General features: G+C 58.6%; 57 protein-coding genes, 2 tRNA genes and 2 pseudogenes (1 of these 61 running past the window's edge). 42 read left to right on the forward strand and 19 right to left on the reverse strand.

All coding sequences use genetic code 11. The features are described 5' to 3' along the window. The 3 genes from BMZ32_RS18120 to BMZ32_RS18130 form a co-directional block, all read right to left on the reverse strand. A protein-coding gene (locus BMZ32_RS18120; protein ID WP_090244617.1) for an NADH:flavin oxidoreductase crosses the window boundary here: on the reverse strand, positions 1-369 show its beginning. It extends 741 nt beyond the left edge of the window; 369 of the gene's 1,110 nt are visible here — the first part of the coding sequence; it begins with the start codon at positions 367-369; its stop codon lies off the left edge, out of view. Between the two features lie 52 nt (positions 370-421). Continuing rightward, positions 422-1,015, reverse strand: a complete 594-nt coding sequence (locus tag BMZ32_RS18125; RefSeq protein ID WP_090244619.1) for a TetR/AcrR family transcriptional regulator — start codon at positions 1,013-1,015, stop codon at positions 422-424. A 166-nt stretch (positions 1,016-1,181) separates the two neighbouring features. After that, positions 1,182-1,469: a PA4642 family protein gene (locus BMZ32_RS18130; RefSeq protein ID WP_090244621.1), complete on the reverse strand. Its 288-nt coding sequence runs from the start codon at positions 1,467-1,469 to the stop codon at positions 1,182-1,184. 198 nt (positions 1,470-1,667) lie between these two features. Here BMZ32_RS18130 and BMZ32_RS18135 point away from each other — a divergent pair, with 198 nt between their 5' ends. The 14 genes from BMZ32_RS18135 (at position 1,668) to BMZ32_RS18200 (ending at position 16,058) form a co-directional block, all read left to right on the forward strand. Beyond that, the gene (locus BMZ32_RS18135) at positions 1,668-2,342 is read left to right on the forward strand and encodes a GntR family transcriptional regulator (protein ID WP_090244744.1); all 675 of its coding nucleotides are present in this window, start codon (positions 1,668-1,670) and stop codon (positions 2,340-2,342) included. A 151-nt stretch (positions 2,343-2,493) separates the two neighbouring features. Beyond that, positions 2,494-3,429, forward strand: coding sequence for a 4-hydroxyproline epimerase (locus BMZ32_RS18140; RefSeq protein WP_090244623.1), 936 nt, complete (start codon positions 2,494-2,496; stop codon positions 3,427-3,429). Further along, entirely contained in the window at positions 3,426-4,547 is a 1,122-nt protein-coding gene (locus BMZ32_RS18145; protein ID WP_090244626.1) for an NAD(P)/FAD-dependent oxidoreductase, read from the forward strand. Before BMZ32_RS18140 ends, BMZ32_RS18145 begins: the two co-directional genes overlap by 4 nt. After that, positions 4,544-4,780, forward strand: a complete 237-nt coding sequence (locus tag BMZ32_RS18150; protein WP_090244628.1) for a (2Fe-2S)-binding protein — start codon at positions 4,544-4,546, stop codon at positions 4,778-4,780. Before BMZ32_RS18145 ends, BMZ32_RS18150 begins: the two co-directional genes overlap by 4 nt. Continuing rightward, positions 4,777-6,036 (forward strand): NAD(P)/FAD-dependent oxidoreductase, encoded by a 1,260-nt coding sequence (locus BMZ32_RS18155; RefSeq protein WP_090244630.1) that lies wholly within the window; start codon positions 4,777-4,779, stop codon positions 6,034-6,036. The genes BMZ32_RS18150 and BMZ32_RS18155 overlap by 4 nt, the downstream gene beginning before the upstream one ends. A 267-nt stretch (positions 6,037-6,303) precedes the next feature. After that, positions 6,304-7,065 (forward strand): AraC family transcriptional regulator, encoded by a 762-nt coding sequence (locus BMZ32_RS18160; RefSeq protein ID WP_090244632.1) that lies wholly within the window; start codon positions 6,304-6,306, stop codon positions 7,063-7,065. Positions 7,066-7,401: 336 nt separating this feature from the next. After that, a complete protein-coding gene (locus BMZ32_RS18165) occupies positions 7,402-8,220 on the forward strand; it encodes an ABC transporter substrate-binding protein (RefSeq protein WP_090244634.1) in 819 nt (272 codons plus the stop codon). Between the two features lie 62 nt (positions 8,221-8,282). After that, entirely contained in the window at positions 8,283-10,049 is a 1,767-nt protein-coding gene (lhpI, locus tag BMZ32_RS18170) for a cis-3-hydroxy-L-proline dehydratase (RefSeq protein ID WP_090244636.1), read from the forward strand. Positions 10,050-10,052: 3 nt separating this feature from the next. Further along, positions 10,053-10,718, forward strand: coding sequence for an amino acid ABC transporter permease (locus tag BMZ32_RS18175; RefSeq protein WP_090244638.1), 666 nt, complete (start codon positions 10,053-10,055; stop codon positions 10,716-10,718). 13 nt (positions 10,719-10,731) lie between these two features. Continuing rightward, on the forward strand, positions 10,732-11,382 hold the full coding sequence (locus BMZ32_RS18180) for an amino acid ABC transporter permease (protein ID WP_090244747.1): 651 nt from the start codon (positions 10,732-10,734) through the stop codon (positions 11,380-11,382). Then, entirely contained in the window at positions 11,375-12,097 is a 723-nt protein-coding gene (locus BMZ32_RS18185) for an amino acid ABC transporter ATP-binding protein (protein WP_090244640.1), read from the forward strand. The genes BMZ32_RS18180 and BMZ32_RS18185 overlap by 8 nt, the downstream gene beginning before the upstream one ends. A 9-nt stretch (positions 12,098-12,106) precedes the next feature. After that, on the forward strand, positions 12,107-13,144 hold the full coding sequence (locus tag BMZ32_RS18190; protein ID WP_090244642.1) for a trans-3-hydroxy-L-proline dehydratase: 1,038 nt from the start codon (positions 12,107-12,109) through the stop codon (positions 13,142-13,144). Positions 13,145-13,283: 139 nt separating this feature from the next. Further along, positions 13,284-14,231, forward strand: a complete 948-nt coding sequence (locus BMZ32_RS18195) for a dihydrodipicolinate synthase family protein (RefSeq protein WP_090244644.1) — start codon at positions 13,284-13,286, stop codon at positions 14,229-14,231. A gap of 240 nt (positions 14,232-14,471) precedes the next feature. Then, positions 14,472-16,058 carry an aldehyde dehydrogenase (NADP(+)) gene (locus BMZ32_RS18200; protein WP_090244646.1) on the forward strand — a complete coding sequence of 529 codons (1,587 nt, stop codon included), beginning with the start codon at positions 14,472-14,474 and terminating at the stop codon, positions 16,056-16,058. Between the two features lie 108 nt (positions 16,059-16,166). Here the strand turns inward: BMZ32_RS18200 and BMZ32_RS18205 are convergent, their stop codons facing one another. From BMZ32_RS18205 to BMZ32_RS18215, 3 genes are all read right to left on the reverse strand, one after another. Further along, positions 16,167-17,174, reverse strand: a complete 1,008-nt coding sequence (locus BMZ32_RS18205; RefSeq protein WP_090244648.1) for an Ldh family oxidoreductase — start codon at positions 17,172-17,174, stop codon at positions 16,167-16,169. A gap of 101 nt (positions 17,175-17,275) precedes the next feature. Next, complete coding sequence (locus tag BMZ32_RS18210) at positions 17,276-17,749, reverse strand: WbuC family cupin fold metalloprotein (RefSeq protein WP_090244650.1); 474 nt, start codon at positions 17,747-17,749, stop codon at positions 17,276-17,278. Between the two features lie 5 nt (positions 17,750-17,754). Continuing rightward, a complete protein-coding gene (locus tag BMZ32_RS18215; protein ID WP_090244652.1) occupies positions 17,755-18,312 on the reverse strand; it encodes a hypoxanthine-guanine phosphoribosyltransferase in 558 nt (185 codons plus the stop codon). A 251-nt stretch (positions 18,313-18,563) separates the two neighbouring features. Between BMZ32_RS18215 and upp the strand changes: the two genes are divergently transcribed. Together upp and BMZ32_RS18225 are read left to right on the forward strand one after the other, a co-directional pair. Then, the gene (gene upp / locus BMZ32_RS18220) at positions 18,564-19,202 is read left to right on the forward strand and encodes a uracil phosphoribosyltransferase (protein WP_090244654.1); all 639 of its coding nucleotides are present in this window, start codon (positions 18,564-18,566) and stop codon (positions 19,200-19,202) included. Between the two features lie 3 nt (positions 19,203-19,205). Next, a complete protein-coding gene (locus BMZ32_RS18225; protein WP_090244655.1) occupies positions 19,206-20,474 on the forward strand; it encodes a uracil-xanthine permease family protein in 1,269 nt (422 codons plus the stop codon). A gap of 55 nt (positions 20,475-20,529) precedes the next feature. On the opposite strand, the gene BMZ32_RS18230 is transcribed toward BMZ32_RS18225, so the two are convergent. The 3 genes from BMZ32_RS18230 to BMZ32_RS18240 all read right to left on the reverse strand — a co-directional run bounded on the left by BMZ32_RS18230 (position 20,530) and on the right by BMZ32_RS18240 (position 23,953). Continuing rightward, positions 20,530-21,861 (reverse strand): spinster family MFS transporter, encoded by a 1,332-nt coding sequence (locus BMZ32_RS18230; RefSeq protein WP_090244656.1) that lies wholly within the window; start codon positions 21,859-21,861, stop codon positions 20,530-20,532. A gap of 155 nt (positions 21,862-22,016) precedes the next feature. Continuing rightward, positions 22,017-23,039: a ferrochelatase gene (gene hemH, locus BMZ32_RS18235; RefSeq protein WP_090244658.1), complete on the reverse strand. Its 1,023-nt coding sequence runs from the start codon at positions 23,037-23,039 to the stop codon at positions 22,017-22,019. Between the two features lie 8 nt (positions 23,040-23,047). Further along, on the reverse strand, positions 23,048-23,953 hold the full coding sequence (locus tag BMZ32_RS18240) for a TIGR01777 family oxidoreductase (protein ID WP_090244749.1): 906 nt from the start codon (positions 23,951-23,953) through the stop codon (positions 23,048-23,050). 195 nt (positions 23,954-24,148) lie between these two features. Between BMZ32_RS18240 and BMZ32_RS18245 the strand changes: the two genes are divergently transcribed. The 12 genes from BMZ32_RS18245 to BMZ32_RS18300 all read left to right on the forward strand — a co-directional run bounded on the left by BMZ32_RS18245 (position 24,149) and on the right by BMZ32_RS18300 (position 34,272). Further along, positions 24,149-25,141: an NAD(P)/FAD-dependent oxidoreductase gene (locus BMZ32_RS18245; protein WP_090244660.1), complete on the forward strand. Its 993-nt coding sequence runs from the start codon at positions 24,149-24,151 to the stop codon at positions 25,139-25,141. Further along, a complete protein-coding gene (locus BMZ32_RS18250; RefSeq protein ID WP_090244662.1) occupies positions 25,138-25,383 on the forward strand; it encodes a TIGR02450 family Trp-rich protein in 246 nt (81 codons plus the stop codon). The genes BMZ32_RS18245 and BMZ32_RS18250 overlap by 4 nt, the downstream gene beginning before the upstream one ends. A 122-nt stretch (positions 25,384-25,505) precedes the next feature. Further along, entirely contained in the window at positions 25,506-26,471 is a 966-nt protein-coding gene (locus tag BMZ32_RS18255) for a YbgA family protein (protein ID WP_090244664.1), read from the forward strand. Then, positions 26,468-27,409 carry a MerR family transcriptional regulator gene (locus tag BMZ32_RS18260; RefSeq protein ID WP_090244666.1) on the forward strand — a complete coding sequence of 314 codons (942 nt, stop codon included), beginning with the start codon at positions 26,468-26,470 and terminating at the stop codon, positions 27,407-27,409. Before BMZ32_RS18255 ends, BMZ32_RS18260 begins: the two co-directional genes overlap by 4 nt. 14 nt (positions 27,410-27,423) lie before the next feature. Continuing rightward, complete coding sequence (gene phrB / locus BMZ32_RS18265) at positions 27,424-28,863, forward strand: deoxyribodipyrimidine photo-lyase (RefSeq protein ID WP_208598742.1); 1,440 nt, start codon at positions 27,424-27,426, stop codon at positions 28,861-28,863. After that, the gene (locus BMZ32_RS18270; RefSeq protein WP_090244672.1) at positions 28,860-29,282 is read left to right on the forward strand and encodes a nuclear transport factor 2 family protein; all 423 of its coding nucleotides are present in this window, start codon (positions 28,860-28,862) and stop codon (positions 29,280-29,282) included. The genes phrB and BMZ32_RS18270 overlap by 4 nt, the downstream gene beginning before the upstream one ends. Continuing rightward, positions 29,279-30,058, forward strand: a complete 780-nt coding sequence (locus BMZ32_RS18275) for an SDR family NAD(P)-dependent oxidoreductase (protein WP_090244674.1) — start codon at positions 29,279-29,281, stop codon at positions 30,056-30,058. The genes BMZ32_RS18270 and BMZ32_RS18275 overlap by 4 nt, the downstream gene beginning before the upstream one ends. Further along, the gene (locus tag BMZ32_RS18280; RefSeq protein WP_090244677.1) at positions 30,055-31,302 is read left to right on the forward strand and encodes an NAD(P)/FAD-dependent oxidoreductase; all 1,248 of its coding nucleotides are present in this window, start codon (positions 30,055-30,057) and stop codon (positions 31,300-31,302) included. Before BMZ32_RS18275 ends, BMZ32_RS18280 begins: the two co-directional genes overlap by 4 nt. Positions 31,303-31,304: 2 nt before the next feature. Beyond that, positions 31,305-32,105, forward strand: coding sequence for a DUF1365 domain-containing protein (locus tag BMZ32_RS18285; protein WP_090244680.1), 801 nt, complete (start codon positions 31,305-31,307; stop codon positions 32,103-32,105). After that, the gene (locus BMZ32_RS18290) at positions 32,092-33,366 is read left to right on the forward strand and encodes an SAM-dependent methyltransferase (RefSeq protein WP_090244681.1); all 1,275 of its coding nucleotides are present in this window, start codon (positions 32,092-32,094) and stop codon (positions 33,364-33,366) included. Before BMZ32_RS18285 ends, BMZ32_RS18290 begins: the two co-directional genes overlap by 14 nt. Beyond that, a complete protein-coding gene (locus BMZ32_RS18295; protein WP_090244683.1) occupies positions 33,359-33,886 on the forward strand; it encodes a DUF2878 domain-containing protein in 528 nt (175 codons plus the stop codon). Before BMZ32_RS18290 ends, BMZ32_RS18295 begins: the two co-directional genes overlap by 8 nt. A gap of 74 nt (positions 33,887-33,960) precedes the next feature. Beyond that, positions 33,961-34,272, forward strand: a complete 312-nt coding sequence (locus tag BMZ32_RS18300) for a YkgJ family cysteine cluster protein (RefSeq protein ID WP_090244686.1) — start codon at positions 33,961-33,963, stop codon at positions 34,270-34,272. Between the two features lie 104 nt (positions 34,273-34,376). Here the strand turns inward: BMZ32_RS18300 and BMZ32_RS18305 are convergent, their stop codons facing one another. The 6 genes from BMZ32_RS18305 to hemA all read right to left on the reverse strand — a co-directional run bounded on the left by BMZ32_RS18305 (position 34,377) and on the right by hemA (position 39,818). After that, positions 34,377-34,892 (reverse strand): acyloxyacyl hydrolase, encoded by a 516-nt coding sequence (locus BMZ32_RS18305; protein ID WP_090244689.1) that lies wholly within the window; start codon positions 34,890-34,892, stop codon positions 34,377-34,379. A gap of 100 nt (positions 34,893-34,992) precedes the next feature. Further along, positions 34,993-35,796: a glutamate racemase gene (gene murI / locus BMZ32_RS18310; protein WP_090244691.1), complete on the reverse strand. Its 804-nt coding sequence runs from the start codon at positions 35,794-35,796 to the stop codon at positions 34,993-34,995. Next, a complete protein-coding gene (locus tag BMZ32_RS18315; RefSeq protein WP_090244752.1) occupies positions 35,786-36,541 on the reverse strand; it encodes a molybdopterin-synthase adenylyltransferase MoeB in 756 nt (251 codons plus the stop codon). The genes murI and BMZ32_RS18315 overlap by 11 nt, the downstream gene beginning before the upstream one ends. 19 nt (positions 36,542-36,560) lie before the next feature. Beyond that, positions 36,561-37,394: a peptide chain release factor N(5)-glutamine methyltransferase gene (gene prmC, locus BMZ32_RS18320; RefSeq protein WP_090244694.1), complete on the reverse strand. Its 834-nt coding sequence runs from the start codon at positions 37,392-37,394 to the stop codon at positions 36,561-36,563. Between the two features lie 51 nt (positions 37,395-37,445). Beyond that, positions 37,446-38,528: a peptide chain release factor 1 gene (gene prfA, locus BMZ32_RS18325; protein ID WP_090244696.1), complete on the reverse strand. Its 1,083-nt coding sequence runs from the start codon at positions 38,526-38,528 to the stop codon at positions 37,446-37,448. 9 nt (positions 38,529-38,537) lie between these two features. Then, positions 38,538-39,818, reverse strand: coding sequence for a glutamyl-tRNA reductase (gene hemA, locus BMZ32_RS18330; protein WP_090244699.1), 1,281 nt, complete (start codon positions 39,816-39,818; stop codon positions 38,538-38,540). A 186-nt stretch (positions 39,819-40,004) separates the two neighbouring features. Between hemA and BMZ32_RS18335 the strand changes: the two genes are divergently transcribed. From BMZ32_RS18335 to BMZ32_RS19895, 11 genes and pseudogenes are all read left to right on the forward strand, one after another. Further along, positions 40,005-41,735: a tetratricopeptide repeat protein gene (locus tag BMZ32_RS18335; protein WP_090244754.1), complete on the forward strand. Its 1,731-nt coding sequence runs from the start codon at positions 40,005-40,007 to the stop codon at positions 41,733-41,735. Continuing rightward, positions 41,735-42,352, forward strand: coding sequence for a lipoprotein insertase outer membrane protein LolB (lolB, locus tag BMZ32_RS18340; protein WP_090244702.1), 618 nt, complete (start codon positions 41,735-41,737; stop codon positions 42,350-42,352). The genes BMZ32_RS18335 and lolB overlap by 1 nt, the downstream gene beginning before the upstream one ends. Then, a complete protein-coding gene (gene ispE / locus BMZ32_RS18345) occupies positions 42,349-43,224 on the forward strand; it encodes a 4-(cytidine 5'-diphospho)-2-C-methyl-D-erythritol kinase (protein WP_090244705.1) in 876 nt (291 codons plus the stop codon). Before lolB ends, ispE begins: the two co-directional genes overlap by 4 nt. A 31-nt stretch (positions 43,225-43,255) precedes the next feature. Then, positions 43,256-43,330: transfer RNA gene (locus BMZ32_RS18350), tRNA-Gln, on the forward strand. A gap of 52 nt (positions 43,331-43,382) precedes the next feature. Next, a tRNA-Gln gene (locus tag BMZ32_RS18355) sits at positions 43,383-43,457 on the forward strand. Positions 43,458-43,503: 46 nt separating this feature from the next. Next, on the forward strand, positions 43,504-44,445 hold the full coding sequence (locus BMZ32_RS18360; protein WP_090244757.1) for a ribose-phosphate pyrophosphokinase: 942 nt from the start codon (positions 43,504-43,506) through the stop codon (positions 44,443-44,445). Between the two features lie 115 nt (positions 44,446-44,560). Next, positions 44,561-45,181 (forward strand): 50S ribosomal protein L25/general stress protein Ctc, encoded by a 621-nt coding sequence (locus BMZ32_RS18365; protein WP_090244707.1) that lies wholly within the window; start codon positions 44,561-44,563, stop codon positions 45,179-45,181. Between the two features lie 63 nt (positions 45,182-45,244). After that, positions 45,245-45,835 (forward strand): aminoacyl-tRNA hydrolase, encoded by a 591-nt coding sequence (gene pth / locus BMZ32_RS18370; RefSeq protein ID WP_090244710.1) that lies wholly within the window; start codon positions 45,245-45,247, stop codon positions 45,833-45,835. 32 nt (positions 45,836-45,867) lie between these two features. Beyond that, positions 45,868-46,968: a redox-regulated ATPase YchF gene (ychF, locus tag BMZ32_RS18375; RefSeq protein ID WP_090244711.1), complete on the forward strand. Its 1,101-nt coding sequence runs from the start codon at positions 45,868-45,870 to the stop codon at positions 46,966-46,968. Between the two features lie 86 nt (positions 46,969-47,054). Then, positions 47,055-47,273: pseudogene (locus BMZ32_RS18380) on the forward strand (hypothetical protein); the annotation flags it as partial. 234 nt (positions 47,274-47,507) lie between these two features. After that, positions 47,508-47,798: pseudogene (locus tag BMZ32_RS19895) on the forward strand (tyrosine-type recombinase/integrase); the annotation flags it as partial. 398 nt (positions 47,799-48,196) lie between these two features. Here the strand turns inward: BMZ32_RS19895 and BMZ32_RS19380 are convergent. The 4 genes from BMZ32_RS19380 to BMZ32_RS18405 form a co-directional block, all read right to left on the reverse strand. Then, a complete protein-coding gene (locus BMZ32_RS19380) occupies positions 48,197-49,273 on the reverse strand; it encodes a hypothetical protein (RefSeq protein ID WP_139213974.1) in 1,077 nt (358 codons plus the stop codon). Between the two features lies 1 nt (position 49,274). Continuing rightward, positions 49,275-50,837, reverse strand: a complete 1,563-nt coding sequence (locus tag BMZ32_RS18395) for an AAA family ATPase (RefSeq protein WP_090244761.1) — start codon at positions 50,835-50,837, stop codon at positions 49,275-49,277. Positions 50,838-50,943: 106 nt separating this feature from the next. Continuing rightward, entirely contained in the window at positions 50,944-51,273 is a 330-nt protein-coding gene (locus BMZ32_RS18400) for a hypothetical protein (protein WP_090244713.1), read from the reverse strand. A gap of 47 nt (positions 51,274-51,320) precedes the next feature. Beyond that, positions 51,321-51,527: a hypothetical protein gene (locus BMZ32_RS18405; RefSeq protein WP_090244715.1), complete on the reverse strand. Its 207-nt coding sequence runs from the start codon at positions 51,525-51,527 to the stop codon at positions 51,321-51,323. 461 nt (positions 51,528-51,988) lie between these two features. Here BMZ32_RS18405 and BMZ32_RS18415 point away from each other — a divergent pair, with 461 nt between their 5' ends. From BMZ32_RS18415 to BMZ32_RS18430, 3 genes are all read left to right on the forward strand, one after another. Beyond that, positions 51,989-52,261 carry a hypothetical protein gene (locus BMZ32_RS18415; protein WP_090244720.1) on the forward strand — a complete coding sequence of 91 codons (273 nt, stop codon included), beginning with the start codon at positions 51,989-51,991 and terminating at the stop codon, positions 52,259-52,261. Positions 52,262-52,272: 11 nt separating this feature from the next. After that, positions 52,273-52,602 carry a lysogeny maintenance protein PflM gene (gene pflM, locus BMZ32_RS18420; protein ID WP_090244723.1) on the forward strand — a complete coding sequence of 110 codons (330 nt, stop codon included), beginning with the start codon at positions 52,273-52,275 and terminating at the stop codon, positions 52,600-52,602. 403 nt (positions 52,603-53,005) lie between these two features. Beyond that, positions 53,006-53,368, forward strand: a complete 363-nt coding sequence (locus BMZ32_RS18430; protein WP_090244340.1) for a hypothetical protein — start codon at positions 53,006-53,008, stop codon at positions 53,366-53,368. The last annotated feature ends 402 nt before the right edge of the window (positions 53,369-53,770 follow it).

Genomic DNA, 53,770 nt, shown 5'->3' on the forward strand with positions numbered 1-53,770 from the left:
TGGAACGCTGGCATCTGGCTCAGTGCCCAGCTTGCGCACATTGCCCACGTGCCACAGCTGCGGAACGATCTTGCCGCCTTCGGCATGAACAGCCTCGACCACTTTCTGCCAGCCGGCCAGGGCATCTTCACCGTAGAAGCGCGGCACGTTTGGGTAACCGTTGGCGGCCTTGTGGCCTACGGTGGTGCCTTCGGTGACGATCAGGCCAACACCGGCGGCAGCGCGGCGACGGTAATACTCGATGACCTTGCTGTTCGGTACACCGCCAGGGGAGAAGGAACGGGTCATCGGCGCCATCACCACACGGGTCGGCAGCTCCAAGTTGCCCAGGGTAAAGGGTTGGAACAGCGCTTTAACAGGATCGGTCATCATCATTCCTCGGGGCGGCCACAGCGCCGCAACTGGTTAATAGGGGTTGCGATCAGGCCCGCAGCAACAGCTGCAGACGCTGGATAAAATCGCTCAGTGCCTGGGTGTTGTTCGCCACTTTCAGGCGCGTCAGCGCGCCTTGCCAGGCATTGGTGATAAAGCTCGCCAGGTTGCGGCAGTCCTCACCGTCCGGTAGTTCGCCAGCCGCCTGCGCCTGCTCCAGACAGGTCTGCAGGGTGTCCGCCGAGGCTTGCAGAATCGCATCGACCTGCGCGCCCAGGGTTGGCGATAACTCGGCCATTTCAAAACTCAGGCTGCCAATAAAACAGTGGTACTCCAGGCGCTCCTGGCGGGCGAAGTGCCCCACCAGCTCGGTGTAATAACCGAGGATGCGCTCGCGCGGGCTCAACGCCGGATTACCTAAGGCTTCGGCATAACGCGCCAGGCGCGGCTGGTAAACCTGTTGCAGGGCCTGCAGGGCAAAGTCTTCTTTGCTGGCGAAGTAGTGGTAGAAGGAACCCTTGGGCACGCCGGCGGCCTGGACGATTTCCTGCACGCCGGCACCGTGATAACCACGACGGGTCATCACCTCGGCGCCTTTGGCGAGGATCAGGTCACGCTTGTCGACACGGATACTGGAGTTCATGCCGCAAGGATATGACCGGTCGTCTAGGATCGCCCAGCACTATTGATTTGCGTGATTATCAGCAAGAAGCAGAGTGAGTTTTAGAAACGATTGAGCTGCGAACAAGTCGCGGCTCAATCGTAGGCAGGCGTGAGTCTAAATTAGCGCAGCAAGCGCTGACTCGGCTTTAGCCGCGGGCGGCTTTGATCACTTCTATATAGGGTTCGGCAAAGCGTTGATCCTGGATCAGCGCGATAAAGTCATGGCCTTGGGCGTCTTTAGCATTCAGGTCGTAGCCCGCTGCCACGAAGAAGCCGACAAAGCGTTCGAAATCATCAATCCGCAAGCCACGGTAGGCTTTGACCAGCTTGTGCAGCGACGGCGGCGTGGCATCAACCGGCTCAACGCCGAGGAACAGCTTGATCGGCTCGTCACCAATCTCTTCGCCAATCACCTGTTTCTTGTCTTTACGCATCGTTCACTCCAGCTAACCAGGCCACACGGGGGCACCAGTGTAACCCCCACATGCCACGCCGCTCAACGCGAGCGGCGTGCGCGAACAGCCCTGCGAGTTATGCGGCAACGCATGCAATGAGCGCGTTACAGCCGCAACAGGACACGCCTCGTATACAATATCTGCACTTCTGACCAACGCGAGGCCTGCCTCTTGCCACTGCCCAGCTTCAATGCGCCTAACCTAGGCGTCACCCCAACGGCCTCGGAAGTCATCACCAAGCACCTGCGTGAGGCCATCATCGGCGGCCACTTCGACGAAGACGAGCCGATTCGTCAGGACGACGTAGCCCGCCTATTCAATGTCAGCAAAATCCCTGTACGCGAGGCGCTCAAGCGTCTCGAGGCGGAAGGTCTGGTGGTGTTCCAGCGCAACAAAGGCGCGGTGGTCACACGTATCTCCGAGCCTGAACTGGCGCAGATCTTCGAAGTGCGCGTACTGCTGGAGGTGCAGGCCATCCGCCTGGCGGTGCCCAACATGACGGAAGAAACATTCGCCCAAGCGGAGCGCATCTGCCAGGCGTTCGTTGGCGAAACCGACATCGGCCATTGGGCAGAACTGAACTGGGCACTGCACGCCTGTCTCTATGAGCCGGCCAAGCGTCCTTTCTTGATCAACCTGATCCGCTCGATCCACGACAAAGTCGAGCGTTACCTGCGCATGCAAATGAGCCTGTCCGCAGGTAAAGACCGCGCTGACCACGAGCACCGGGAAATCCTTGAGGCTTGTCGCGCGGGGGATGCCGACAAGGCCGCCATGCTGATCGAGCAGCACATCATCGGTGTCTGCCGCACGCTGTACGAGCACCTGCCAAACCGGCTTACACCGAACTGATCACGACTACCCGCGCCTCAAAATTCAGACGCAGTAATCGGCACGCCACTGTGCCGATTTCGTCATAGCCCACCACGAAAGTCATCAAGCCGCCACGGCAGCGAAACCCCAGTCTTACAGGCACCTTATTTACACGCAGGTGCCTGCAGCCATGAAACGCATCCACGTCATCGACTCCCACACTGGCGGTGAGCCAACCCGCTTGGTGATCGACGGTTTCCCCGATCTAGGTCAGGGCACAATGCTCGAACGGCGCCAACTATTGGCCGAACGTTTCGACGCTTGGCGCGCCGCTGTTGTGCTGGAGCCGCGGGGCAGCGATGTCTTGGTCGGCGCGCTGCTCTGCGAGCCGCTGGACCCGAGCGCCAGCTGTGGCGTGATCTTTTTCAACAACAGCGGCTACCTCGGCATGTGCGGCCACGGCACCATTGGCTTGGTCGCCTCACTGGCCTACCTCGGCCGCATTCAGCCGGGAATACACCGTATCGAAACCCCCGTCGGTACGGTCGAGGCCATGTTGCATGCGGATGGCTCGGTCAGCGTGCGCAACGTACCAGCCTATCGCTATCGCCAGGCTGTCACCCTGCAGGTGCCTGGGCTAGGTAGCGTCAGCGGCGATATCGCCTGGGGCGGTAACTGGTTCTTCCTGATTGCCGAGCATGCTCAACGCATTGCCGGGGACAATATCGAAGCACTCACCGACTACTGCTGGGCTGTGCGCCAAGCACTGACCGCGCAAGCTGTCCACGGCGAAGACGGCGAGGAAATCGACCACATCGAGCTATTCGCCAGCGACGCTGAAGCAGACAGCCGCAACTTTGTGTTGTGCCCCGGCAAAGCCTACGACCGCTCCCCGTGTGGCACCGGCACCAGCGCCAAACTGGCCTGCCTGGCCGTCGATGGCAAGCTGGCACCCGGCGCCCTGTGGCGCCAGGCCAGCGTGATTGGCAGCCAGTTCGAGTGCAGTTATGAATGGCAAAACGAGGGTCGCGTTATTCCGACCATTCGCGGCCGCGCCCACATCAGTGCCGACGCCACCCTACTGCTGGAGGACAACGATCCTTTCGCCTGGGGCATTCGCGGATGAACGCGGATGTCATCGTTATCGGCGCAGGCATAGTCGGCAGCGCCTGCGCCAAAACGCTCGCCCAGCGCGGCATGAATGTTCTGGTGCTGGACAGCCAGCGCGGCGGTGCCACGGCAGCCGGCATGGGCCATCTGGTCGCGATGGACGACAACCCAGCGGAGCTGGCTTTGAGTCGCTACTCCATCGAGTTGTGGCAGCAATGGGCGCCACAACTCGCCGCCGACTGCGCCTACCGCAACTGCGGCACCTTGTGGCTAGCGGCGAACCAGGAAGAACTGCAGGCCGCCGAGCACAAGGGCGAAACCTTGCGTGCTCAAGGTGTCACCTGCCAATTGCTGGATGCAGAAGGCCTGCGTCAGACCGAACCGATGCTGCGTCGAGACCTGAGCGGCGCACTCAAGGTGAACGGTGACAGCATCGTCTACGCCCCCAATGCGGCGTGCTGGATGCTGACGCAAGGTGGCACGCGTATTCGCCAACGTTGTGAGCAGGTCAGCGCGGTCGAGGGTAACCGGGTACGCCTGGCGGATGGCAGCTGGCTACAGGCCAAGCTGGTCATAATGGCCAACGGCATCCACGCCAGCGAGCTTTGCCCAGAGCTGCCGATTCGCCCGAAGAAGGGCCACATACTGATCACCGACCGCTACCCCGGCCGTATTCAACATCAGTTGGTTGAGCTCGGTTACGCCGCCAGCGCCCATGTCACCAGCGGCACCACGGTCGCCTTCAACGCCCAACCGCGACCGACCGGGCAGATCCTGCTGGGCTCATCGCGCCAATTCGACAGCCTCAGCCCAGAGGTCGAGGGGGCCGTACTCGCACGCATGCTGCAACGCGCCCTCGACTACCTGCCAGAGCTGGGCCAGCTGAACGCGATACGCAGCTGGACCGGCTTTCGCGCCGCCACTCCTGACGGTCTGCCGCTGATCGGCGCCCACCCACAACAGCCAGGCCTATGGCTGGCCGTTGGCCATGAAGGCTTGGGCGTCACCACGGCACCCGGTACTGCGCAGCTACTGGCCGAGCAACTTTTAGGGGAACCCTCGGCAATCGACCCAGCGCCTTATCGTCCAGAGCGTTTTCTCCACACACATGAACTCAAGGAGCAGCACCGATGATTGAGCTCAGCCTGGATGGCCAACTGCTGCGGGTAGCCCAAGGTACAACGGTCGCAGCAGCGCTCTACCTCGGCGGTGACGGCAACAGCCGGACCTCGGTCAGCGGCCAACGCCGCGCGCCATTTTGCGGCATGGGCGTGTGCCAGGAATGCCGCGTCAGCATCGATGGCCAGCGTCGCCTGGCCTGCCAAACCCTGTGCCGCTCCGGCATGCAGGTGGAGACTCAGCCATGACCCGCGACTTCGACCTCTTGATCATCGGCGCGGGCCCTGCGGGTATGGCCGCCGCCTTGGCAGCCGCCCCCAGCGGTGCGCGTATCGCCATCATCGACGACAACCCGGCGCCCGGTGGGCAGATCTGGCGCGACGGCGTTCAAGCGCAACTCCCCGCTGCCGCTCAACGCTACCGCGCGGCGTTGGCCGCAGCGAGCAACGTGCAACTCTTTGCTGCAACCCGGGTAGTCGCCATTGCCGGCCCACAACAGTTGTTGCTGGAGGATGACAACAGCGCCTGGAACGTTCGCTACAGCACACTCATCCTCTGCACGGGTGCCCGCGAACTATTACTGCCCTTCCCCGGCTGGACATTGCCCGGTGTCACGGGCGCAGGCGGCCTGCAGGCGCTGGTCAAAGGCGGCGTTCCATTGACGGGCGAACGCCTGGTGATTGCTGGCAGTGGCCCGCTGTTACTGGCCAGTGCCGCCAGCGCCAGGAAGGCCGGCGCGCAGATCCAGCGCATTGCCGAACAGGCCAGCCTTGCAGCCCTGTCGGCTTTTACCCTGCAGCTGGCGCGCTGGCCCGGCAAACTGCTGCAAGCCACGCAACTGCTGGATAGCCACTACCGCAGCGACAGTTTCGTCGTGGCCGCACTCGGCAGCGAGAAACTGGAAGCCGTGCGCTTAAGCCAGTCCGGCAAAATCATAGAAATCCCTTGCGAGCGCCTCGCCTGCGGCTTTGGCCTAATTGCCAATACCCAACTGGGCCAAGCCTTGGGGTGTCGCGTGGCAGACCAGGCAATTGCCGTCGATGACTGGCAAGCGTGCAGCCGGACCGATCATTACGCTGCCGGCGAGTGCACCGGTTTTGGCGGCAGCGAATTGGCCCTGGTTGAAGGCGCCATCGCCGGCCATGCCGCAGTTGGCGAGCAACACCAGGCCCGCGCACTGTGGCCGCAACGCGCACGCTGGCAAGCCTTTGCCAGGCAACTCAACCGGCGCTTCGCCCTCAATCCACAGCTGAAGCAGCTGGCCGAGGCCGACACGCTGGTCTGCCGCTGTGAAGATGTACCCTACTCGGCCCTCGCCGAGCGCAGTAGCTGGGTCGATGCCAAGCTGCACAGTCGCTGTGGCATGGGCCCTTGCCAGGGACGTATTTGCGGCGCGGCCTGTGAGTATCTATTCGACTGGCAAACGCCGACGCCACGCGTGCCCCTGACGCCTACGCGTATCGACAGCCTGCTGCAGCTCGCAGAGGCGCAAGTGCATGGGTAGGGTGGGTTAGCGGCGCCAAGCTCAAAACGATCAGACACCGCCAGCATGGCGCGCCGCGTAACCCACCAGACGGTAGCCATGTATTGCGCCGATGGTGGGTTACGGCGCAGCAACGATAGGTGTAACGCCAGTCACATGGACAGGCGCCTAACCCACCCTACGTCCTGTCGCAGGCTAGCAATACTTCCCCATGACCGGCGCGCAGCTATAGAGTGGTGCCGCTAGCCGCTACCAGCGGCATCCACTCGCTCTGCCTGGACCCGGCCCATGCTGTTTCCCGCCCCAAGCCAACTGCTACCACCGCCCTGCGACCTGAACGAACTACTCGGCAGTTTGCAAATGATCACACCGCTACTCGATGCCATGCCCGGCGTGGTGTTCTTTATCAAGGACTGCCAAGCGCGCTACGTGCTGGTTAACCAGACCCTGGTGCAACGCTGCGCCCTCAAAGACCGACAAACGCTACTCGGCAAAACTGCCGAGCAAGTTTTCCCCTCGCGCTTCGGCCCGCTGTATACCGAACAAGACCGGCGCGTGTTAGAGATCGGAACGCCCCTCAGCGATCAGCTTGAGCTGCACCTCTACCCAGGCCGCCAACCCGGCTGGTGCCTGACCCATAAGTTGGCCTTACATGACCGCCAGGGCACGATCATCGGCATGGCCGGCATTTCCTATGACTTACAAGCGCCGCAGGCCAGCCATCCGGCGTATCAGAAGCTCGCAGCAGTCGACGCGCATATTCGTCAGCATTACGCCCACCCCATCGCGGTGAAACACCTGGCCAGCATCGCCGGGCTGTCCATCGCTCAGCTAGAACGTCTGTGCAAGCGTATTTTCCAACTCACCCCGCGCCAGATGATCCACCAGGCTCGCCTCGGTGCCGCCTCACAGCTGCTAGCCGGCGAACTGCCGATCACCGAAATCGCCCTGCGCTGCGGCTACACCGACCACAGCGCGTTCAGCCGCCAATTCAAAGCTCTTACCGGGCTCTCCCCCAGCCAGTACCGCGACAGCCAACGCCACGCCTGAGCGCCGCACACATCTCTGCGTCACGATTGTTACCCTGCGGCGCAACGTTACGGTGCACACCTGCGCGTCCTGCTTCCTTCTGTGACACCGCAAGGCTGTTACGCCTTTTCGTTCGCGGCCACGCTCGCGACGTAACGGCCTGGCGTGTCCTTCGGCGTTGTGGCGCAGCGCCCACCCCACGGGCGCTGTAGCCCAGCACACGATCCTCAAAAAGCACTTCTCAACCATCTAAGGGCGTTCTGGCATGACCGATGCATATTTAATATCGTATACGAAATCCGCAATACCAAATTCAATCCACACCAATGCTCGACCCAACCAGACCTAGAGGCCCCTATGAAAAACCCCACACTCGCCGTAGCCCTCACAGCTGTTCTGAGCACCTCCTTTATCAACGTGGCCCAGGCCGACAAGCTCGATGACATTATTGAGTCCGGCAAGCTGCGCTGCGCCGTCACCCTGGACTTTCCACCGATGGGCTTTCGCGATGAAGCGAATAACCCCGTAGGTTTCGACGTCGACTACTGCGGCGACCTGGCCAAGGTGCTTGGCGTCACCCCAGAAGTGGTCGAAACGCCTTTTCCTGATCGCATCCCTGCGCTCATTTCCGGGCGCGCCGACGTCATCGTCGCGTCCACGTCCGACACCCTGGAACGCGCCAAGACCGTGGGCATGACCGTGCCCTACTTTGCCTTCCAAATGGTTGTGCTGACCCGCGAAGACAGCGGCATTAACAGTTACGCCGACCTCAAAAGCCACCCGGTCGGCAATACCAGCGGCACCTATGAGGCCATCGCCCTGGAGAAAGACGTGAAGGCTTGGGGCGGTGGTAGCTTCCGCGCGTACCAGAGCCTCAACGACACCATCCTCGCTGTCACCCAAGGGCATATCGACGCAACAGTCGTGACCAACACCGTCGCTGCCGCAACGCTTAAGTCGGGCAAATACAAAGGCCTGAAGATCGCCGGTGACGCGCCCTACACCATCGATTACGTGTCGCTGGCGGCTAAGCGTAACGAATACGGCTTACTCAATTACATGAACCTGTTCGTTAACCAGCAGGTGCGTACCGGCCGTTATCAGGAACTGTGGGACAAGTGGGTCGGCAAGGAAATCGCCCCGGCCAACCTGTCGGTACCCGGCGTCTACTACTGAGTCGTAGCTAATAATCCATCCATCAACGTGCGGCCTGCTTGCGGGTCGTACGGGAGCTACAGATGCCTGATTTTTCTATGCAAGCACGCAGCCTGGTCAGTGGCCGCGCGCAAGGCGATTTGCTGTATGCCGATGTTGGCCTGAGTTTCTGGGGCGGAGTCGACCCCTTCAGCGGTGAAGTGATCGACCGCCATCACCCCTTGAACGGTAACGTCATCAGCGGATGCGTGCTGGCTATTCCCAGCGGCCGCGGCTCCTGCACCGGCAGCAGCGTATTGCTGGAACTGATTCTTAACGGGCACGCACCCGCCGCTCTAGTGGTGGCGCACCCCGAAGAAATTCTCAGCCTGGGCGTTCTGATTGCTCAGGCGTTGTTCGAGCGCAGCCTGCCGGTTATCTGTATCGGCCAAGCGGCATTCGAACGCCTGCACGATTGCACCTTTGTGCGCGTCGACGGCAGCCAGATCAACGCCTACGTCACAGCACCTATAGACGACCAACCCGCGCCGTCACTGACACCTGAAACATCACCTCAGCACAGCGACCTGATGCTCACCGACTTCGACCACGCCGTGCTCGCAGGCGAGCACGGCAAAGCCGCACAAGTCGCCATGCAGATCGTTCTGCGTATGGCGGAACTGCAAGGTGCTCGCGAGCTGATCGACATCAGCCAGGCGCACATCGATGGCTGCATCTATACCGGCCCGGCGAGCCTGCGCTTCGCTGAGCAGCTGGTTACGTGGGGTGCGAAGGTGCGGGTGCCGACGACGCTCAACGCCATCTCTGTAGACCAACGACGCTGGCGCGCCCAAGGCATTGACCCAGCCTTCGGTGAACCGGCCAGCGCCTTGGGCGATGCCTATATGGCGATGGGCGCCCAACTGAGCTTTACCTGCGCGCCCTACCTGCTCGACAGCGCGCCAGAAGCCGGTGATCAGGTGGTCTGGGCCGAGTCCAACGCCGTGGTATTTGCCAATAGCGTGCTGGCGGCACGCACCCAGAAATACCCCGACTTTCTCGATATCTGCATTGCCCTGACCGGCCGGGCGCCGCTGATCGGCTGTCACCTGACCACAGGACGGCTGGCCACGTTACAGATCAACGTGCCGGCGCTGGGAGACGTGGACGACGCCTTCTACCCGCTGCTCGGTTACCACATCGGCGCCCTGGCCGGCAGCCAGATCCCCGTGATCTGCGGTTTGCAGCAGGCGCAGCCGAGCCGCGATGACCTCAAAGCCTTCGGTGCGGCCTTCGCCACCACCTCAGGCGCGCCGATGTTCCATATCGTCGGTGTGACCCCAGAAGCGGCCACCTGCGAACAGGCACTGGGCGGCATGGCAGCGCAGCGCCAGCTTGATATTAGCGCGCAAGACCTGCTTGCCAGCTGGCACGAACTGAACAGCGCCAGCAGCCCAGACCTCGGCCTGGTGTCGCTGGGCAATCCGCATTTCTCGTTAAGTGAATGTGCGGCGCTGGCCCGGCTCTGTGCGGGCCGAGATAAACACCCGGAGGTGGCAGTGGTGATCACCTGCGGCCGCCACGTGCTTGAGCAAGCACGACAAGCCGGCCATGTCGCTGCGCTGGAGGCTTTCGGCGTGCAATTCGTCACGGATACCTGCTGGTGCATGCTCGGTGAGCCGGTGCTACCGGTCAGCGCCAAGAACCTGATGACCAACTCTGGCAAATACGCCCACTACGCACCGGGCTTGGTCGGCCGCCGCGTGCACTTCGCCAGCCTGGCTGCGTGCGTCGACGCGGCCTGTAGCGGCCAAGCCAGCGGCGATCTGCCGAGTTGGTTGCGCCAAACATCCCGCCATGGAGGTTATTGAGCAATGTTCGATTACAGCTTCCATTGGCGCTCGGCCTTCAAGGCGCTGCCCGATATGCTCGGCGGCGCGTGGGTCACCTTCGAAACCGCCGCCCTGTCGATGATCTTCGGCGTGCTAATCGCCCTCTGTCTGACCCTGATGCGGCAAACAAAAAACCCTTTAGCCCGCGGCTTCGGCAACGCCTGGGTATCAGTGGCGCGCAACACGCCGTCACTGTTCCAGATCTACTTGCTGTACTTCGGCCTGGGCTCGTTCGGCATTCACATCAGTTCTTGGGCGGCATTGCTCGCAGGGATCACCTTCAACAATGCCGGCTATCTGGCGGAGAACTTTCGCGGCGGGCTCAAGGCAGTACCGGAGACGCAAATGCGTGCGGCCCGCTCGTTGGGCATGAGCGCATTCAAAACCTACCAGCTGGTGATCATCCCGCAATTGCTGCGCATCGTGTTCTACCCACTGACCAATCAGATGGTCTGGGCAGTATTGATGACCTCACTGGGCGTCATTGTCGGCCTCAACAACGACCTTACCGGGGTCACCCAGGGTTACAACGTGAAGACCTTCCGCACCTTCGAGTACTTCGCACTCGCGGCGGTTCTTTACTACCTGATCGCCAAAGCCATCGTACTGGTCGCCCGCCTACTCGGCTGGCGCCTGTTCCGCTACTAGGAGGGTAATGGCCATGTTGACTACCAGCATCACCTCGACCGACCTGCTATTCCTGCTGCAAGGGGCCTGGACCACCATCCTGCTGACCTTGTGGGCCATGCTGCTGGGCACCGCCGGCGGGGTTATCTGCGGCCTGCTGCGCGCTACCTTGCCACGCGCCACACTGCCGCTGGCCTGGGTGCTGGATGCCTTTCGCAGCGTGCCGCTGCTGATCCAGTTCGTCTTGTTCAACTCACTGAAAAGCATTGCCGGTTTGGACTGGAGCGCGTTCTCAGTCGCCTGCGCTGTACTCGGCGTGTATGCCGCCGCCTACTGCACCGAGATCGTCCGTAGCGGCGTGCTGGCGGTATCACCCAACGTGCGCCGGGCAGGACGCTCACTGGGCCTGAATTACTGGCAAGACCTGCGCTACATCGTCATGCCGATGGCCACCCGCATCGCGTTTCCCGGTTGGCTCAACCTGACCTTGTCGGTGATGAAAGACACCGCCCTGGTCATGTGGATCGGCATTGTCGAGCTGCTACGCGCCTCGCAAATCATCGTTACACGTATCCAAGAGCCGCTGCTGGTGCTGTGCATCGCCGGGCTTATCTACTACTTCATCAGCCTGGTGGTGGCCCGCTTGGGCAATCAACTGGAGAAAAGGTGGCAGGAAAATGATTGAGATCGAAAACGTACACAAATCCTTCGGCGACCTCGATGTCATCAAGGGCGTGAGCCTGACGGTGAACAAAGGCGAAGTGGTGTCCATCATCGGTGGCTCTGGCTCCGGCAAATCGACCCTGTTGATGTGCATCAACGGCTTGGAAGTCATCCAGCAAGGCAGCATTCGTGTCGACGGTACCGAGGTGCACAACAAAGCCACCGACCTCAATCGCCTGCGGCAGAAAATCGGCATCGTCTTCCAACAGTGGAATGCGTTTCCGCACCTGACCGTGCTGGAGAACGTCATGCTGGCACCGCGCAAAGTGCTCGGCCAAAGCCGGGCTGAGGCCGAAGAAGTTGCCGTGCGCCAGCTGACCCACGTGGGCCTGGCTGACAAGCTCAAGGTGTTTCCCGGCAAGCTCTCTGGCGGTCAGCAGCAACGCATGGCCATCGCCCGCGCCTTGGCCATGTCACCGGATTACATGCTGTTTGACGAGGCCACCAGCGCCCTCGACCCACAGCTGGTGGGCGAGGTGCTGGACACCATGCGTATGCTCGCCGAAGACGGCATGACCATGGTGCTGGTGACCCACGAGATCAGCTTCGCCCGCGAAGTCTCGGACCGTGTGGCGTTCTTCCGCAACGGCCTGGTGCACGAGATCGGTACCCCCGAGCAAGTGCTGGTCAGCCCGCAATATGCGGAAACGGCCGACTTTCTGAAATCCGTGCTTTAGGAGAGCAGCATGCGCTCGAGCAAAGTTATACATGTGGTCAGTTGCCATGCCGAAGGCGAAGTCGGCGACGTGATCGTCGGCGGCGTTGCACCACCACCGGGCGATACGCTGTGGGCGCAATCGCGCTGGATCGCCGAAGATCAAACCCTGCGCAACTTCATGCTGAATGAACCGCGCGGCGGGGTGTTCCGTCACGTCAACTTGCTGGTACCAGCCAAAGATCCACGCGCGCAGATGGCCTGGATCATCATGGAGCCGGCCGATACGCCGCCGATGTCGGGTTCCAACTCGTTATGCGTCTCCACGGTGCTGCTGGAAAGCGGCATCCTGCCCATGACGGAACCGCAGACCCACCTGATTCTGGAAGCCCCCGGCGGGCTGATCGAAGCCGTGGCGCAGTGCCGCAACGGCAAAGTCGAACGGGTCGAAATAAAGAACGTGCCGTCTTTCGCCGATCGGCTGGATGCCTGGATTGAGGTCGATGGTATTGGCTCACTGCAGGTGGACACCGCCTATGGCGGCGACAGTTTCGTCATTGCCGACGCCCAGGCGCTGGGCTTCTCACTCGGCGCTGACGAAGCGGCCGACCTGGCCGCCTGTGGGCTTAAGATCACCCGCGCAGCCAACGAGCAGCTGGGTTTCGTGCATCCACTCAACCCGGACTGGGCGCATATTTCTTTTTGCCAACTGGCCGGCCCATTGCAACGGCAAGAGGGGATTTTGAGTGCCGCCAACGCGGTGGTGATTCGCCCCGGCAAAGTCGACCGCTCGCCCACGGGCACCGGTTGCTCAGCGCGCATGGCGGTATTGCATGCCAGAGGTCAATTGCAGGTCGGCGAACGCTTTATCGGCCGTTCGATCATTGGCTCCGAGTTCCATTGCCGAATCGACAGCCTCAGCGAAGTCGCTGGGCGCCCGGCAATCATCCCCTGCCTGTCTGGCCGGGCCTGGATCACCGGCACCCACCAGCACCTGCTTGACCCTGATGACCCCTGGCCACAGGGCTATCGCTTGTCCGATACCTGGCCAGTGGAGCTGAAGCGCTAAGGCGTGTTGAGGATTTAGAACTGCCGGCTCGCCGGTGCAACGAACCGGGCGTTACGCCCAACCACGGGAAACAGATGGCTAACTACGGCTATTTATTTTCGTATACGAAATACTTTAATTCTGCCCAGGAGGCAAACCCATGAGCCGCACCATTTTTACCGGCACCATTCCCGCCCTGATGACCCCCTGCACCGCCAAGCGCAAGCCGGACTTCGACGCGTTGGTACGCAAGGGCCACGAGCTGATCGAAGCAGGCATGAGCGCGGTAGTCTACTGCGGCTCCATGGGTGACTGGCCACTGCTGACCGAAGCCGAGCGCCAGGAAGGCGTGGCACGCCTGGTCGCAGCCGGCATCCCAACCATAGTCGGCACCGGTGCGGTAAATAGCCGCGAAGCCGTATCCCACGCCGCCCACGCGGCCAAGGTCGGCGCTCACGGTCTGATGGTCATCCCGCGCGTTTTGTCCCGTGGCGCTTCGCCAGCCGCCCAGGAAGCGCACTTCGCCGCCATTCTCGAAGCCGCGCCGAAGCTGCCAGCCGTGATCTACAACAGCCCGTATTACGGCTTCGCCACCCGTGCTGAGCTGTTCTTCAAGCTGCGCCGCAAATACGCCAACCTGATCGGCTTCAAGGAATTCGGCGGCGCGGCTGACATGCGCTACGCCGCCGAGCACATCACCTCGCAGGACAAGGACGTGATCCTGATGGCCGGCGTCGATACCCAGGTGGTGCATGGCTTCGTCAATTGCGGTGCGACCGGCGCCATTACCGGTATCGGTAATGCCCTGCCGCATGAAGTGCTGCAACTGGTCGAGCTGAGCAAGAAGGCCGCCAAGGGTGATCCCGTCGCACGGCGTCGTGCTCTGGAGCTGGCCGAGGCGCTGAATGTGCTGTCGTCCTTCGACGAAGGCACCGACCTGGTGCTCTATTACAAGTACCTGATGGTGCTCAACGGCGATCAGGAATATGCCCTGCATTTCAACGCAACCGATGCCCTTAGCGACGCCCAGCGTAACTACGCCGAGACCCAGTACAGGCTGTTCCGTCAGTGGTACGCCACCTGGTCGGCCGAACAGAGCTCCGTCTGATCGCCGCACTGCGCTTGGATGTCGGCCTGTAACCAGCGCACCAGCGACCCTGACCCCGCCGCTGGCGCCAGCGGTTTGTTACCTGAAATCCGTTGCCCCGCCGACAGTCCTTACGGCCACAGGTACCGCGCTGTAGTGCCGTTCCCTGATTCAACTGTTGCTGTTTGTCCTCGTGTTGCCAGGTCTCGCCACCTGGTTACTGGGGCAACTGTTCTGACCCGTCACCCAGAGGAGCCATTTATGCTCAAGCTCGTTGGACACCATTACATCGCCGGGCGCCGCAGCTTTGCTGGCAGCACCACCCAACAGAGCGTCGACGCCAGCAGCGGCGAGCCGCTGCCCTATCATTTCCACCAGGCCACAGCAGAAGAGGTGGCCGCCGCCGCCCAGGCTGCTGCTGCTGCCTACCCACAATTTCGCGCGCTAGCCGCCAGCCGGCGCGCCGAGTTTCTTGAGGCCATTGCCGACGAGATCGACAGTTTGGGCGACGATTTTGTCAGCATTGTCTGCCGCGAAACCGCCCTGCCTGCCGCGCGCATTCAAGGTGAACGCGGCCGCACCAGCGGGCAGATGCGTCTGTTTGCCAAGGTGCTGCGCCGTGGCGATTTTTATGGCACCCGTATCGACCGGGCGCTACCCGAACGCCTGCCGTTACCCCGCACCGACCTGCGCCAGTATCAGATCGGCGTCGGCCCGGTGGCCGTGTTTGGCGCCAGCAATTTTCCGCTAGCCTTCTCGACGGCTGGCGGCGATACCGCTGCGGCGTTGGCCGCCGGTTGCCCGGTGGTATTCAAAGCCCACAGCGGCCACATGGCGACAGCCGAGTGTGTCGCTGATGCGATTATTCGCGCGGCGGAAAAAACCGCGATGCCCGCGGGCGTGTTCAACATGCTCTTCGGCAACGGCGCGGGCGCCGATTTGGTCAAGCATCCAGCCATCCAGGCAGTCGGCTTCACCGGCTCACTGAAAGGTGGCCGAGCACTGTGCGACATGGCAGCCGCACGGCCACAACCCATCCCGGTATTTGCTGAGATGTCGAGCATCAACCCGGTGGTGCTGTTACCTGCCGCACTGAAGCAACGCGGCGCACAGATAGCCACTGAACTGACGGCCTCGGTGGTGCTCGGTTGTGGTCAGTTCTGTACCAATCCAGGTTTGGTGATCGGTATTCGCTCAGCTGAATTCAGCGAATTTGTGCGCGACTTCGCCGCATGCATGCACGAGCAACCGGCACAGAGCATGCTCAACGCTGGCACGCTGCAGAGTTACAGCCACTGCTTGCAACGCTTGCATGCCCATCCTGGGCTGCAGCATCTGGGCGGCCATCCTCAGGTTGGCAATCAGGCTCAGCCGCAACTGTTCAAGGCTGATGCCCGTTTGCTGCGCGAAGGCGATGCGCTGCTACAGGAGGAGGTATTCGGCCCGACCAGCATCGTCATTGAGGTGGCTGATCGAGCCGAGTTAGTCGCAGCGTTGCACGGCTTACATGGCCAGCTCACCGCCACCCTGATCGCCGAACCGAGCGACCTTGAGCAATACACGGAACTATTGCCATTGCTGGAACAGAAGGCCGGACGCCTGCTGCTTAACGGCTACCCCACCGGAGTCGAGGTGTGTGACGCCATGGTGCATGGCGGCCCCTACCCGGCCACTTCCGACGCGCGCGGCACCTCCGTTGGCAGTTTGGCGATTGAGCGTTTTCTGCGCCCGGTGTGCTACCAGAATTGCCCGGATGCACAACTGCCCCTGGCCCTGCAAAATGCCAACCCGCTCGGCATCGCCCGCTTGGTGGATGGCGAGAGCACACGTGAACCCGTGACCGGATAGTTGTCGGCACGGTCTGCGGTTCTCGTTTTGCCCCGGCACACTGCTGGGGCTTTTTTTGCCTGCTCGGCTAGACGCAGCACCCGTGACAGCGGGAAGGCGCAGCCCGTTTCACCGCACAATCAGCGCATTGAGGTCGTCATACAGCGCCTGAGGGATCTGCACGCCCTCCTCGGCACTGCGCTTACGCGCCTCATACCGGCGCTGCGACGGCAACCGTGCGCCCTGCCCCTGAATACTCTCGAACAAGGTCTCGGCGCGGGCCAAGTGCTCGTCGGCAGCCGCGCCGAGGAAGCGCTGCGGGTCAAGGGCGATGATCAACTCGCCGTGATAAGGCGAAGAGTCGCCGCCGTCATCGTAGGCCTTGGATTCTGCGCTGGTCAGGTCGCCTATCAACGGCCCGGCGATCAGTTCAACCATGGCCGCCAACGCCGAGCCTTTATGCCCACCAAAGGTGTGCATAGCCCCCTGCAGCACCGCCGCCGCATCCGTGCTGGGCTGGCCCTGGGCATCGATCCCCCAGCCTTCGGGGAGTGGCTTACCGGCACGCCGATGCAGTTCGATGTCGCCCCGGGCAATCACACTGGTGGCGAAGTCAAAGATAAATGGGTTATGGCCGGCCCGAGGCCAGCCGAACGCAATTGGGTTGGTGCCAAACACCGGCTTACTGCCACCAGCCGGCGCAACCCAGGCATGGCTGGGGGTAAAGGCCAAGGCAACCAAACCGGCATCGGTCAGGGCTTCGATTTCCACCCACAGTGCCGAGAAATGTACGCAATGGTTAATCGCCATCGCGGCGATACCCGCCTCCCGCGCCTTGCCCAACAACACAGGCAACCCGGCCTGAAAAGCCAACTGGGAGAAGCCACCATGGGCATCAACACGCACGATCGCCGGGGCTTGATCAAACACCTCGGGCTGGGCGTCAGCAACCACCTTGCCGGCCTTTAGCGAGCGTACGCAGCCGAGCACCCGATACAGCCCATGGGAGGCACAGCCATCGCGCTCCCCCGCGAGCACGGTGGCACTCACTGCTTGCACGTGGGGTTCGCTAAAACCATTGCTGCGCAGTATGTCCTGCGCGAGTTGATGGGCTTGTTCCAGGGTCAATCGGATCACGGTTCGGCTCCTCTGCTAATCAATGATTAGAGTGGTGCCTAGGCAGTGGAGCGGCTTGAGCCATTTACCCGGCCAGACTGACGAAATCAGCACAATCCGGTTTAAGCGAACTGCCCGCGCATCCAGGCTAAATAGGCCGGGGCATCGGCCTCACCTTCTTTCGGCGCCCAACTGGCCTGCTCGCCTGCCCCGACTGCCTTGTAGGGCCCGGCCTTGCATTCGAACAGAATGCTGTCGGCTTCGAGCACGACCAAGGCATGGAAAATATTTGGCGGCACGTCGACGCCAACACATTCGCCACCGGCTGCCAGCACGCGCTTAGCCAACACCTCACCGCGGTCATTAAAGATCAACAGCCCCAAACTACCTTTGAGAACCAACAAGGCTTCAGCCTTATCGGCCGAGAGGTGGCGGTGCGGCGGGATATAAGTAGCCGGCTGTAAACCTACCGCCATGCGGTGGCAAGGCTCGTCCATCTGGTGAAAGTTATGGTGCTGGCGCTGGCGTGGATTAGCCGCCGCTTGCTCGGCCAAATCGCCGAACAGTGTCTGATCGAGAAAGCGCAGTTCGCTCATACGTTTTACAGGCCTTTGACCGCGTATATACCCGGCGCATTGCGCCAGTAACCTTTGTAATCCATGCCGTAGCCAAACACATAGCGATCAACACAGGGCATGCCGACGTAATCAGCCTTGAGGTCGGGGCGTGCCTTGCGGTCGTGCGTTTTATCTACCAGCACAGCGATGCGCACGTTCTTGGCACCGGCATGACGGCAAAAATCGATGATTGCACCGAGAGTGTGCCCTTCATCAAGGATGTCGTCGATGATCAGCACGTCGCGGTCGATAAAGGAGATTTCCGGCTTGGCCTTCCAGAACAGTTCGCCACCGCTGGTTTCATTGCGATAACGGGTGGCGTGCAGGTAGGACAACTCCAGCGGGAAGTTGAGCTTGGGCAGCAGCTTGCCGGAGAAAATCAGCCCGCCGTTCATCACGCAGAACACCACCGGGTTGCTGTCGGCCATCTCGCTGTTGATGGCCGCCGCCATGGTGTCGATGGCCACCTCGACCTCGGCATTGCTGTACAGGCAATCGGCTTCGGCCATAATTTGGCGAATATGCACGAGATCGACGGACATGCTGTTTCCTCAATGAGTGGCGGGGATGACTCAGACCATAAAGCTGATCGATGCGTCAAAATAAAAGTCGGCGAATCTACGCATCTGCAAAGCACAGAGCAAGCCCTGCCAGACCAACTGCGGTAATTGCCCATCATGGCCGGTACGTTAGCGTCTTTTTAGCGACTTTAAGCCATTAAGGCGCAGCACTTGAGGCGGCCAATGCTTTAATCTAACGCAATTTTCGCCCGTCCTGCCGGAGACCCCTGCCCATGCCCATCCTCGAGATCCGCCACCCGCTGATCCGCCACAAACTCGGCCTGATGCGCCGCGCCGATATCAGCACAAAGAATTTCCGCGAATTGGCCCAAGAAGTCGGCGCACTGCTGACCTACGAGGCGACCAAGGATCTGCCCCTCGAGAACTACGAAATTGAAGGCTGGTGCGGCACCGTGCAGGTGGAAAAAATCTCCGGCAAGAAAATCACCGTAGTGCCGATCCTGCGCGCTGGGATTGGCATGCTTGAAGGCGTTCTCAGCCTGATTCCCGGCGCCAAGGTCAGCGCTGTGGGCGTGGCACGCAATGAAGAAACCCTGCAGGCGCACACCTACCTAGAAAAGCTGGTGCCGGAAATCGACGAGCGCCTGGCGATGATCATCGACCCAATGCTCGCCACCGGCAGCTCAATGGTCGCCACCATCAACCTGCTGAAAAAGGCCGGCTGCAAGGAAATCCGCGCCATGGTGTTGGTCGCTGCACCCGAAGGTATTAAGGCCGTCAACGACGCGCATCCGGACGTGACGATCTATACCGCCTCTATCGACCAATGCCTGAATGAGCATGGCTATATCATTCCCGGCCTCGGCGATGCCGGCGACAAAATCTTCGGCACCAAGCAGAAGGACGCCTGATTCATGCACGATGAATACAACGATCCACTCTGGCGCCAGGGTATTTCCGGCGCACAGATGCTGTTCGTGGCATTCGGCGCACTGGTGCTGATGCCGCTGATCACTGGTATGGATCCTAACGTCGCACTGTTCACGGCCGGTATCGGCACCCTGCTATTCCAACTGGTCACTGGCCGTCAGGTCCCGGTATTCCTGGCCTCCAGCTTTGCCTTTATCGCGCCAATTCTCGCTGCCAAAGGTGAATTCGGTCTGCCGGCCGTGCTGGGCGGCATCGTCGCCTCCGGCTTGGTGTATATCCTGCTCAGCGCTGTGGTGCGGATCAAAGGCGCCGGTTTTATCGACCGACTGCTGCCCCCCGTGGTGATTGCACCGGTGATCATTTCCATCGGCCTGGCGTTGTCACCCGTCGCGGTGAACATGGCCATGGGCAAGGCCGGCGACGGCAGCGCGCAACTGATTCCATATGAAATCGCCATGCTGATTTCCATGTCGGCGCTGCTCACCACCGTGCTGGTCGCCGCCATGGGCAGTGGCCTGTTGCGTCTGGTGCCGATTCTCGCCGGGATCATCGTCGGTTGTGTGGTCGCAGCCTTTTGTGGGGTGATCGACACCACGCAAGTCGCCGCCGCCCCCTGGCTGGCACTGCCGGCATTCGTGGCTCCAGAACTGCACTGGGGAGCGATTCTGTACATCGTACCCGTGGCACTGGCCCCTGCCATTGAACACATTGGCGGCGTGATCGCGATTGGCAGCGTTACCGGCAAGGACTTCATCAAGAAGCCCGGCCTGCACCGCACCCTGCTTGGCGATGGCCTGGCCACCTCGGCTGCTGGCCTACTGGGCGGCCCACCTAACACCACCTATGCCGAAGTCACCGGCGCGGTGATGCTGACCAAGAACTACAACCCGAAGATCATGACCTGGGCGGCGTGCTTCGCCATCGGCCTGGCCTTTGTCGGCAAATTCGGCACCGCCCTGCAAAGCATCCCAGTGCCGGTGATGGGCGGCATTCTCTGCCTGCTGTTTGGCTCTATTGCGGTGGTGGGTTTGAACACCCTGATTCGTCATCAAGTCGACCTGTCCGAGGCGCGTAACCTGATCATCGTGTCGATCACTCTGGTGTTCGGCATCGGCGGCATGGTCATGGGTAACAGTGACTTTGCCTTGTCCGGCATCTCGCTGTGTGCTATCAGCGCCCTGGTGCTCAACCTGGTTCTGCCCGGCGGCCAAGGCTGGCGCAGCAAAACAGTGCTGGAAGAGCCAGACCTGTAACGCGCCCAAATTAAAAGCCCCGCACTTAGCGGGGCTTTTTTGCAGTGTTAAACCTCTATGCAGGGCTAGCCGACCACCCCTGTAAGCGCACCACACTCTCGCGATAAGGCTTGAGGCCCATGCTCAAGAGTACGATTGAGCTGAACACCGCCAGCGAGGTGACGATCAGCAGCGAATAACGCAGCGCTTGGTCGTCGGCGAACACATAGTCTGTGACCAAGGCCACCGCAGTCGGGCCGATACCCAGGCCGATCAGGGTGATTACAAACAAGTAGATCGCCGAAGCCTGACCGCGCATCGAGTTGGGCATGATTTCTTGAATCGCCGCCGGCGCCACACCAAACGGCATGCTCAGGCAGAACACCGTTGGCGCCATCAGCACCGCGGCCCACACCGCGTTATCCATCAAAGGGAAGGCCAGCACAAAAGGCACTGCACCCACCGCTGCATACAAACCAACGCGCATATTGGCATCACTGCTGCCGCGCTTGGCCATCCAGTCCGCCAGACGTCCGCCGAAGACAATGCCCAAACAGCCAAACACCGCAACGATACTGCCGTACACCACGCCAACCTGACCGGCATCCCAGCCATAGGTGCGAATAAAGAAGCTCGGCACCCAGGCCGCACTGCCGTAGCCAGCAAACGCCAGCCCGGCAAAGCCAAAGTTGTGGCACAGCACAGTGCGGCGGTTGGCGCGAATATAACGGCCAACATCCGCCAGCGGCACTGCTATACCAGCGCCAACCCCACGTCGTACCGGCTCTCTGACCGCCAGCATGAGCAGGGTAAATAAAACCCCGGCCGCGCCAAGAATCAGGAAGATCAACTGCCAAGGGCGCACTTCACCAATTACGGGCAGGACGACATCACCTTGGGCTGAGGCGAACTTAATCACCAGACCGCCCAGCAAAAATGCGATACCGGACCCCAGATAAACCCCCATGGAATACACGCTGATCGCCGTGGCGCGACGCTCGGCCGGAAAGCTATCGGCGATCAGCGAGTAAGCTGCCGGCGACAATGCTGCCTCTCCCACACCCACACCAATACGGCAGATCAGAAACTGCCAGTACAGCTTGGCCATGCCACACGCCGCAGTGGCCGCACTCCAGAACAGCACGCCGATGGCAATCAAGCCGCGTCGACTTTTGGTATCGGCCAGCCGGCCCAGGGGGATACCGCAAACGGTATAGAACAGGGCAAACGACAAGCCCATCAGCAAGCTCATCTGCGTGTCGCTGATCATCAGATCGCGGCGGATTGGCCCCACCAGCAAGTTAAGAATCTGCCGGTCAATAAATGACAGCACATACGCCACCATGAGAATGGCGACAGTCACCCAGGCGCGGGTGGAAGAGGGATAGCCGTTATTGTTGTTGGGCACTGGCAGTCTCCTCGGCACCGTTATGTGCGGTGCACGACGGTTGAAAGAACTGCCAGCTTAGGCCGAGACATAGGGCGATGAGTATCGCCCTTGGGTGTTATCAATCAGGCGAATGCGCGGCATCCCTTTGAGCGAATGACCGCGCGCCAAGTGGTTTAGAGCATCAAGGGCGCTCGCTCACTGAGGGTTTTCAGGGCCGCGACCCAGCTTGGATGATCATTCAGGCACGGCACCAACTGGAGGCTCTCGCCGCCCGCCTCAACAAACTGCTCGCGGCCGCGGTCGCCGATTTCCTCCAAGGTTTCGATGCAGTCGGCGACAAAGGCTGGGCACATCACCAATAGGTTCTTCACGCCTTGTTTAGCCAGCTCATCGAGGCGCGCTTCGGTGTAGGGCTCAATCCACTTATCGCGACCCAAACGCGACTGGAAGGACACCGACCACTGCTCCGGTTTGAGCCCCATGCGCTGAGCGAACAACTCGGCACTGCGCATGCATTGCGCGCGGTAGCAGGTGGCGAGTACTTCGGGCGAGGCATTGCGGCAACAATCCGCGTTTTTCAAGCAATGACGACTGGGGTCGAGCTTGCGCAGGTGACGCTCTGGCAGGCCATGAAAACTCAGCAGCAGGTGGTCGAAATCTTGTTCAAGGTACGGCTTAGCACTATCAACCAAGGCATCCAAGTATTCCGGCTGCTCAAAGAATGGCGGCAGTATCGAGAACCGAATGGGCAACTGCTGCTCACGCACCACACGCCGCGCCTCTTCAATCACAGTGGTGGTGGTGCTGTCAGCAAATTGCGGATAGAGCGGCGCCAGGGTGACCTGCTTAATTCCTTGGCTCGCTAGGCGGGTCAGCACGGTTTGCAACGACGGCTCGCCATAACGCATGGCCAGTTCAACCGGACCATGATTCCAAGACGACTTCATTGCCTCTTGTAAGCGCTTACTCAGCACCACCAGCGGCGAGCCGTCATCCCACCAAATTGAAGCGTAGGCATGCGCCGAAGCCGCTGGGCGCTTGATTAGAATCAGCGAAACCAATAAACGCCGCAGTGGCCAAGGCAAATCAACCACATAAGGGTCCATCAGAAACTGATTGAGGTAACTGCGCACATCCGCCACCGAGGTAGAGGCAGGAGAACCCAGGTTTACCAGTAACAAGGCGTGATCGGTCATGCGTAATCCTAGTTAGGCTGGCCCAGCAGATCCGCCAGAGCCACATCCAAATGAGTGAAACGAAAACTGAAACCTTCGTCCTGCAGGCGTGTCGGCAAAGCGCGCTGGCCACCCAGCAGCAACTCTGCCAGCTCGCCTAGCGCCAAGCGCAGGACAAATGTCGGGGCCGGCATAAACGCGGGCCGGTGCAGCTCGCGGCCCAGCGCCTGACTGAATGCGCGGTTACGCTCAGGCGTCGGCGCGCAGGCATTATAAGGACCGCGTGCTTGCTCATGCTGCAGGAGAAAATCAATCAAGGCGATTTGGTCGTCAATATGAATCCATGGCATCCATTGCCGGCCATTGCCTATGGGGCCACCAAGCCCGAGCTTAAAAGGCAGCAACAAGCGCTTGAGAAAGCCGCCATCGCTGGCCAGGACCAGCCCGGTACGCACCAACACCACACGGATGCCTTGCCCCTCTGCGCGCTGCGCGGTTTCTTCCCACGCCCCACACAACTGCGCGGCAAAGTCTTCACTAACAGGCAGTGAATCTTCATGCAACTCGCGCTCGCCGCCGTCGCCATACCAGCCCACCGCCGACCCCGAGAGCAACACAGCTGGTTTTTGTTCGCGGCTGTGCAGCCAAGCCAATAGTTGTTCGGTCAGACCAATACGGCTAGCCCACAACAGTGCTTTGCGCTTGCGCGTCCAGGGTCGATCAGCAATAGGCGCTCCGGCCAGGTTGACCACAGCATCCAACGGTTCTTCGCCCAGCTCATCGAGCCGGCCAATACCGCGCACCGCGTCACCGCAAAGTGCCGCCACCTGTTCAGGACGACGGCTCCACACCGTTAATTGGTGGCCTTGCTGCAACCAGTGGCGACACAGCGCCCGCCCGATCAAACCAGTACCACCCGTCAGGAGTATGTTCATCAGCTCGCCCTCGCTTGGCTTTTGCTTAACTAGCAGTAGCCGAATCATTTGTACCTGCGTATGGCTTCAATCGGCCGGCAGGTTGTCTTAACTATAGGAAGACAGGATCGAACCTGATATATCTTATACACAAAACAAATACTGTATAGCATTTGTCTAAAGCGTAGCTTAGCACCGGACCACAAGAGGTAGACCATGACCGCTCTTCATCCCATTGCCATTATCGGCACCGGCATCGCCGGGCTATCTGCCGCACAGGCGCTGCATGCCGCTGGTCATTCGGTGCAGCTGTTCGACAAGAGCCGCGGCAGTGGCGGGCGCATGGCCAGCAAACGCAGTGATGGCGGCGCGCTGGACCTAGGAGCGCAGTATTTCACCGCGCGCGACCGCCGCTTTGTCGAGGTGGTACAGCAATGGCAGGCGCGCGGCTGGGTCGCTGAATGGACCCCCAGCCTCTACAACTTTAAAAATGGCCAGCTCAGCGCCTCACCTGATGAGCAGGTACGCTGGGTCGGCAGCCCGCGCATGAGTGCGATTACCCGCGCCATGCTCGGTGCCCTGCCGGTGCATTTTTCCTGCCGCATCACCGAGGTGTTTCGCGGCGAACAGCACTGGCACTTGCAGGACGCCGAAGGCAATAGCCACGGCCCGTTTAGCCATGTGATCGTCGCCACCCCAGCACCGCAGGCCACCACCCTGCTGTCCAGCGTGCCGAAACTGGCAGGCGCTGCAGCCAGCGTAGCCATGGACCCGACCTGGGCCGTCGCCCTGGCCTTCGACACGCCACTGGAGAGCAAAGTGGAAGGCTGCTTTGTGCAAGACAGCCCGCTCGACTGGCTGGCGCGCAACCGCAGTAAACCTGGCCGTGACAGCCAGCTTGATACCTGGGTGCTGCACGCCACCAGCCAGTGGACCAAACAAAATCTGGATATGTCTAAAGAAGACGTAACCGAACACCTGCTCGGGGCGTTTGCCGAACTGATCGGCTGCACCGTACCCGCGCCCACCTTCAGCCTGGCGCACCGCTGGCTCTATGCGCGCCCAGCCAGTGCGCATCAATGGGGCGTACTGGCCGATGCTGACCTGGGCATCTACGCCTGTGGGGATTGGTGCCTGTCTGGCCGCGTGGAAGGCGCCTGGCTTAGCGGCCAGGAAGCCGCACGACGTTTGCTTGAGAATCTGCAATGAAGAGTCAAGTACACGCCACGCCCGCCAAGCATCGGCTCAATCCGCGCAAGCTGCTGCTGTCAAAGTGGACAGCTACGCAGCCGCAGAACCGCGAGAAGCACTTTCTTGTAACCGAACTGTTCTGCGATGAGGACGGTACGGTACTGCAGGTCGAACTGCAGGCCGTGCTCAACCAGCGCAGCCAGCGCCTGGACTGGCACGCGCTGGAAAACCCTGATGAGTGGCGCATGGGCTGGAAGTAACAGTGCCGCACAAACTCATACCATAGTTGTACAAATATATTGACTTGTACAATTGCAGACCTATGATGAAGCTAAGTTGTACATCCATCAGGATCTGTACAAGTCGTCATCGGAGGTTGCCCATGCGCTCATCAGAAACCATCACCGGCAAACCCAAACTGGGCATCAGCGCCTGCCTGCTGGGTTCCGAGGTTCGCTATAACGGCGGGCACAAGGAATCGCGCCTGTGTAGCCGCACCCTTACTGAATATTTTGACTTTGCGCCTGTATGCCCTGAAGTGGGTATAGGCATGAGCATCCCGCGAGAGCCGATCCGCCTGGTCGGCGATCCGCAAGCGCCGCGTGCCGTGGGCACGGTCAGCCGTGAAGTGGATGTCACCGCGCCGCTGGCCGCCTATGGCGAGCGCATGGCCGGCGAGCTTACTGATATTTGCGGCTACATCTTTATGCAGCAGTCGCCGTCCTGCGGCCTGCACCGAGTCAAGGTTTATCAGGACAACGGCCGCCCTAGCGAACCAGGACGTGGAATCTTCGCTGAGGCGTTTTGCGCCCGCCACCCCAATCTCCCGGTGGAAGAAGATGGCCGCCTAAACGACCCGGTCCTGCGTGAGAACTTTATTACCCGCGTCTTCGCTTACTCCGAATGGCAACAACTGCTACGCGATGGCCTGACCCGGCAAAGCTTGATTGCCTTCCACTCGCGCTACAAATACATGCTGATGGCCACTAATGCGCAGCAATATAAATTGCTCGGCCGCATGCTGGGCAACCTCGGCCAGCAGGATTTGCAAGAACTGGCCTCGCGCTATTTCAGCGACCTGATGAGCGCGCTAAAAAGCTGCGCCACTCGCCGCAGCCACAGTAATGTGCTGCAGCATATCAGCGGCTATCTAAAGCAAGCGCTGAGCAGCGAAGACAAGCAGGAAATGCAACAACTGATCGGCCAGTACCGTCACGGTGTGGTGCCGTTGGTGGTGCCCATGACCCTGCTCAAGCACCACTTCCGCCGTCACCCAGACACTTACATCACGCGGCAGGTCTACCTGCAGCCACACCCGGAAAACCTCAGCCTGCGTAATGCCCTATGAGTCTTGATTCAAGCAACCCTGGCGCGACCGCCGACGACTATCAGGCGGCCATTGCCCAGGGCTTTATGCCGATCCGCGATGTCGCCCGTATCACGGGAGTCAACGCGGTCACGCTGCGCGCGTGGGAACGTCGTTATGGCTTGATCGTGCCGCACCGCACGCCGAAAGGTCATCGTCTTTATTCGGATGAACATGTCACGCACATTCAGGCGATCCTGACGTGGCTCAATCGCGGCGTCTCGGTCAGCCAGGTCAAGGGCCTGCTGCGCAGTAACCAGCCGGCCTTTGCCGAAGCCAGCTCGCAGTGGGAAGCCAAGCGCCAGCAATTGCAGGAAGCCATTTGCAACCTCAACGAGCGCCGCCTGGACGATTGTTTCAACAGCGAACTGGCGCTCTACCCGCCCAGCACCCTGTGCGAGCAACTGCTGCTGCCACTGCTTGAAGAGCTTGAATTGCGCTGGCGCAATCAGTTTGGCGCTCAGGCAGAGCGAGTGTTTTTCTACTCGTGGCTGCGCAGCAAACTTGGCGCACGCCTGTACCACAACAACCGTCAGCACAATGGTGCGCCGCTGCTGCTGATCAATGTCTCTGACCTGCCCATGGCGCCCGGTTTGTGGCTGACCGCTTGGCTAGCAAGCAATGCAGGTATTGCGGTGGAGGTGTTCGACTGGCCACTGCCACCACCCGAATTAGCCCTCGCGGTCGAACATATTCAGCCGCGCGCCGTGCTGCTTTATTCCAGCCAAGCATTGAATAGCACGCACCTGCAGCGCCTGCTGGGTGGCTACGATTGCCCCTGCCTGCTGGTCGGTCAGGTGGTACAGATTCACGCCGACGAATTACAGGTCATCGCCCAGCAGAACGCCGAACTGAGCCTGGCCAGCGATCCGCTGGCCGCGCTGCACAGCCTCACCGACCTCAACCTGCTGCACAGCTGATGGGACATTCCATGCTGCAAATGATCTGGTTCCGCACCGACTTACGGGTACAGGACAACAGCGCCCTGGCCGCCGCCATGGGCAGTGGCCCGACCGTGGCGCTGTACCTGATCAGCCCAGCCCAGTGGCTGGCGCATGACGATGCGCCAAGCAAAGTTGATTTCTGGCTACGCAACCTGAAAAACCTGGCGGACGAGCTGGGCAAACTCAATGTGCCACTGCTGGTGCGCCATGCTGATGATTGGAGCGCAGCACCACAGGTGATCGCCGAGCTGTGCCAGCAACTGCAAACCAGCACAGTACATGCCAACGAAGAGTACGGCGTACACGAGAGCCGCCGCGATCAGGCCGTGAGCGAGGCGCTCGATGAGCTAGGGATCACCTTCACTAGCCACTTGGATCAACTGTTCTTCAAGCCCGGCAGTGTGCTGACCCAGTCCGGCACTTACTTCAAGGTCTACAGCCAGTTCCGTAAGGTCTGCTATCAGCGCTTGCACAGCGCCCTGCCGACCGTGCTCGCCCCCCCCAAAGCTCAAGCGCAACTGGCGATCAGTAGCGATGCAGTGCCCGAGCAGGTCAGCGGATTTGCCACGCCCAGTGAGACGCTGCGCCAGCTCTGGCCCGCCGGTGAGGCCGAGGCGCGCAGGCGTATAGATGATTTCGCCGCAGAACACATCGACTTCTACCAGAGCACTCGCGACTTCCCTGCCAAACCCGGCACTAGCCAACTGTCAGCGTATCTAGCCGCCGGCGTGATTTCGCCGCGCCAGTGTCTGCACGCGGCGCTGAGTGCCAACCAAGGCGAGTTCGACAGCGGCAACCCAGGCGTGGTGACCTGGATCAACGAACTGCTCTGGCGCGAGTTTTACAAGCACATCTTGGTCGGTTACCCGCGCGTGTCCATGCACCGTGCCTTCCGCGCTGAAACGGAAGCACTGGCTTGGCGTAACGCTCCGATCGAGCTGAAAGCCTGGCAGGAAGGCCGTACCGGCTTGCCAATCATCGATGCGGCGATGCGCCAGCTGCTCGCAACCGGCTGGATGCACAACCGCCTGCGCATGGTAGTAGCGATGTTTGTGACTAAAAACCTGTTGATCGACTGGCGTGAAGGCGAACGCTTTTTTATGCGCCACCTGATCGACGGCGACCTGGCGGCAAACAATGGTGGCTGGCAGTGGAGCTCCTCTACCGGCACCGATTCGGCACCCTACTTCCGCATCTTCAACCCGCTCAGCCAATCGCAGAAATTTGACCCTGATGGGCGCTTTATCCGCCAGTGGCTGCCCGAGTTGGTCGGCCTGAACAAAAGCAATATCCACAACCCAGCCGCTATGGGCGGGTTGTTCGGTATCGCCGATTACCCAGCGCCGATTGTCGACTTGAGCAAGAGCCGCAGCCGCGCCCTGGCTGCTTTCAAGAGCCTGCCGCACTTTGCCGGCACGGAGGCGCCATGAGTAATTTCCTGCGCCAGTTCGCCCAAGATTTTGCCGGGCTGAACAAGGACAACCTCGAGCGCCTGGGCAAACTCTACAGCGACGATGCGCTGTTTTGCGATCCGCTGCATGAAGTGCGCGGGTTAGCGAATATGCAGCGTTACTTTGCCGAGATGTACGCCAATGTTAGCGAGTTGCGCTTTGACTTTTACGGCTTTGACCAGGTGCGCGAAGGCGAAGGCTACTTGCGCTGGACCATGAGCTACCGCCACCCGCGCCTTGCTAAAGGTCAACTGATCCGTGTGGAGGGTTGCTCACACCTGCTGTGGCAGGACAAGGTCTATCGTCACCGTGACTACTTCGATGCCGGCAGCCTGCTCTATGAGCACCTGCCTTTACTCGGCTCGGCGATTCGCTGGCTGAAAAGGAGGTTGGCATGAACGCAAACGCACGTCGTATCTGGCTAACAGGCGCAAGCAGCGGCATCGGCGCGGCACTGGCCGAGCAGTTACTGCAGCAAGGTCATCGTTTAGCACTTAGCGCCCGTACCCTTGAGCCGTTGCAGGCCCTGGCCAAACGTTACCCGCAACAAGTGTTAGTGGTGGCCGGCGATCTCAGTGATGCCTCTCAGGTGCAGGCCATTGGCGAGCATATCGCCCAAGTCTGGGGTGCACTGGATTGCGCCATTCTCAATGCTGGCACCTGCGAATATGTAGAGGTCAGCACATTCGAGGCTGCCATGATCGAACGGGTAGTGCGCGCCAATCTGTTTACTGCCAGTTATTGCATCGAAGCCGCCCTGCCCTTGCTGCGCTTGGGCGACCGCCCGCATTTGGTCGGCGTCGGCAGCTCGGTGACCTTCATGCCGCTGCCACGCGCCGAGGCTTACGGGGCATCGAAAGCCGCCATGCGCTACCTGATGGAAACCCTGCGCATTGACCTGCGCGCCGAGAATATTGCCGTCACCCTGGTCAGCCCCGGCTTTGTCGACACCCCGCTGACGCAGAAGAATGACTTCGCCATGCCCATGCGTTGGCCCGTGGATAAAGCCGCCTGCTATATCGCCGAGCGCTTGGCCAAACAGCCTTTTGAAATTGCCTTCCCCGGCCCCTTCATTGCCATTCTCAAGCTGCTGGGGCACCTGCCTATGCGCTTGCAGGTGACCATCGGCGCCCGTATGGCGCGCACTGAAGCCAAGACCAAGGACCGTCCATGAAAATCGCCATTATCGGCAGCGGCATCGCCGGTTTAACCAGCGCCTACCTGCTTAACCGTCGCCACGACATAACAGTATTCGAGGCCGGCGCCTGGATTGGCGGCCACACCCACACCGTGGATGTGCAAGTGGATGGCCGGTCTTACGCGGTGGACACCGGCTTTATTGTGTTTAACAACTGGACCTATCCAAACTTTATCCGCTTGCTTAACCAGCTTGGTGTCGGCTTCAAAGATACCGAGATGAGTTTCTCGGTCAGCGATCCGGTGAGCGGCGTGGAGTACAACGGGCACAACCTCAACAGCCTGTTTGCCCAGCGCAGCAACCTTATTTCGCCGAAGTTCTGGAGCATGGTGCGTGACATTTTGCGCTTTAACCGTGAGGCGCTAAACGACTTAAACCAGCAGCGCATTGTCCGCGACATGACCCTCGGTGATTACCTCAAGGCCAATGCCTACAGCGAGCGTTTTATCCAGCATTACATCGTGCCCATGGGTGCGGCGATCTGGTCGATGTCGCTGCATGACATGCTGGGTTTCCCGCTGCAGTTCTTCGTGCGCTTCTTCAAAAACCACGGCCTGCTCTCAGTCAGCGACCGGCCGCAATGGTGCGTGGTCGAGGGCGGTTCGAGTAGCTATATCGCGCCGCTGACCGAATCTTTCAAACAGCGTATCCGCCTGAATTGCCCGGTTAGCCAGGTCGAGCGTGATGCCGACGGCGTGACCCTGCACAGTAGACAGGGCAGCGAGCGTTTCGACAAAGTGGTGTTCGCTTGTCACAGCGACCAGGCTCTGGCGCTATTGGCGCAGCCGAGCCGGATTGAGACAGACATCCTCGGCGCGCTGCCTTATGCCGACAATGACGTGGTGCTGCACACCGATACGCGCCTGCTGCCAAAACGGCCACTGGCCTGGGCCAGCTGGAACTATCGCCTCGGCGGCCCGACGGATCAGCCAGCGGCCGTGACCTATGACATGAATATTTTGCAGGGCATTCAGAGCGACACCACCTTCTGCGTCAGCCTCAACCAAACAGCGGCCATCGACCAAAGCAAGATTCTGGCGCGTTACACCTATGCGCACCCGCAGTACAGCCTAGCGGGTACGCAAGCGCAGGCGCGCTGGGAAGAACTGCTGGGTGCCAACCACAGCTACTTCTGCGGTGCTTACTGGGCCAATGGTTTCCATGAAGACGGCGTGGTCAGCGCATTGCGTATAGCCCGTGAATTTGGCGAACTGTTGTGACCATGAACAGCGCACTCTACAGCGGCTGGGTGCAGCACCGGCGCTTTGCGCCGCGCGTGCACAACTTCCGCTACCGCATGGGCTTGCTCTACCTGGACCTCAGCGAGCAGGAGCAAGTGCTCGCGCTGTCGCCCCTAGCCGGGCGTGGGCGTTTTGCCCCCTTCGCCTTTCGCGAGACTGATTACCTGCCGCAGTTAACCGGTACCGGCATGCGCCTGATCGATGCTGTACGCCAGCGGGTCAGTGAAGCCTTACGCCGAACCCCACTGGGCCATATTTGCCTGCTGACTCAACCGCGCAGCTGGGGCCTGGCGTTTAACCCTGCCAGCTTCTTCTATTGCTATGAAGCCGATGGCAGCCTGGCGGCGATTCTCTGCGAGGTCAGCAACACGCCGTTCCGTGAGCGCTACCACTATGTACTGCCGGCAGACGGTGACGGTCATCAGCATGTAGCCGTGGCCAAGGCCTTTCATGTCTCGCCATTTTTGCCGCGCGACCTGGAATATCGCATGAGTTTCAGTCCGGCCGGCGAGCGCCTGGGTATCCATATGGCTGACTGGCAGGGCGATGAAAAAATCTTCGACGCCACTCTCACCCTACAACGGACAGAGCTGACCCGTGCCAGCTTGCACCGCTACCTGATTGAGTTCCCTTGGATGACTGGCAAGACCGTCGCCGGCATCTACTGGCAAGCCCTGCGCCTGCTGCTCAAACGTATTCCTCTGTTCACCCATCGGGCCGCTGAAGGTGATTTTCGCGTCGCTCGCATCGCATCAAAGGACGTCCCCCATGAAAAGCTCTAGCCTAGCTTCTGCCAAACACACCGTGCGCGCTGGGAGCGGCATCGGTGCAAGCCTGTTGCGCCGTGCGGTGCTGCGCCAGCTTAAGCAGCTGCGCCACGGCCAACTGGTGATGGTCGAAGGTGAAGAACGCATGGAATTCGGCGACCCCCACTCCAGCCTCTGCGCCGAGATCCACGTGCAGGATGCTGCGATCTGGGGCCTGGTAGCGGGCAACGGCTCGATCGGTGCAGGCGAGGCCTATATCCACGGCTACTGGACGTCCCCAGACCTGACGGCGGTGGTTCGCCTATTCGTCAGTAACCTCGATGTACTGGACGCCATGGAAAGTGGCTTAGCCAAGCTGGGTCGTCCGCTGATTCAGGGGCTGCATTGGCTTAACCGCAACACCCGCAAGGGCTCACGCAAGAATATCTCTGCCCACTATGACCTGGGTAATGACCTGTTCGAGCAGTTTCTCGACCCCAGCATGATGTATTCGGCGGCCATGTTCCGCAGCGCCGATGACAGCCTGGAACAGGCGCAACTGAACAAGCTCGAGCGCATCTGCCAGAAGCTCGCACTCAAGCCCAGCGACCACCTGCTGGAAATCGGTACGGGCTGGGGCAGTATGGCGATCTATGCAGCCACCCACTATGGCTGCAAAGTCACCACCACCACGCTGTCGCGCGAGCAGTTCGCCTACACCGAACAACGCGTGAACAAACTAGGCTTACAAGGACAAGTCACCCTGCTGCTGGAGGATTACCGCGACCTCGCCGGCCAATATGACAAGCTGGTGTCGATCGAGATGATCGAGGCGGTGGGCCACCGTTTTCTGCCTACCTACTTCGAACAGTGCGCCACCTTGCTCAAGCCCGACGGGCTTATGCTGCTGCAAGCCATCACCATCCGCGATCAACGCTACGAGCAGGCAAAAAACGCCGTCGACTTTATCCAGCGCTATATCTTCCCAGGCGGTGCGTTGCCGTCGGTAAACAAGATGCTGGAAGTTATCAGCGCCAAAACCGACATGAACCTGCACCACATGGAAGACTTCGGCCTGCACTACGCACGCACCCTGCGTATTTGGCACGACAACCTGCGTCAAGCCCGGCACAAGCTGGAGCAACAAGGCTACGACGATTACTTCTTTCGTCTCTGGGAGTTTTACTTGTGCTATTGCGAGGGCGGCTTTATCGAGCGCACCATCGGCACCGCGCAACTGCTGCTGGCCAAACCGGCCGCACGTCCAGCGCCACTAATGGGAAACCTCAATGGCTAAGTTAATCGTCAACACCCTGCTGTTTCAGCTTGGCTGGTTCGCCTGCGTGTTTGGCGGCGACAGCTTGTGGCTGCTGACTGTCGCAGGCGTGGTGGCAGTCCATCTGCTGTGGACCAGCAGCTGGGCAGCCGAAGGCAAACTGCTGGTCAGCGTGTTTATCGCCGGCAGCGCGCTGGACAGCTTCCTGCTCAACCTCGGCGTGTTCGATTTTGGCGAGCCGCGTACGCTCATTCCGCTGTGGCTGGCCGGCCTGTGGCTGCTACTGGCCACTACGCTGAATCATTGCCTGGCCTGGACCGCACAACCTTGGTGGCGCGGCAGCTTGCTGGGCGCTATCGGTGCGCCGCTGTCCTATTACGGCGGCGCACAAATCGCCGGCGTCGGTTTGCCCTATGGCACGTGGCAGAGCTTGTTACTGATCGGCGCAACCTGGGCGCTGGTGATGCCTGTGCTGCATGGCTTCGCCAAGCTTTATCGCAGCCAGTACGAGCAGAGCCTGCACGCGCGCCAGTCGGTATAGGCAAAAGCACCACGTAACACCCCAGTTTTTTGGCATAAACCATCGCGATCGTCCGATGGCGTACACTGCGCGCCATGAGCGAAAGCATCCCCCATCTCCAGCTACCCGATGAAGAGGCTGTCAGTTGCTCCAACTGTGCGGCCTGCTGCTGCCAGCTGGAAGTCATGCTGATCACCGATACCGGCGTGCCTAAACGCTATATCGATACCGACGACTGGGGCGGTGAAGTCATGCTGCGCCTGGATGACGGTTGGTGCGCTGCGCTGGACCGCAACACCATGCGCTGCACCATCTACGAAGTGCGTCCGCTGATCTGCCGGGAGTTCGAAACCGCCTCCCCTGAATGCCTGGATGAACGCAAAGGCATGAGCAGCATCTACCGCTGAACTCGCGTTAATGCTGTGCAGCGACAGGCCGGTGAGTAAGACGCAAACGGCACGCAAAAGAAAACCGAGTCGCGACCCGGTTTTCTTTTTAGCACCACAACCAGCTAGAAACTTAAGCGGTAATGCACGCTGTAACTCTCCACCCCGTCATTGGGCTGTTTCAGCCCGGCGTTGGAGTAATGCAGCGCACGCACGCCGACTTCTTGATCAGCGAAGCGCACACCGAAGCCGATGCGGTCTTCGAACTGGAAAGACGAGCCTAGGTCGTTGTCCTCCAGCTCGGTGCTGCTGAAGGCCGCAATGCCAATACCGGCCTCGAGATAGGGCTTGAAGCGCTCGCCGGCAAACTCATAAACCAATACCGGGCTGAGCGACAGGCTGTGGTTACTCGCCGTCTGGTCACCATCCCAGTAGGTGTAAGCCGCATCCCAGTAGCCGGTCAGGCGACCAACATCGCTGGCAAACCAGCTTTGCTGGAAATCAAACTGCGTGCCCAAGCGATAAGTCATGGTTGAATCGCCGGTCTGGCCAACCGCAACACTCAGATCCATAGCCTGCACGGCACTGACCGGCCCCCAAGCAAGGGCTGCAAACGCAACCACACTGACAATTTTTCTCATGGCAATTATCCTTTTCCACCGAATATAAGAACGCGGCTAGGCGCTGCCAAAGAGTATAGAAATATTTAAGACGCTGAACAGTTCGGTCGCGCAGAAACCGCTACGGCAGTGCACTAACCTTGGCAGCCGTGCCCCAAAGCAGAGGCAGCACCTGCTGCATGGCCTGCGGCTCAGCGCTGGACCAAAACTGTGTGACCTGCGCAGGGCCTGCGGCAAGCAGATCACGCTCGGCCAGCAGGCGCTGGACTTGCCGCGCCACCGCAGCGCCCGTATCAATCAGGCTGATCGAGTCGGGCAGCAGGCTACGCAGCAGTGGTTTGATAAAGGGGTAATGGGTGCACCCAAGGATCAGCGTGTCGCAACCTTGAGCCAGTAACGGGGCGACAAAACCCTGAAGCAACTCACGAGTAGCGGCGCCGTCCAGCTCACCCGCCTCGATGCGTTCAACCAAGCCCGGACACGGCTGGGTAATCACCCGCACATCACTGGCAAAACGGTCGAGCAAGGCGGCGAATTTAGCGCTTTTCAGCGTACCCGTGGTGGCCAGGACTCCGACTACGCCGCTCTGGGTGGCGGCAGCCGCCGGCTTGACTGCCGGCTCCATGCCCACCAGCGGCAGCTGCGGGTACAACTCACGCAGCTCGGCAACCCCGGCCACCGTGGCAGTATTGCAGGCCAGCACCAGCGCCTTAGCGCCATGAGCGAGGAGAAACTCAGCCAACACCCGGCAGCGTTCGCGGATGAATTCCGGGCTCTTTTCTCCGTAAGGCACATGACCGCTGTCGGCGACATACAGCAGCGACTCATTAGGCAGAAGTGCACGAATCTCGCGCAGCACCGACAACCCGCCGACGCCGGAGTCGAACACGCCAATCGGCGCGCCTCTTGATGCGTTACTGGGCATCACTGCCACAGACGCTGCAACCCGGATCGCGCTTGACCCGCAGCTCACGAAAACGGCTACCCAGGGCATCGATCAGGAGCAAACGGCCCACCATGGGCTCGCCAAATTTCGCCAGCAGCTTCAAAGCTTCCAGCGCCTGCAGACTGCCTACCAGCCCCACCAGCGGCCCCACCACACCGGCTTCGCTGCAGGTCAGCTCAGCTTCACTGCCATGACCGTAAATGCAGTGGTAACAAGGGCTGTCATCACGGCGTGGGTCAAACACCGAGAGCTGGCCTTCCAAGCGTATTGCCGCGCCACTGACCAGCGGCACCTTGGCCGCTACACAAGCAGCATTCACCGCCTCGCGGGTACTGAAGTTATCCGAACAATCCAACACCAGGTCGACTGCGGTTACGGCGGCAGCCAAGGAATCATTGCCGAGAGCCTGACGGTGGGCGTGCAGGCGCAGCTGCGGGTTAAGCGCCAGCAGACGCGCGCTCGCTGAGTCGACCTTGCTCAGGCCAATGCTCGCGCTGTCATGGATGATCTGCCGTTGCAGGTTGGTTATATCGACCGTATCAAAATCCGCCAGGTGCAACTCACCGACTCCGGCGGCTGCTAGATAGAGCGCCACCGGCGAACCGAGACCACCCAAGCCGACGATCAGCACGCGGCTGTGTTTCAGGCGTAGCTGACCGTCGATATCGATCTGTTGCAAGAGGATCTGCCGGCTGTAGCGCAGCAGCTCCTTATCATTGAGCATGTCGTGCGAGTTCATGGCATCACTCATTGTCGAGGCGTCCCAGGCTGATGCGCTCATGGCCACCGAGGTCACGCCGGCTGTCCACCGCGCTAAAACCACGCGCATTGAGCAGCTCACGTACCGCCCGCGCCTGGTCGAAACCATGTTCCAGTAACAACCAACCACCAGCGAGGAGATAGTCCGGAGCCTGCTGGATGATCAGGCGAATGTCATCCAGACCATCCGCACCAGCCACCAACGCGCTGCTCGGTTCAAAACGCACATCACCTTCGCCCAAGTGCTGGTCATCGGCGGCGATGTACGGCGGGTTACTGGCAATCAGCTGATAACGCTGACCGGCCAGCGCGCCAAACCAGTGGCTCTCGATGAAGCGGGTATTGGTTAGGTTGAGGCGCACACGATTGCGTTCGGCCAAGGCCACCGCCTCGGTTACACGATCCACGCCAGTGATCTGCCAGGCCGGCCGCTCACTGGCCAAGGCCAGGGCAATCGCGCCGCTACCAGCGCCCAGATCAAGCACCTGTGCAGGCGAAGCCGGCAACAATGCCAGCGCGCTTTCAACTAATAATTCGGTGTCTGGCCGCGGAATCAGGGTGTGCGCGGCCACTTCCAGCTGCAGGCTCCAGAAACCCTGCTGACCGAGGATATACGCCACCGGCTCACCGGCCTGACGCCGCGCCAACGCCGCCTCATAACACTCAAGCTGCGGCGCATCGAGCTCACGCTCCGGCCAGGTATGCAGGTAGCTACGCGATTTACCCAGGGCATGGGCGAGCAGCAGCTCGGCATCCAAACGTGGAGTCGGTGAGCCAGGTAGGTCGAGGTGGTTAAGCAGCGTTTCGATGGTGGCCATGGGATTTATTTCCGTAGCCCGGATGAAACCCGGGACATTCTCAAACCCGCATCAATCACCCAGCGCAGCCAACTGATCGGCCTGGTACTCGACCAACAATGGCTCGATGATCGCCTCGACGCCGCCGGCAATCACTTCATTGAGCGAATACAGGGTCAGGTTGATGCGGTGGTCGGTGACTCGCCCTTGCGGGAAGTTGTAGGTGCGGATGCGCTCAGAACGGTCACCGGAGCCCACCAGCAATTTACGCGAGTCGGAAATTTCTTTGTGCGCAGCGGCTTCCTGCTGATCTTTCAACTTAGCCGCCAGCCAGGCCATGGCCTTGGCGCGGTTCTTGTGTTGTGAGCGTTCGTCCTGGCATTCCACCACCGTACCGGTGGGAATGTGGGTAATGCGAACGGCCGAGTCGGTGGTGTTAACGTGCTGACCACCGGCGCCGGAAGAGCGGTAAGTGTCCACGCGCAAATCAGCCGGATTGATGTCAATGGCCATTTGCTCGTCCGGCTCGGGCAGCACGGCAACGGTGCAGGCCGAGGTGTGGATGCGCCCCTGGGACTCGGTTTCCGGCACGCGCTGCACACGGTGTGCGCCCGACTCGAACTTGAGCTTGCCGTAGACGTTATCGCCCTCGACCCGGGCAATCACTTCTTTATATCCGCCATGCTCGCCTTCGCTGGCGGAGAGCACTTCCATCCGCCAGCCCTGCTTCTCGGCATAGCGCGAATACATGCGAAATAAATCACCGGAGAAGATCGCCGCTTCATCGCCGCCCGTGCCAGCGCGCACTTCAAGGAAGACGTTACGCCCGTCATTCGGGTCTTTGGGCAACAGCATGCGCTGCAGCGTTGCCTCCAACTCAATCAGCTGTTCCTTGGCCTCGGCAACTTCCTCCGCGGCCATTTCACGCATGTCCGGGTCGCTGTCCTTGAGCAACGCCTGAGCGCCTTCAAGATCGCCCTGCACCTTACGGAACGCACTGAACGCCTGGTATACCGGCTCAATTTCGGCGTACTCCTTGGAGTAGGCGCGGAACTGCGGTTGATTGCTAATGACTTCGGCGTCACCGAGCAGCGCGGTCAGTTCTTCGAAACGGTCCTGCAACAGGTCGAGTTTATTGATCAATGACGCTTTCATTGCAGACCTTTATTTTTTGGCCGAGCCGGGCGACGCGCCCTCGTCGAGGGCAAACAGTTCTTGAGCCACGCCCAGCGCATCGACGCGGCCGTCAGCAGAGAATTTTTTCAACTGCACGCTGGGTGCATGCAACAACTTATTGGTCAGGCCGCGGGCTAATTGCGCCAACACGTCCTCGGCGCTGCTGCCATTACCCAGTAGGCGCAGGGCCTTGTTCAGCTCCTCGTCACGCAAGCGCTCGGCTTGCTGGCGATAGGCTTTGAGTACATCCACTGCGGCCAGTTCGCGCAGGCGCTGCATAAAGTCTTGGGCGCCGGCGCTGACCAATTCTTCAGCCGCTTCGGCCGCACCCTGACGGCTCTTGAGATTTTCCGCGATCACATCATGCAGGTCGTCAACGGTATACAGATAAACGTCATCCAACTCGCCAACTTCCGGCTCGATGTCACGCGGCACGGCAATATCGACCATAAAAATCGGTTTGTGCCGGCGTTGCTTCAGCGCCCGCTCGACCGCGCCCTTACCGAGAATCGGCAACTGGCTGGCAGTCGAGCTGATGACGATATCGCTGTTGACCAGCTCGTCAGGGATTTCCGAAAGCAGCACCGCGTGCGCACCAAATTGCTCAGCCAGGGTGCTGGCGCGCTCCAGTGTTCGGTTGGCCACCACAATGCGCTTGATGCCTTGATCGTGCAGATGGCGGGCAACCAGGCTGATGGTCTCGCCCGCGCCAATCAGCAAGGCCTGGCTGCGATGCAGGTCGGTAAAAATTTGCTTAGCCAGGCTAACAGCGGCAAACGCCACGGAGACCGGGTTTTCACCAATCGCAGTATCCGTACGCACCGTTTTAGCGGTGCTGAAGGTGGCCTGAAACAAGCGCCCGAGTAATGGTCCGAGAGTGCCAGCCTCACGTGCCACGGCAAACGCCGACTTCATCTGGCCGAGAATTTGCGGCTCACCTAAGACCATGGAGTCTAATCCCGAGGCCACACGCATCATGTGCCGCACAGCTTCGTCATCGGCATGGATATAGGCGCAGGCACGCAGTTCTTCGAGGCTCAGCCGATGGTAATTAGCCAGCCAGGCCAGCACCTCATCGGCGCTCAGGTCATCCTGCTCGAGGTATAACTCGCTGCGATTGCAGGTCGAGAGAATGGCCGCTTCCCGGCTGGAGGTGTTGTGGCATAGCAGACGCAGGGCCTCAACCAACTGCTCGGGAGTGAACGCCACGCGTTCACGGACATCCACCGAGGCGGTCTTGTGGTTGATACCGAGGGCAATAAAGGCCATGCACGATCGCTGACTGGGAGTGGAAGCCGGCAATTGTCCTACTTCGGCAAAGCGAGAACAACCACTGCTGGCTATTGTCCTAATAGCCAGGTTTATCCGACTCACTCAGGATCATGACCGCCCATGGGCTTGCCCCAACGCATGTGTCATGATGCCAAAACCGCAGGTTGGCCACGTAATCTTCCTATGAATAGATCCTTCGCCTTGCTGACTGCCGCTGCTTTATTGAGCGGCTGTCAAACCTTTGCACCCTCTGCCCCGGATGGCGCGCCTCCCGTGGAAGACCCCACTACTGTGAGCGCAGAAGCTCCACCACAGGTCTACCGCGCCTTCAGCCAGGAAACCTTGCTGTCGCTGCTGATTGCCGAATTGGCGGGCCAACGCAATCGCTTCGATATTGCCCTGGAAAACTATGTTGAACAGGCCAATGCAACCCAGGATGCTGGCGTCGCCGAGCGTGGCTTCCGTATCGCCGAGTATCTGGGTGCAGAACAATCCGCACTGGAAACCAGCCTGCTGTGGGCCAAAACCGCGCCTGAAAATATCGACGCCCAGCGCGCTGCAGCCGTGCAATTGGCCCGCGCCGGGCGCTACGACGAATCCATGACGTTTATGGAGCAGGTCCTACAGCGCCAGGGCGACACCCACTTCGATTTCCTCGCGTTGTCCGCTGCCGAGACTGACCCGCAAACGCGCGCCGGCTTGCTGCAGAGTTTTGATCGCTTGCAGGCAAAGTACCCAGACAATAGTCAGCTGCAGTTTGGCAAAGCCCTGCTGCTGCAACAGGACGATCGCCCGCAGGAGGCCCTGGAGCTGCTCGAACAACAGCCCAGCAAAAATCGTCCGATTGCCTCGCTCCTGCTGCATGCACGTCTGCTACAAAGCCTGGAACGTAACGCCGATGCACTGCAGTTGCTGGAGAAAGGCATCGAACTGCACCCTAATGATAAGCGCCTGCGCTTGACCTACGCCCGCCTGCTGGTCGCTGAAGACCGCCTGGACGATGCACGGGGCGAGTTTTCTTCACTGCTGCAACAACAGCCTAATGATGATGACCTGCGCTTTTCCCTGGCCCTCGTTTGCCTAGAAGCCGAGGCTTGGAAAGAGGCCATCGTTTACCTGGAAGAGCTGGTCGAGCGCGGCAGTCATGTCGACGCCGCACATTACAACCTGGCCCGCGCTTATGAAGAGCTTGGCGATACCTCCAGCGCCCTTATCGAGTACGCCCTAGTTGGACCAGGCAACGACTACTTGCCTGCCCAGGCCCGACAAAGTGACCTGCTATTCAAACAGCAACGCGCTGACGAGGCTTCCGAGCGCCTGCAAAAGGCTCGTGACAGCCAACCCGACTATGCCATCCAGCTGTATTTGATCGAGGCCGAAGCCTGGTCCAAACAACACAACACTGAGCGCGCCTGGGTGCTGATTCAGCAGGCTCTGGAGCAATTTCCTGAAGACCTCAATCTGCTCTACACCCGCGCCATGCTAGCGGAAAAACGTGACAACCTGCCCCTGCTGGAGCAGGACCTGCGCTTTATTATCGAGCGCGAGCCGGATAACACCATGGCTCTCAATGCCCTCGGCTACACCCTGGCTGACCGCACCACGCGTTACGCCGAAGCGCTCCAGCTGATCGAACAAGCCCACCAACTCAACCCGCAAGATCCGGCCATTCTCGACAGCCTCGGTTGGGTAAATTACCGCATGGGCAACTTAGACGAAGCGGAACGCCTGCTACGCCAAGCCATGCAGGCGTTTCCCGACCACGAAGTCGCCGCCCACCTGGGCGAGGTGCTGTGGATCCAGGGCAAACGCAAAGAAGCACGCACGCTCTGGCAAGAGGCCCTGAAACAGCAACCTGATAGCGAAATCCTGCGCAGCACACTGCTGCGCCTGACCGGAGCAGAGACACTCTGATGCTTGCGCGCCACCTGATAGTTTTTAGCCTGATCACCTTACTCGCAGGTTGTGCGGGCCTGACCTCGCGCGAAGCCCTTGAAGGCCAGGGCAATGCGCAAAGCTGGCAAGCGCACAAACAGCAAATTAGCCGCCTAGACGCGTGGCAGATCAACGGAAAAGTTGGCATCCGCGCACCAAAAGACTCCGGCAGCGGCACCCTGTTTTGGCTGCAACGCCAGGATTACTATGACATCCGCCTGTCTGGCCCTCTTGGTCGTGGCGCCGCCCGACTCACCGGCCGCCCCGGCGCCGTTTTGCTCGAAGTGGCCAATCAGGGTCGCTATAAAGCTGAATCACCAGAACAACTGCTGCAAGGCAAGCTCGGTCTTAACCTGCCTGTTTCACACCTGCTTTGGTGGATTCGTGGCCTCCCCTCACCTGACAGCAAAAGCCGCCTGAACCTCGACAGTCAAAGCCATCTGGCGAATCTGAGCCAGGACGGTTGGGATGTCGAATACCTGAGCTATGCCGAACAGGATGGCTTCTGGCTGCCTGAGCGCATCAAGCTGAAAGGCTTCGACCTGCAAGTCACCCTAGTGATCAAGGACTGGCAGCCGCGCCAGCTCGGCCAATGAGCACCTCAGCGATTCCCGCTGCCGCTGAATTGATTTTGCCGGCACCGGCCAAACTTAACCTGATGCTGCACATCCTCGGCCGTCGAGCCGACGGCTACCACGAACTGCAAACGTTGTTTCAGTTTCTCGACTTTGGCGATGAGTTGGGCTTTGCCCTGCGCCAGGATGGCCAGATTCAGCTGCATACGCCCATCGACGGCGTCCCCCACGACAGCAACCTGATCGTGCGCGCCGCGCGCCTACTGCAACAACAAACCGGCTGTACCCTGGGTACCGACATCTGGCTCGACAAACGCCTGCCCATGGGCGGCGGTATTGGCGGCGGCAGTTCGGATGCCGCTACCACCCTGCTCGGCCTCAAGCATCTCTGGCAACTGGATTGCAGCGAAGATCAACTCGCTGACATGGGGCTCAGCCTAGGTGCCGACGTACCGGTATTCGTGCGCGGCCACGCTGCATTCGCCGAAGGTGTTGGGGAAAAACTCCAGCCGGTAACCCTGAGCGAACCCTGGTTTCTCGTGGCGATCCCGCAAGTACTTGTCAGCACAGTGGAAATTTTCTCCGACCCTGAGTTGACACGGGATACGCCGCCCATTAAAGTTCGCAGCCTTCTTGAGGGGGGTGGTCATAACGACTGCCTGCCGGTGGTCCAGAAGCGTTATCCAGAAGTACGTAACGCTTTGAATTTGCTGAACAAATTTGTTCCTGCAAAATTAACCGGCACTGGAGCTTGTGTGTTTGGGAGCTTCCCAAACGAGGACGATGCTGATAAAGTCGCCCGCCAACTTCCAGGCACTTTGCCAAGCTTCATTGCTCAGGGTCGTAACATCTCGATGTTGCACCGCAGGCTCGGGATTTTGGTCAAGAAGTGAATGTAAGCTGTAAAAGCAACGGGTTGTATGTAGGGGCGTCGCCAAGCGGTAAGGCACCAGGTTTTGATCCTGGCATGCGTTGGTTCGAATCCAGCCGCCCCTGCCATTTCCGTCACATGACGGATATGCAACTCAGTGCACTCGGTTACACAAGATACAGGGGCGTCGCCAAGCGGTAAGGCACCAGGTTTTGATCCTGGCATGCGTTGGTTCGAATCCAGCCGCCCCTGCCATTTTCTGTACTCATCCAGGTATACCCTCAGCCGGCAGGTACTGCGCGTGTCCAAGATGATGGTCTTTACGGGGAACGCTAACCCCGATCTGGCGCGACGTATCGTACGTCAGCTGCACATTCCCCTCGGTGATGCTTCTGTCGGTAAGTTTTCCGACGGCGAGATCATGATTGAAATCAATGAAAATGTTCGTGGTAAAGACGTTTTCCTGATTCAGCCGACGTGTGCGCCAACCAATGACAACCTGATGGAACTGGTCGTGATGGCAGATGCCTTCCGTCGCTCTTCAGCCACCCGAATTACTGCAGTCATCCCTTACTTTGGCTATGCTCGCCAGGATCGCCGCCCGCGCTCCGCTCGCGTAGCTATTAGCGCCAAAGTTGTGGCTGATATGCTCACCGTAGTAGGTATCGACCGGGTTCTTACCGTCGACCTGCACGCAGACCAGATCCAGGGCTTCTTCGATATCCCAGTAGATAACATCTACGGTTCGCCTGTACTGGTGGACGATATCGAAGACCAGCGCTTCGAAAACATGATGATTGTTTCCCCGGACATTGGTGGCGTTGTACGTGCTCGTGCCGTGGCCAAATCCCTGGGTGTTGACCTGGCGATCATCGACAAGCGTCGCGAGAAAGCCAATCACTCCGAAGTGATGCACATCATCGGCGATGTTGAAGGCCGTACCTGCATCCTAGTCGACGACATGGTGGATACCGCCGGCACGCTGTGCCATGCGGCTAAAGCGCTGAAAGAACATGGCGCGTCCAAAGTCTTCGCCTATGCAACGCATGCCGTGTTGTCTGGTCGCGCGATCGAAAACATTGAAAAATCTGTACTCGACGAGCTGGTGGTGACCAACACCATTCCGCTGTCCGCCGCAGCGCAATCCTGTTCGCGTATTCGCCAACTGGACATCGCACCGGTAGTCGCTGAAGCGGTACGCCGCATCAGCAATGAAGAATCGATCAGCGCGATGTTCCGTTAATTCGGATTACGCCCTGAGCGCAATACGCCCTGCCCTGATGGCATGGCCTTTCAACCGACCGTCCCGTCGCTGGTCGCAAGCGTAACGGACGGTTTGGTTATTTTGGAGAAATGAAATGACTGCTGAATTTACCCTGAATGCTGAAGCGCGTTCCGACCTGGGGAAAGGTGCGAGCCGCCGCCTGCGTCGTAACGTTGCCATGGTTCCTGCCGTAATCTACGGTGGCGAAAAAGCTCCACAATCGATCAGCCTGCTGGCTAAAGATTTCGCCAAACTGCTGGAAAACGACGCAGCCTACAGCCACGTACTGAGCCTGAACGTTGCTGGCACCAACGAAAGCGTTCTGATCAAAGCCCTGCAGCGTCACCCAGCCAAGGGCTTCGTGCTGCACGCTGACTTCATTCGCGTTGTCGCTGGCCAGAAACTGACCGCACACGTCCCCCTGCACTTCCTCAACGAGGAAACCTCAGTTGGCGTGAAGCAGCAAGGCGGCGAAGTTTCCCACGTCCTGGCTGAAGTTGAAGTGTCTTGCCTGCCGAAAGACCTGCCAGAATTCATCGAAGTCGACATGGCTGCCGTTGAAATCGGTCAGATCGTTCACATGTCCGACCTGAAGCTGCCGAAAGGCGTTGAGCTGGTTGCACTGGCTCATGGTAACGACTTGGCCGTGGCTAACATCCACGCCTCCCGCGTTGCCAAAGATGAAAGCGAAGAAGGTGAAAGCGCTGCCGAGTAATCGTGCAACGCTGGAAGACAGCCCAGCCATTGGCTGGGCTTTTTCACATAAAGGGCTCCTGACATGACTGCCGTACAACTGATCGTTGGTTTGGGTAACCCCGGCCCTGAATACGACCAGACCCGGCATAATGCAGGGGCCCTTTTTGTTGAGCGGCTGGCCGACAGCCAGCGCATCAACCTAAGCGTCGACAAAAAATATTTTGGCCTGGTTGGCAAATTTAGCCATCAAGGCCGCGATGTTCGCCTGCTGATCCCCACCACCTTTATGAACCGCAGCGGCCAAGCCGTCGCGGCACTGGCGAATTTCTTCCGCATCCCGCCGGATGCCATTCTGGTGGCCCACGACGAACTCGACATGCCCCCCGGCGTCGCCAAACTCAAACAGGGTGGCGGGCACGGCGGACATAATGGGCTGCGCGACATCATCGCCCAGCTCGGCAATCAGAATAACTTTTACCGCCTGCGGCTTGGCATTGGCCATCCCGGGCACAGCAGCATGGTCTCCAACTTCGTCCTCGGCCGCGCACCACGCAGCGAACAAGAACTGCTGGACACCAGCATCGACTTTGCCCTGGGCAGCCTGCCGGAAATACTCGCAGGCGATTGGAGCAAGGCCATGCACAAGCTGCACAGCCAGAAAGCCACCTCTTAACTCTTTACCGCCATTCGCGCGAGGGACACACCATGGGATTTAACTGCGGCATCGTCGGCCTGCCCAACGTCGGCAAGTCCACCCTGTTCAACGCCCTCACCAAGTCAGGGATCGCGGCAGAGAACTTTCCGTTCTGCACCATCGAGCCGAACAGCGGCATCGTAGCGATGCCCGACCCACGCCTTGCCGCGCTGGCGGCCATTGTTAACCCCAAGCGCATCCTGCCGACCACCATGGAATTCGTCGACATCGCCGGCCTGGTCGCAGGCGCATCGAAAGGTGAAGGCCTGGGCAACAAGTTCCTCGCCAACATCCGCGAGACCGATGCCATCGCCCACGTGGTGCGCTGCTTCGAAGACGACAACGTGATTCACGTGTCCAACAGCGTCGACCCAAAGCGCGACATCGAAATCATCGACCTGGAGCTGATCTTCGCCGACCTCGACAGCTGCGAAAAGCAACTGCAGAAAGTCGCCCGCAACGCTAAAGGCGGCGACAAAGACGCCGTCGTACAGAAAGGCCTACTGGAGCAATTGATCGCTCATTTCAGCGAAGGCAAACCCGCGCGCAGCATAATGAAGAGCATGAGCAGCGACGAGAAAGCGGTGATCCGCGGCTTCCACCTGCTCACCACTAAGCCAGTGATGTACATCGCCAACGTCGCCGAAGACGGCTTTGACAACAACCCTCTGCTCGACGTCGTGCGCGCCATCGCCGAAGAAGAAGGCGCGATCGTGGTGCCGGTGTGCAATAAGATCGAAGCGGAAATCGCCGAACTCGACGACGGCGAAGAGAAAGACATGTTCCTCGAAGCTCTGGGCCTCGAAGAGCCCGGCCTGAACCGCGTAATACGCGCCGGCTACGACATGCTTCACCTGCAGACCTACTTCACCGCTGGCGTTGAAGAAGTCCGCGCCTGGACCGTTAAAATCGGTGCTACCGCGCCGCAGGCCGCTGGCGTCATCCATACCGACTTCGAGAAAGGCTTTATCCGCGCCGAAGTCATCGCCTACAACGACTTCATCCAATACAAAGGTGAAGCCGGCACCAAGGAAGCAGGCAAGTGGCGCCTTGAGGGCAAGGAATACATCGTTAAAGACGGCGACGTCATGCACTTCCGCTTTAACGTCTAAGCGAGCATGGGTCTAAACAGACCCTAGCGAACAAAACCCCTTGAGGAGAGATACCTCAAGGGGTTTTATTTTGCCGCACGATTCATTCAGTGGAACTATCCCTAGGCAACTTCGTAAGCCTGCTGGCACGAGAGCGAGTGGGCGCTAGACGAGCATTTCACCGGTTCACGGATTGGGAGTGCTGGCCTGTGATTCGTGACCACTATGCCGAGAAAGGCATGGACGAGGACGCGCTGTATAAGCACATCAAAGGCATCCTTGAAGAACGCCATGTCCGGTGGGGTCGGCTGTATGACCGCGCGTAAAGACGGCTAAACGTGGACGGCTGACTTCTATGAAAACGGTCGCGTTGGTCGCCGTGTCCGCAAGAAGGTTTTCTGACTAAGGCTGTAGCTCAGTGCTATGAATCGGACTACTTCGCCACCTATAACCAGACCTGTCTGGCCGCTCGCTCAAAGATGAAAAGTCCAGGCTTTCTCGTACCAAGGCCATTGTTGAGCGGCTGGGCAATCCTCTCGCCTCTCAGTTCGAATCGTTTGCCGATACTCAAGGAAGTGGAAGAGGCTGCGCTAAAGGTCGCCATGCCCGGAACAGGTAGGCTGTTTATGTCCTACAGGGCAGCTTTTCGTGGTGCCTACGAGCGCTGCGGCTTTGATACGCCAGGGCAACTCACCCACATCCTGCGGCACACCTTCGCCAGTCACTACATGATGGCCGGCGGTGACATTTTAAGTCTGCAGCGGATCCTTGGTCATGGATCAATCACAATGACCATGCGCTATGCACACCTATCGCCTGATCATTTGGAGTCGGCCCTAAGGCTTTGGCCTCGGGTTCCAGGCCGGCAAGGGTGGTGTCTGCCAGGGGGCGGCGTTTGATCTCTGAACGCTTCATTTTCTTGTATGCCTCCAGTTCAACTTTTGTTGAAGCATACACGCAGGCATACACAGCGGGAAGTTCTAGGGGTAGACAGGGAGATATAGCCAGAAACAAGAAAGCCCGCACAAGGCGGGCTTCTTGGGGTGTTTCGGAGACTGTCTGAGACAGGTCGAAACAGGTATTTGGTGGCTACGCAGGGACTTGAACCCCGGACCCCAGCATTATGAATCGCTTGAGGGTGACCACAGTGAACCTCAGCGCCCCATACAGCGGGCCTCTTAGTAAACCATCGACCCTACTAGAACAAAGTTTTCCAGAAAAAAAGCTCAAAGTAGTCACTCGCTTGGTTTTACGTAAGGCTGGGAGAGCTACCAATTGTCCAGCTTACGACAGTGCTTCCAATTTCAGTCCATAAGTTCCGCATTACTTCACAGTCTGAGGGGTCCATTCTGTCCTTGCGTTCTATAGCTGATTTCAGATCTTGCTTTAGTGGCCAAGGGTTTATTAAAAAACAGTCGCACTTGTTTAGTGTGCATTCTGTTTCACAGGCTGCAGGTGTAACTCCGAGCGCGGCACACCAGTAACTTCGGAAACGCTCATTGTTTTTTAAGTAGTGAGCGCGGACTCCCTTTTTGTAATCCCAAAATAATTTTGCTTCTTGGTGCTGGTTTTCATCCGCTAATTTTAATGCTGCAATGATTTCTCTTGCGTCATCGGTTCCAGCTATACCTCTCAAGAACTCTAAAGGGATTAAATTTTCGATCTCGTGAAAATCTAGATTTAGATGAAAAGAAAGTGGCTTGAGAGTGTCTTCAATGTTTCGAACTTTAGTTGATGTATCGCCAGGGGTGTCTGTTGGATATTTTTTGTCGCTGTCTGTTATGCAAAGGCAAAAAGTGTCAGCTGAAATTTGTTTTGAGTTATATATGTCGCAGGTTCTAGAACCGCCACCTTGCACTGGCTTTGATTTTATACGTAAATGAGGGTTGTTAAGAATGGTTTCGGAGTACCATTGGGCTACGATGTTATAAATTACTGCATCGTTTATATCTTCGTATACTACTTCAGTTGAGATTTGGGCTATGATGCTGGAGAAATTCGATATTGGTATTTTTATTACTTTTGTACCATTCTCTACTGATGATGTTATTTCGGCTCTGCCGTAGTCAACTAAAACATATGTCGACATATGATTAAGTACTGAGTTTGCTTGTGCGTGGCGAGCAACTGCCCTTTTGAACGAAGCCCTTGCGCTGGAGGATATCTCTTCTAAGTTAGATATCGCTGTTAATGTATTCCTGTCTCCGCTTACTAGGTGTACGCCAGATCTCAGCATAAAAGCCAAGCCTTGTATTCCGTCTATTATATTATGGTGTACTGGACTATTTAGGCAGTTTGAAATGCTAGAGTCAAGGTATATGAACATATTATACCTCGATATCGAAAAAGCCATATGGCCAGTTACTAAGCACTCCGTGCTCATCAAATCGGCTAGAGCTAACGCGAGTTTCTGATTTTTCGGTTTCTTTTGAAAAAATTATTATGTTGGCATCGGTATGGCTAATTTCTCCTGACGCTGTCATTAAACCGATCTTGTTTACTATGGCTTCGCTGTGGGTCTCTAGAACTAAGTTTATTTTTATTGCGTGTTTTCTGGCGTGTATTACGGCTTTAATAAGGGCCTCTGCAAGCTTTGCTTGCAGTCTTGGGTGTAGATGAAGTTCAGGTTGTTCTATTACGTAGGTATATATGTAGTTGTCTTCTGGAAGCCTGCTGGCTCTATGAATGAGCGTCCATATTTGTACAATAATTGGCATTACTTGGGAGAACCCAAAGCCCATGTCTGTCAGATTGAAGCTTTCACCTGATCCTTCGTATTCTATGCCTGCTGTAACATGTCCTCCTGAATATTTCACATCAAGCTTGAAACCAAATTCGCGTCTAGTCCAATTATCAAGTTGTTGCTTTTCACGCTCGCTTAAGTTGCGAACGAACATGGTCAGGTTTTCACCTTTGGAGTCAAGTTCGGCTACACTTAAATCCTGTGATCGATAATACCGCTCCGCAGATGCTCTAAGAGGGGCTGTATATGAAACTCTGCGGAATGTAGCATCAAGCACTTCGTCCAGAGCAGGAATGATAGAGGGTATTCTTGAAATCAATATGAGGTTTAGCAGCTCTTGAATACCGCTGCTTTTGGGGTCAGTGGCACTTGTTCGTTTTTGCCATGTCAGGGTGCTAGAGGCTTTTCTGAACGAGTTATACATTTGCTTTTTACTGCCAGCCTTTATGTTCATGTAGGCTGATGATAGTGCTGCTTCACCTGACTTCCCGTGTAGGAATTGACTGAGCTCTTTAAGTATATGTTGCCGTAATTTTTCAGGTGGTGGCTTGCTTCGCCATCTGTATAAAGCGGGCTCCTCTTGTTTTGCAAATATATTAGGTAGTAACTTTACAGCTTGTGTATATGAAAATAAATCGGCATATGCTGTGTAATCATGCTTATTAACATTTAGTTTTGATACTTTACCTTGCTCGTTGATTCCAATTTCTATTTCGTTGTCTTCGATTTTAATTGTTAATCCCGCTGTTCTCGTTAGTCCATCTTTCCCTCTCGAGGTTAGCCTTATTTCTATAACTACATTTAGTGTGTCGTCACTGTTTACTGAGATTCTCGGGGTTCTTTGCCATAGAACTGGTGAAGTTATTATTATTCTCGGTACAGCCAATCCAAATATTAAGGAGATTTCTTTTCCTTCGTTGTTCCGGCTTAGTGCTTGGTCGAAATCTCCGAAATCTACATATTTTCCGTACCACAGAACAGGGCTTCTTGTATTTGTTTCTACGCTTTGTTTTAGAAGTGGGAATATGCGTAGAAAGGTGCTTTTCCCAGAGCTATTTTCTCCGAGCAAAACTGTTACTGGGCTTATCTGAACTTCCTTTGTGTCTTCTAGGCTCCGGAGATTTTTTATTCTGATGTATTCAAGCATGCCTACCTCTGGTCTGTTGATCGCTTGATCAATACAATACTATATGATTTAATTTTATTATTGATGCTTTATACTTATAGTTAAAATCAAAATATCTATATCTGTATTACCAATCTTTATTTCGCAATCCATCTATGCATTCCTTCACGTCATCATCAATGACGTTCCCAGGCTTAATGCATTCCTTCATGGTGCGGCGAACTCCGCGATTGGCTTCGCGTTCGCGTTGATCTTGGGATTTGATGTTGGCGCGTGCTGCTTGGCCCATCGGGCCTTTTGACCCGGCGAAGAACTCATTGACCAGTGTATTAACTGTTTTGCCGTAGGCCTCTGCTGCAGGGCGCAGTGCGTCACCTACTTGCGTGGCGACGGGCTTTGATTCTTCGGCGAGTGTAGGGCTTGAGGCTATGGCTAGTGCCAGCAGTATCCTTTTCATTTTTTATCCTCATTCCTTTGAAGTTTTTGCCACGTATCTAACTCTACCTACTGGGGTAGGGCGAGAGTCAGATTGCCCATAATCACGTGCGCGGTGATTATCCATCCAATTGCGCTGAGTATGCCTAGTATTGAGTAACCGACCACAATGCCCAGGGCAATCTGCTTCCAAAGGCCTGAGAATTTTTCAGACTCTTGTTTGTATCTGACCGGTTGTTCTCGCTCGGCTCTGATTTCGTCGAAGTCATCTTTCATTGTTAACTCTCCCGGTCCGGTCTATGGGCGTACCAACGCCTAGCCACTTCCTTTGTGATTGCTATCCCACGCTTGGACTGGTCAAGTTTCTGTTGGCTTCGTCGTAGTCGGGGCTGGTTTGGCCGCACTCAGGTGCAATCTGGCCGCTTGCCAGCCATAAGGCGTACTCGGGATGGATCTTCACAATCGAGCTGATGTCATCCTCATTTGCGCGTCTGCCTCCCTTCCTCAGTGCATACCATTTCTCTCGGTCGATGCCACTGAGCTCTTCCAGCTTCTTTGCTGTGAGCTTCTTATATTCCCAAATAGCGACAATTCGCTCTCTGATCATTCTAAATTCGTCTAAATAATTGGCATATATTGCTAGTCAATATTAGCCTTCACCCTATAATTGGCACTAGATAACTGGCAAATAATGCCAATGCCAAGCGATTTTACTTGTCGAGTATAGGGCAAAAACTATGGAACAGTCTGGTGTAGTGGGGCTCAACATCGAAGGGAACCCGGAGCGTATTACCGATTTTCGTGATGCGCCTTTTTGCTCACAGCAGGTTTTGGTCGACATGCTCGGCACAGAGCTGATCACGCCTGACGTTGTGCGTGGCTGGGTTGAGTCTTCCACCGTTCCCACCATCAAGATCGGCCGCCGCCGTGTAATCAATCTCCACCGCATCCGCCGCGACCTCGACCGGGGCAAAACCGTGTTCTGCGCCGGGGATTACGCGGATGAGTAAGGCGGCCAACCATGAAGGACTACAGTCAACTACCGCACGCCGAGAACTGCGACTGCTCTGTCTGCTGGTCACAAACCGAGATGGCCAAGCCCGATCCTTGCCCGTCCACACCCTGCGACCAATGCCGCCCCGCGTCTGCCCTACCCGTTCGCACACTGAAAATGCACCTCGTCGCTGGTGCCTGGACGCCCTTGCTATCCCAGTGGCAAATCACACCGGCCTTTACCTGCGCGAAACACACGCCAAGCGACCGACCGCCCAAGTATTGGAGCGTTGTGGAAAACATCGGCAAGCCGGTGCCCTTCGTGCCGCTACACGAACCTTTTCAACTCGTGGGGTGAACCATGTCTAGTGCTTGGGGCTTTATCACTATTGGTGACTGTTTTTACTGCGACGAAACGCTTGGAATCAACTGTAAAGACTTCAATGTTGCTGATGTTCCTGACGTCATCGTTTGTGCTTCGTGTGAAGCGGCTCATGCCCGGCACCTTGCAGCTAAAAATAGATCGCTGCCTGTGTCCGGGGCTGGTTTACCAGTCGCGGGCGCAGGTGGCGAAACGGGATGACAAGGGCCAGGCCCTTGGTGTTCACCACATAACAGTTCAACGCATCACCCGGCTTTAAACCCCGGCAAGCCGAAACAACCCAGCAGATTCGAACTTGAAAGTTCACCTGCTCGGGATCGCTCGGCCTGCAGAAAGGCAAAACCGCGCACTAACGCGCAACTGAAAAGAGGAAATACCGATGGCTCGTTCAACTATGGAAGTTGCATTTCTCGGCACCCAAATGACCCAGGTGGAAGACACCAAATACGCCAAGGTCTTCTATGGCGATGAGCCAGACGGCAAGACCGAGCACGGCCTGTCCATCATCGGCATGGCCATCGCAGAAGATGCCGCCGACGAAGTGTTTGCAGCCGGTGCCAACTTCGAACCGCTGCAATTGGTGCGCATCACCTTCGACGTGGCACGCGGTGGCCAGAACAAGGGCAAAAACCTCGCCCTGCACATCGAAGCGGTCGACACCAAGTCCAGCCGTTCCGCCTCTCCGCAAACCCAAGCCCCAGGTCAGCAGCAGGCCAAGCCCGCAGATCCGGCCAAGGCGTAAAGGCTAACCGCCGTGCTGATCCGTGACCGTGTGCTGTGTGATGAGTGCCTGTGCCCTATGGGCCAGCTCCATCACATGCCTGTCGATCATAACGACTACTTCACGGACAACAGCACGGCCCCTGATTACTGCGTGTGCCCTGACTGCTCGGACGCATTAACCGCTCAAGCCAGTACGCCGTCACCGGCTGCTGATTGATCGTCCTGCAGTCAGACCACGCAACCACCCGGAGGCATCAGGTATGGGGCTGGAAAGCTACTTAGCCAACATCACCTTGGGCGACCTCTGGGCGCTCCAACTCATTCAAGGCGTCGTGATGATCATGGCCCTTGGTTTGATCCACGGGCATCAGAGGTAACGGCTATGGCGTTCACATGGGGGCAATACGTCGTTATCGCTGGG

This window comes from Pseudomonas guineae (genome assembly GCF_900113745.1).
GTDB lineage: Bacteria > Pseudomonadota > Gammaproteobacteria > Pseudomonadales > Pseudomonadaceae > Aquipseudomonas > Aquipseudomonas guineae.

What these genes read in the sequence shown, in the direction of transcription:
- BMZ32_RS18125 (WP_090244619.1), bottom strand. Translation starts at nt 1,015, where the DNA reads ATGAACTCCAGTATCCGTGTCGACAAGCGTGACCTGATCCTCGCCAAA.
- BMZ32_RS18130 (WP_090244621.1), bottom strand. Translation starts at nt 1,469, where the DNA reads ATGCGTAAAGACAAGAAACAGGTGATTGGCGAAGAGATTGGTGACGAG.
- BMZ32_RS18140 (WP_090244623.1), top strand. Translation starts at nt 2,494, where the DNA reads ATGAAACGCATCCACGTCATCGACTCCCACACTGGCGGTGAGCCAACC.
- BMZ32_RS18145 (WP_090244626.1), top strand. Translation starts at nt 3,426, where the DNA reads ATGAACGCGGATGTCATCGTTATCGGCGCAGGCATAGTCGGCAGCGCC.
- BMZ32_RS18150 (WP_090244628.1), top strand. Translation starts at nt 4,544, where the DNA reads ATGATTGAGCTCAGCCTGGATGGCCAACTGCTGCGGGTAGCCCAAGGT.
- BMZ32_RS18155 (WP_090244630.1), top strand. Translation starts at nt 4,777, where the DNA reads ATGACCCGCGACTTCGACCTCTTGATCATCGGCGCGGGCCCTGCGGGT.
- BMZ32_RS18160 (WP_090244632.1), top strand. Translation starts at nt 6,304, where the DNA reads ATGCTGTTTCCCGCCCCAAGCCAACTGCTACCACCGCCCTGCGACCTG.
- BMZ32_RS18165 (WP_090244634.1), top strand. Translation starts at nt 7,402, where the DNA reads ATGAAAAACCCCACACTCGCCGTAGCCCTCACAGCTGTTCTGAGCACC.
- lhpI (WP_090244636.1), top strand. Translation starts at nt 8,283, where the DNA reads ATGCCTGATTTTTCTATGCAAGCACGCAGCCTGGTCAGTGGCCGCGCG.
- BMZ32_RS18175 (WP_090244638.1), top strand. Translation starts at nt 10,053, where the DNA reads ATGTTCGATTACAGCTTCCATTGGCGCTCGGCCTTCAAGGCGCTGCCC.
- BMZ32_RS18180 (WP_090244747.1), top strand. Translation starts at nt 10,732, where the DNA reads ATGTTGACTACCAGCATCACCTCGACCGACCTGCTATTCCTGCTGCAA.
- BMZ32_RS18185 (WP_090244640.1), top strand. Translation starts at nt 11,375, where the DNA reads ATGATTGAGATCGAAAACGTACACAAATCCTTCGGCGACCTCGATGTC.
- BMZ32_RS18190 (WP_090244642.1), top strand. Translation starts at nt 12,107, where the DNA reads ATGCGCTCGAGCAAAGTTATACATGTGGTCAGTTGCCATGCCGAAGGC.
- BMZ32_RS18195 (WP_090244644.1), top strand. Translation starts at nt 13,284, where the DNA reads ATGAGCCGCACCATTTTTACCGGCACCATTCCCGCCCTGATGACCCCC.
- BMZ32_RS18200 (WP_090244646.1), top strand. Translation starts at nt 14,472, where the DNA reads ATGCTCAAGCTCGTTGGACACCATTACATCGCCGGGCGCCGCAGCTTT.
- BMZ32_RS18210 (WP_090244650.1), bottom strand. Translation starts at nt 17,749, where the DNA reads ATGAGCGAACTGCGCTTTCTCGATCAGACACTGTTCGGCGATTTGGCC.
- BMZ32_RS18215 (WP_090244652.1), bottom strand. Translation starts at nt 18,312, where the DNA reads ATGTCCGTCGATCTCGTGCATATTCGCCAAATTATGGCCGAAGCCGAT.
- upp (WP_090244654.1), top strand. Translation starts at nt 18,564, where the DNA reads ATGCCCATCCTCGAGATCCGCCACCCGCTGATCCGCCACAAACTCGGC.
- BMZ32_RS18225 (WP_090244655.1), top strand. Translation starts at nt 19,206, where the DNA reads ATGCACGATGAATACAACGATCCACTCTGGCGCCAGGGTATTTCCGGC.
- hemH (WP_090244658.1), bottom strand. Translation starts at nt 23,039, where the DNA reads ATGACCGATCACGCCTTGTTACTGGTAAACCTGGGTTCTCCTGCCTCT.
- BMZ32_RS18240 (WP_090244749.1), bottom strand. Translation starts at nt 23,953, where the DNA reads ATGAACATACTCCTGACGGGTGGTACTGGTTTGATCGGGCGGGCGCTG.
- BMZ32_RS18245 (WP_090244660.1), top strand. Translation starts at nt 24,149, where the DNA reads ATGACCGCTCTTCATCCCATTGCCATTATCGGCACCGGCATCGCCGGG.
- BMZ32_RS18250 (WP_090244662.1), top strand. Translation starts at nt 25,138, where the DNA reads ATGAAGAGTCAAGTACACGCCACGCCCGCCAAGCATCGGCTCAATCCG.
- BMZ32_RS18255 (WP_090244664.1), top strand. Translation starts at nt 25,506, where the DNA reads ATGCGCTCATCAGAAACCATCACCGGCAAACCCAAACTGGGCATCAGC.
- BMZ32_RS18260 (WP_090244666.1), top strand. Translation starts at nt 26,468, where the DNA reads ATGAGTCTTGATTCAAGCAACCCTGGCGCGACCGCCGACGACTATCAG.
- BMZ32_RS18270 (WP_090244672.1), top strand. Translation starts at nt 28,860, where the DNA reads ATGAGTAATTTCCTGCGCCAGTTCGCCCAAGATTTTGCCGGGCTGAAC.
- BMZ32_RS18275 (WP_090244674.1), top strand. Translation starts at nt 29,279, where the DNA reads ATGAACGCAAACGCACGTCGTATCTGGCTAACAGGCGCAAGCAGCGGC.
- BMZ32_RS18280 (WP_090244677.1), top strand. Translation starts at nt 30,055, where the DNA reads ATGAAAATCGCCATTATCGGCAGCGGCATCGCCGGTTTAACCAGCGCC.
- BMZ32_RS18285 (WP_090244680.1), top strand. Translation starts at nt 31,305, where the DNA reads ATGAACAGCGCACTCTACAGCGGCTGGGTGCAGCACCGGCGCTTTGCG.
- BMZ32_RS18290 (WP_090244681.1), top strand. Translation starts at nt 32,092, where the DNA reads ATGAAAAGCTCTAGCCTAGCTTCTGCCAAACACACCGTGCGCGCTGGG.
- BMZ32_RS18295 (WP_090244683.1), top strand. Translation starts at nt 33,359, where the DNA reads ATGGCTAAGTTAATCGTCAACACCCTGCTGTTTCAGCTTGGCTGGTTC.
- BMZ32_RS18300 (WP_090244686.1), top strand. Translation starts at nt 33,961, where the DNA reads ATGAGCGAAAGCATCCCCCATCTCCAGCTACCCGATGAAGAGGCTGTC.
- BMZ32_RS18305 (WP_090244689.1), bottom strand. Translation starts at nt 34,892, where the DNA reads ATGAGAAAAATTGTCAGTGTGGTTGCGTTTGCAGCCCTTGCTTGGGGG.
- murI (WP_090244691.1), bottom strand. Translation starts at nt 35,796, where the DNA reads ATGCCCAGTAACGCATCAAGAGGCGCGCCGATTGGCGTGTTCGACTCC.
- BMZ32_RS18315 (WP_090244752.1), bottom strand. Translation starts at nt 36,541, where the DNA reads ATGCTCAATGATAAGGAGCTGCTGCGCTACAGCCGGCAGATCCTCTTG.
- prmC (WP_090244694.1), bottom strand. Translation starts at nt 37,394, where the DNA reads ATGGCCACCATCGAAACGCTGCTTAACCACCTCGACCTACCTGGCTCA.
- prfA (WP_090244696.1), bottom strand. Translation starts at nt 38,528, where the DNA reads ATGAAAGCGTCATTGATCAATAAACTCGACCTGTTGCAGGACCGTTTC.
- hemA (WP_090244699.1), bottom strand. Translation starts at nt 39,818, where the DNA reads ATGGCCTTTATTGCCCTCGGTATCAACCACAAGACCGCCTCGGTGGAT.
- BMZ32_RS18335 (WP_090244754.1), top strand. Translation starts at nt 40,005, where the DNA reads ATGAATAGATCCTTCGCCTTGCTGACTGCCGCTGCTTTATTGAGCGGC.
- lolB (WP_090244702.1), top strand. Translation starts at nt 41,735, where the DNA reads ATGCTTGCGCGCCACCTGATAGTTTTTAGCCTGATCACCTTACTCGCA.
- ispE (WP_090244705.1), top strand. Translation starts at nt 42,349, where the DNA reads ATGAGCACCTCAGCGATTCCCGCTGCCGCTGAATTGATTTTGCCGGCA.
- BMZ32_RS18365 (WP_090244707.1), top strand. Translation starts at nt 44,561, where the DNA reads ATGACTGCTGAATTTACCCTGAATGCTGAAGCGCGTTCCGACCTGGGG.
- pth (WP_090244710.1), top strand. Translation starts at nt 45,245, where the DNA reads ATGACTGCCGTACAACTGATCGTTGGTTTGGGTAACCCCGGCCCTGAA.
- ychF (WP_090244711.1), top strand. Translation starts at nt 45,868, where the DNA reads ATGGGATTTAACTGCGGCATCGTCGGCCTGCCCAACGTCGGCAAGTCC.
- BMZ32_RS19380 (WP_139213974.1), bottom strand. Translation starts at nt 49,273, where the DNA reads ATGTTCATATACCTTGACTCTAGCATTTCAAACTGCCTAAATAGTCCA.
- BMZ32_RS18395 (WP_090244761.1), bottom strand. Translation starts at nt 50,837, where the DNA reads ATGCTTGAATACATCAGAATAAAAAATCTCCGGAGCCTAGAAGACACA.
- BMZ32_RS18400 (WP_090244713.1), bottom strand. Translation starts at nt 51,273, where the DNA reads ATGAAAAGGATACTGCTGGCACTAGCCATAGCCTCAAGCCCTACACTC.
- BMZ32_RS18405 (WP_090244715.1), bottom strand. Translation starts at nt 51,527, where the DNA reads ATGAAAGATGACTTCGACGAAATCAGAGCCGAGCGAGAACAACCGGTC.
- BMZ32_RS18415 (WP_090244720.1), top strand. Translation starts at nt 51,989, where the DNA reads ATGGAACAGTCTGGTGTAGTGGGGCTCAACATCGAAGGGAACCCGGAG.
- pflM (WP_090244723.1), top strand. Translation starts at nt 52,273, where the DNA reads ATGAAGGACTACAGTCAACTACCGCACGCCGAGAACTGCGACTGCTCT.
- BMZ32_RS18430 (WP_090244340.1), top strand. Translation starts at nt 53,006, where the DNA reads ATGGCTCGTTCAACTATGGAAGTTGCATTTCTCGGCACCCAAATGACC.